Here is a 55,402-nt window from a genome sequence, read left to right as displayed (position 1 = left end):
ATGATCCCGGCCGCGCTGCACTACCTGGGCCTCCCGAGCGACAGTACCAAGAAAGAAGACCTGAAGGCCGCCGAGGACCTGTTCCTCAAGATTCGTCCTTCGATCACCTACTTCCACTCTTCCAAGTACATCGGTGACATGGCCAACGGCAACATCTGTGTAGCCGTCGGTTACTCGGGTGACCTGGAGCAGTCCAAGGCCCGTGCCCACGAAGCCGGAGACAAGGTCAAAGTGGACTACGTCATTCCGAAAGAAGGCGCCGGTACTTTCTACGACATGGTCGCCATCCCGAAAGATGCCGAGCACAAGGATGAGGCCTACCAGTTCATGAACTTCCTGCTGCAGCCGGAAATCATGGCCGAGATCACCAACGCCGTGCGCTTCCCGAACGGCAACCAAGCTGCTACTGCGCTGGTGGATAAAGACATCAGCGGTGACCCGAGCATTTACCCGCCTGCCGAAGTGAAGAAGCAGCTGTACGCAATCGCTGCGCCTGACGCTTCTGTGCAGCGTGTGATCACCCGCAGCTGGACCAAGATCAAATCGGGCAAATAAGCCCGATGCGACACCTCTGGGCCGGGCTTTACCGGCCCAGAGCCAGTGAAAGGCAATTGTTGATTGCGGCATCGAAGCTGCGAAGGTAAGTTGCGCGCCGGTTTTGCGTGTGCGGCAGCATTGTCGCGACCCAGGCACTGATTGTGAGGAGCACCCACTTGTCTATTTCTGTATTCCGCAAGGCCTTGATGGCCGGTGCGGGCCTGACGCTGGCATGCAGCGTCCAAGCGGCGCCTACGGTGCACTTTTACAACTGGTCCGACTATATCGGCCCGACCACACTCGCGGACTTCGAGAAAGCAACGGGCATCAAGCCCGTGCAGGACGTGTTCGACTCCAACGAAACCCTGGAAGGCAAGCTGCTGGCCGGTAACACCGGCTATGACGTGGTAGTGCCGTCCAACCATTTCCTCGGCAAGCAGATCAAGGCGGGCGCGTTCCAGAAGCTCGACAAGAGCCTGCTGCCCAATTATGCCAACCTGGACCCGGCGTTGATGAAACGCCTGGAAAAGAACGACCCAGGCAACCAGTACGCCGTGCCTTACCTGTGGGGCACCAACGGCATCGGTTACAACGTCGACAAGGTGAAGGCCGCGCTGGGCGTGGACACCATCGACTCCTGGGCCGTGCTGTTCGAACCCGAGAACATGAAGAAACTCTCCAAGTGCGGCGTGGCCTTCCTCGACTCGGCGGACGAAATGCTGCCGGCGGTGCTCAACTACATGGGCCTCAACCCCAACAGCACCGACCCCAAGGACTATGCAAAAGCCGAGCAGAAGCTGCTGGCCGTGCGCCCGTACGTGACCTACTTCCACTCGTCCAAATACATCACCGACCTGGCCAACGGCGACATCTGCGTCGCGGCAGGCTTCTCGGGCGATATCTTCCAGGCCAAGGCCCGCGCTGAAGAAGCGAAGAAGGGCGTGAACCTGGCCTACGCCATTCCCAAGGAAGGCGGCAACCTCTGGTTCGACGTGCTGGCGATCCCCGCCGACGCCAAGAACGTCAAAGAGGCCCACGCCTTCATCAACTATTTGCTGAAACCTGAGGTTATCGCCCAGGTCAGTGATTACGTCGGTTACGCCAACCCGAACCCCAAGGCTGGCGACCTGATGGACCAGGCCGTGAGGACTGACGCTGCGGTTTACCCACCGCAGGAAGTGCTGGACAAGATGTTCGTGAATTCAGAGTTGCCGCCCAAGGTGCAACGCTTGATGACCCGTAGCTGGACCAAGGTCAAGTCGGGCAAGTAACAATCCAGGCCCGCCGCCCAAGCAGGGGCGGGCACACAAATCTTGTTGGGAGTTTCACTCATGGCAGTTGCCTCCGGTGCCTATAAGAAAGCCCTCGAGGGTGGCCAGCAACCCAAGCAGGTGCTGGTCAAAATCGACCGGGTCACGAAGAAGTTCGACGAAACCATCGCCGTAGACGATGTGTCACTGGAAATCCGCAAAGGCGAGATCTTCGCCCTGCTGGGTGGCTCCGGTTCCGGCAAATCGACCCTGCTGCGCATGCTGGCCGGCTTCGAGCGCCCTACCGAAGGGCGGATCCTGCTCGACGGCGTCGACATCACCGACATGCCGCCCTACGAGCGGCCGATCAACATGATGTTCCAGTCCTACGCCCTGTTCCCACACATGACCGTGGCGCAGAACATCGCCTTCGGCCTGCAGCAGGACAAGCTGCCCAAGGCTGACATCGACGCCCGCGTGGCCGAGATGCTCAAGCTGGTGCACATGACCCAGTACGCCAAGCGCAAGCCGCACCAGCTGTCCGGTGGACAGCGTCAGCGCGTAGCCTTGGCCCGCTCCCTGGCCAAGCGCCCCAAGCTGCTGCTGCTCGACGAGCCGATGGGTGCGCTGGACAAGAAACTGCGTTCGCAGATGCAGCTGGAACTGGTGGAGATCATCGAGCGCGTGGGCGTGACCTGCGTGATGGTGACCCACGACCAGGAAGAGGCCATGACCATGGCCCAGCGTATCGCCATCATGCACTTGGGCTGGATCGCCCAGATCGGCTCGCCTGTGGATATCTACGAAACGCCAACCAGCCGCCTGGTGTGCGAGTTCATCGGCAACGTCAACCTGTTCGAAGGAGAAGTGGTGGACGACGCCGAAGGCCACGCGATCATTGCCAGCCCGGAGCTGGAGCGCAAGATCTACGTCGGCCACGGCATCACCACCTCGGTGGAAGACAAGCACATCACCTACGCCCTGCGCCCGGAAAAGATGCTGGTCACTACCCAGCAGCCGACCTGCGAGCACAACTGGTCGCGCGGCAAGGTACACGACATCGCCTACCTGGGCGGCCACTCGGTGTTCTACGTCGAGCTGCCGAGCGGCAAGGTGGTGCAGTCGTTCGTCGCCAACGCCGAGCGCCAGGGCACCCGCCCGACCTGGGGCGATGAAGTGTACGTGTGGTGGGAAGACGACAGCGGCGTGGTACTGCGGTCATGAAACTGCGCAAGCTCAAGCGAGCCTTCCAGCGCCTGACCCCGAAGGGGCGGCACGTGGTGATCGGCGTGCCGTTCATCTGGCTGTTCCTGTTCTTCATGCTGCCGTTCTTCATCGTGCTGAAGATCAGTTTCGCCGAAGCCGACGTGGCGATCCCGCCGTACACCGAGATCTACAGCTACGTCGAAGACAAGATCCAGTTGGTACTCAACCTGGCCAACTATGGCTTGTTGACCGAGGATGAACTGTATCTTTCGGCTTATCTGGGCTCGTTGAAGATGGCCTTCTTCAGCACCCTGATGTGCCTGCTGATCGGCTTCCCGATGGCCTACGCCATTGCCAACGCCAAGAAGGAAACCCAGACCGTCCTGCTGCTGCTGATCATGATGCCGACCTGGACCGCGATCCTGATTCGCGTCTACGCCTGGATGGGCATCCTCAGCAACAACGGGCTGCTGAACGGCTTCCTGCTGTGGACCGGGTTGATCGACCAGCCGCTGCAAATCCTCAACACCAACCTGGCGGTGTACATCGGCGTGGTCTATTCGTACCTGCCGTTCATGATCCTGCCGCTGTTCGCCAACCTGGTGAAGCATGACCAGAGCCTGCTGGAAGCGGCATCGGACCTGGGTTCGAGCACCTTCAACAGCTTCTGGAAAATCACCGTGCCGCTGTCGAAAAACGGCATCATCGCCGGCTGCATGCTGGTGTTCATCCCGGTGGTGGGCGAGTTCGTGATCCCTGAACTGCTCGGCGGCCCGGAAACCCTGATGATCGGTAAAGTGCTGTGGCAGGAGTTCTTCAACAACCGTGACTGGCCGGTAGCCTCTGCGCTTGCGGTAGTGATGCTGGCGATCCTGATTGTGCCGATCCTGCTGTTCAACCGCAGCCAGGCCAAAGAAATGGAGGGTCGCGCATGAAACGCTTCAGTTTCTCCAAGCTGATGCTGGTGCTCGGCTTGCTGTTCATCTACCTGCCGATGCTGATCCTGGTGATCTACTCGTTCAACGCCTCCAAACTGGTGACGGTGTGGGGTGGCTGGTCGATCAAGTGGTACGTCGGCCTGCTCGACAACACCCAGTTGATGGGGTCGGTGATGCGCTCGCTGGAAATCGCCTGCTACACGGCGGTGGCGGCGGTGGCGCTGGGTACGCTGGCGGCCTTCGTGCTGACCCGGGTCACCCGCTTCAAGGGCCGTACGCTGTTCGGTGGCCTGGTCACCGCGCCGCTGGTAATGCCTGAAGTGATCACCGGTCTGTCGTTGTTGCTGCTGTTCGTGGCCATGGCGCAGATGATCGGCTGGCCGCAGGAGCGCGGTATCGTCACTATCTGGATCGCCCACACCACGTTCTGTGCGGCGTATGTGGCGGTGGTTGTATCGGCGCGGCTGCGTGAGCTGGACCTGTCGATCGAAGAAGCGGCAATGGACCTGGGTGCCAAGCCGTGGAAGGTGTTCTTCCTGATCACCATCCCGATGATCGCGCCGTCGCTGGCGGCGGGCGGCATGATGTCGTTCGCGCTGTCGCTGGACGACCTGGTACTGGCCAGCTTCGTGTCTGGCCCGGGTTCGACCACCTTGCCGATGGAAGTGTTCTCGGCAGTGCGCCTGGGCGTGAAGCCGGAGATCAACGCCGTGGCCAGCCTGATCCTGCTGTCGGTGTCGCTGGTGACCTTCTTTGTCTGGTACTTCAGCCGCCGCAGCGAAGAGCGTCGTCGCAAGGCGATTCAGCAGGCGATCGAGGAAGGCGCTGCGGCCAATGCTTCGCAGCCGCAGGTCAAGCGCCCGACACAGGTAGCTGCGTCGGCCTGACCCGGCCCTTTCGCGGGCATGCCCGCTCCCACAGGGACACCACAGTTTTCAGCTTGTGGTGGGCCCTGTAGGGGAGGGAAACTACAGTCATCAGGTTTGTGATGAACCCTGTGGGAGCGGGCAAGCCCGCGAATGCCCCAGCACCCATTCAAAGCCATACGGCGTCCCAGTGGGGATAGTCCCTGACACTCCTGACCAATCCAGCCCTCAATGGATTGGCAACAATGTACCGGGCTACATGCACCACATTCTCTTCTCTGCGCAGCGCATGGTCCTGGTAACCCGGCTGCCATATCCGTTTGTGCCTGACACCTGCCTTGCGCAACGCAATGGCTGTGCGTGATTTGAATTTTGAACGGTAGCGGCTCAACTGGCACTGCCGGGTAGCTGTTGGTTTCTGGATATGGCAGAAGCTCAGGTGTGCCGTGCGGGCCTCTTCGCGGGCACGCCCGCTCCCACAGGTACTGCACAGGTCCCAAGGGTGGCGCGAAGAGGCCGGCACAGGCTGTGAAAATACCGAACTGATCCGCGTCAGTGATGTTTATCGAACCCTGAACTACGCTCACAGTCGCATTCCACAATCATTTGTGCACAAGCAAGGAGCCAGCATGGCGTTGATGCGTCCGCTGTCGGTCGTCTGCCTGGGGCTGCTTTACATGCTCACCGGCTGTAGCAAGGAAGAGGTCCCCGAGACGTTGCCTCGGGTAGGTGTGCAACAGGTCCAGCCCACCGATTTCGCTGCCAGGGTCACCCTGACCGGCGACGTACAGGCGCGGGTGCAGACCGATTTGTCGTTCCGCGTCGGCGGCAAGATCATTTCGCGCAGTGTGGATGTGGGCGATCACGTCAAGGCCAACCAGGTGCTGGCCCGGCTCGACCCAAAAGACCTGCAGAACAACGTCGACTCGGCCAAGGCCGAAGTATTCGCCGCGCAGGCGCGGGTCACCCAGACCAGCGCCGCCTTCGTGCGCCAGCAAAAACTGCTGCCCAAGGGCTACACCAGCCAGAGCGAATACGATGCTGCCGAGGCCGCGCTGCGCAGCAATCAGAGCGCGCTCAAGGCCGCCCAGGCGCAACTGGCCAATGCCAACGAGCAACTCAGCTACACCGCACTGGTCTCCGAGGCCGCCGGGGTGATCACCGAGCGCCAGGCCGAAGTCGGCCAGGTGGTGCAGGCGACCATGCCGATCTTCAGCCTGGCCACCGATGGCGACCGCGATGCAGTGTTCAACGTCTACGAATCGCTGCTGGTAGCACCCCCCAGCGATGCAGGGGTGATCGTCAGCCTGCTGGACGACCCCAAGGTCCAGGCCCATGGCTTCGTGCGCGAAATCACCCCGACGGTGTCGGCGCAAAGCGGCACGGTGCAGGTCAAGGTCGGCCTGAAAGACGTGCCTGCAGGTATGCAACTGGGTGCACCGGTGACCGCCACCACCAATGCCCAGGGCCGGCCCAGCATCGAACTGCCGTGGTCGGCGCTGACCAAGGCCCTGCATGAGCCCGCTGTGTGGGTGGTGGGCGAGGGCGACAAGGTGGAATTGCGCAAAGTCGACGTCAGCCGTTACCTCACCGGCAAGATTGTGGTCGCCAGCGGCCTGAAGGGCGGCGAAACCGTGGTGGTCACTGGCGGGCAGTTGCTGCACCCCGGCATGCAGGTGCAGAAGGTGGACGCCAAAGCCCAAGGGGGTGAGCTATGAAACGCCTGCTGCTGATGCTGTCGGCCGGCGTATTGCTGGCTGGCTGCAGTAGCGACGAAGAAGCACCAGAGCCGATTCGGCCGGTGCTGTCGGTGAAGGTCGAACCCCAGGTGCAGTCACAGCTGGGCCGCTTCGCCGGCAGTATCCAGGCGCGTTTCGAAAGTACCCTGGGCTTTCGGGTTTCCGGGCGCATTGCCCGGCGTTGGCTGGATGTGGGCGCCCAGGTGAAGCCGGGCGACACCTTGGCCACCCTCGACCCGACCGACCAGCAGAACCAGCTGCGCGCAGCCGAAGGCGACCTGGCCAAGGTGCAGGCGCAGTGGATCAACGCCCAGGCCGATGCCCGTCGTCAGCAACAGCTGTATGACCGCGGCGTTGGCGCCCAGGCCCAGCTGGATATCGCCCAGACCAACCTGAAAACCACCAGCGCGGCGCTGGAGCAGGCGCGCTCTACGCTCAGCCAGGCACGTGACCAGCTTGACTACAGCACCCTGCGCTCCGACCACGCCGCCGTGATTACCGCCTGGCAGGCCGAAGCCGGGCAAACGGTAACGGCCGGGCAGGCCGTGGTGACCCTGGCCCGACCGGATGTGAAGGAAGCGGTCATCGACCTGCCAATCGGCCTGGCCGAGCAGATGAGCAAAAACCTGACGTTCACCGTGGCCTCGCAACTGGACCCGACCATCAGCACCACGGCAAGCCTGCGCGAACTGGAGCCCCAGGCCGATGCCACCACCCGTACCCGCCGCGCTCGCCTGACCCTGGCCAGCACGCCGGCGGCCTTTCACCTCGGCACCGCCATCAGTGTGACCCTCAGTTCGCAAGTGTCCCCGCGCAGCGAATTGCCCTTGAGTGCCTTGCTCGAGCGCGATGGCAAGACCCAAGTATGGGTGATCGATACCCAGCAGAAGACTGTGGCCACCCGTGACGTGACGCTGATCGGCCGCACCGCGGACAGCGTCGTGCTGAGCGCCGGCGTGCAGCCTGGTGAGCGCGTGGTCACCGCCGGCGTCAACAGCCTCAAGCCTGGCCAGAAGGTCACCTTCGACGAGGATGCGCAATGAAAGGAAGCTTCAACCTGTCCGACTGGGCACTCAAGCATCAATCGTTCGTCTGGTACCTGATGTTCGTTGGCTTGTTGATGGGGATTTTCTCCTACTTCAACCTGGGCCGAGAGGAAGACCCGTCGTTCACCATCAAGACCATGGTCATCCAGACCCGCTGGCCCGGCGCGACCCAGGACGAAACCCTGTACCAGGTCACCGACCGCATCGAGAAGAAGCTCGAGGAGCTGGACTCTCTCGACTACACCAAAAGCTACACCCGACCGGGTGAGTCCACCGTCTACGTGTACCTGCGCGACACCACCAAAGCCAAGGACATCCCGGATATCTGGTACCAGGTGCGCAAGAAGATCCAGGATATTCGTGGCGAATTCCCGGCGGGCATCCAGGGCCCGGGCTTCAACGACGAATTCGGTGATGTATTCGGCTCGATCTATGCCTTTACCGCCGACGGCCTGACCTTGCGCCAGCTGCGTGACTACGTGGAACAGGCGCGGGCGGAGGTCCGCGATGTACCCAACATCGGCAAGATCGAGCTGGTCGGCACCCAGGACGAAGTGCTGTACCTGAACTTCTCCACCCGCAAGCTGGCTGCCCTGGGCATTGACCAGCGCCAGGTGATGCAGGCACTGCAAGCGCAGAACGCGGTGACGCCGGCCGGCATGATCGAGGCCGGGCCGGAGCGCATCTCGGTGCGTACGTCCGGGCAGTTTGCCTCGGAGAAGGACCTGCAAACCGTCAACTTGAGGATCAACGATCGCTTCTTCCGCCTGGCCGATATCGCTGACATCGAGCGTGGCTACGTCGACCCGCCTTCGCCCATGTTCCGCTACAACGGCCAGACGGCCATAGGCCTGGCCATCGGCATGAAGGCCGGCGGCAATATCCAGGTGTTTGGTGCGGCGCTGAAAAAGCGCATGGACCAGGTGATCGAAGACCTGCCGGTAGGTGTCGGGGTACACACCGTCTCCGACCAGTCGGTGGTGGTCAAGCAGGCGGTCGGCGGCTTCACCAGCGCGCTGTTCGAGGCGGTGGTAATCGTGCTGGCCGTGAGTTTCGTCAGCCTTGGCGTGCGCGCCGGCCTGGTGGTTGCCTGCTCGATCCCGCTGGTGCTGGCCATGGTTTTCGTGTTCATGGAGTACAGCGGCATCACCATGCAGCGGATTTCGCTGGGTGCGCTGATCATTGCGCTTGGCCTGCTGGTGGACGATGCGATGATTACCGTGGAGGTGATGGTCACGCGGCTGGAAATGGGCGAAAGCAAGGAGCAGGCGGCGACGTTCGCCTATACCTCGACAGCCTTCCCCATGCTTACTGGCACCTTGGTGACCGTGGCTGGGTTCGTGCCCATTGGCCTCAACGCCAGCTCTGCGGGTGAATACACCTTCACCCTGTTCGCGGTGATCGCCGTGGCCCTGATCGTGTCCTGGGTGGTGGCAGTGTTCTTCGCGCCGGTGCTCGGGGTGCATATCCTCAAAAGCGACAAGCTCAAGGCCCACGATGCCGAACCCGGCCGGGTCGGGCGGGCATTTGAGGGCGGGTTGCTGTGGTGCATGCGCAACCGCTGGTTGACCATCATCGGCACCGTAGTGCTGTTCGCCCTGTCGATCTTCTGCATGCGTTTTGTGCAGAACCAGTTCTTCCCGTCCTCGGACCGCCCGGAAATTCTCGTCGACCTCAACCTGCCGCAGAACGCCTCGATCGAGGAAACGCGCAAGGTAGTCGACCGCCTCGAGGCGCGGATCAAGGACGACCCGGACCTGGTGCGCTGGAGCACCTATATCGGGCAAGGCGCGATTCGCTTCTACCTGCCCCTCGACCAGCAGCTGCAGAACCCGTACTACGCGCAATTGGTGATCGTCAGCAAGGGCTTCGAAGAGCGCCAGGGCATGATCGACCGCCTGCAGAAGATCCTGCACGAAGACTTCGTCGGCATCGGTACCAACGTGCAGTCGCTGGAGATGGGCCCGCCGGTGGGCCGGCCGATCCAGTACCGGGTCAGCGGTGCCAACATCGACCAGGTGCGCAAGCACGCCATCGAGCTGGCCACCTTGCTCGACCAGAACGAACACATCGGCGAGATGATCTACGACTGGAACGAGCCGGGTAAGGTGCTGCGCGTGGAAATCGCCCAGGACAAGGCCCGCCAGCTGGGGCTGTCGTCCGAAGACGTGGCCAATGTGATGAACAGCATCGTCAGTGGCGTGCAGATCACCCAGGTCAACGACAACATCTACCTGGTGGACGTGGTCGCCCGCGCCGAATACAGCGAGCGCGGCTCGCCCGATACGCTGCAGAACTTGCAGATTCTGACCCCCAACGGCACCTCGATCCCGCTGCTGTCGTTCGCCACCGTGCGTTACGAGCTGGAGCAACCGCTGGTGTGGCGCCGTGACCGCAAGCCGACCATCACCATCAAGGCTTCGGTCAATGGCGAGATCCAGCCCACTGACCTGGTGGCGCAGCTCAAGCCGAAGATCGATGAGTTCGCCAGCCAGTTGCCGGTCGGTTACGAAGTGGCCACGGGCGGTACGGTGGAGGAGAGCAGCAAGGCCCAGGGCCCCATCGCCAAGGTCATTCCGCTGATGCTGTTCCTTATGGCGACCTTCCTGATGATCCAGCTGCACAGCGTGCAGAAGTTGTTCCTGGTGGTCAGCGTGGCGCCGCTGGGGTTGATCGGCGTGGTACTGGCGCTGGTGCCCACGGGCACGCCGATGGGCTTCGTGGCGATCCTCGGCATCCTGGCGCTGGCAGGTATCATCATTCGTAACTCGGTGATCCTGGTAACCCAGATCGACGAGTTCGAAGCCCAGGGCTTCTCGCCGTGGGATGCGGTGGTGGAGGCCACCAACCATCGTCGTCGGCCGATCCTGCTGACCGCAGCGGCGGCGAGCCTGGGCATGATCCCGATTGCCCGCGAGGTGTTCTGGGGGCCGATGGCCTACGCCATGATTGGCGGGATCATCGTTGCCACCTTGCTGACGCTGCTGTTCCTGCCGGCGCTGTATGTGGCCTGGTACAAGATCCGCGAGCCTGAAAACAGTACCAAAACCCAGCACTAAACCCTGTGGGAGCGGGCATGCCCGCTCCCACAGAGGTACTTTCGTCGCCTGTAATACTGCGATTTTAATTTGGTTATATAAACATTCTTAAACAGTATTTTTAAGAATAACTCCGCCTCACTACTATTGCCCTCAGGCCAGGCGCAAATCCCCTTCTAACCTCTGCCCGGCACCCTCACTCCAAGGAGAACGAGCATGAGTGCATCTCTGCGTAGCATCGACGGTCAGGACGAAGCCACCATTCTGCGTGAAATCCAGAGCGCCTTGCGCGACCTGCGGTTTGGTGCGGTGGAGATCACTGTGCACAACGCTCAGGTCGTACAGATCGAGCGCAAGGAGAAGTTCCGCCTGCAACAGCCCGGCAACAAGTCCGGCTGATCGCGCCACACCTCCAAAATTAGAAAAATGCCAATCGGGAGCTTCACCATGTCCATTCGCCGTTATGCGCTTGCCGCTCTGGCCAGTGCTGTTTTTGCCGGTTCCGCCATCGCCAAGGACTACGAACTGCTGAACGTGTCCTACGACCCGACCCGCGAGCTGTACCAGCAGTACAACGCCGAGTTCATCAAGCACTGGCAGCAGGCCCACCCGGGCGACAAGGTGAAGATCCAGCAATCCCATGGTGGCTCGGGCAAGCAGGCCCGTGCGGTGATCGACGGCCTGCGCGCCGACGTGGTGACCCTGGCCCTGGCCGGCGACATCGACGAAGTGGCCAAGCTCGGCAAGACCCTGCCGGACAACTGGCAGACCCGCCTGCCGGATGCCAGCACCCCGTATACCTCGACCATCGTGTTCCTGGTGCGCAAGGGCAACCCGAAAGGCATCAAGGACTGGGGCGACCTGATCAAGAAGGACGTCTCGGTCATCACCCCCAACCCGAAAACCTCCGGCGGTGCACGCTGGAACTTCCTGGCGGCCTGGGCCTATGGCCTGAAGGCCGGTGGTAGCGAAGACAAGGCCAAGGCCTACGTGCAGGAGCTGTTCAAGCACGTACCGGTGCTGGATACCGGCGCCCGTGGCTCGACCATCACCTTCGTCAACAACGGCCAAGGCGACGTGTTGCTGGCCTGGGAAAACGAAGCCTTCCTGGCGCTGAAGGAAGACGGTGGCGCCGACAAGTTCGACATCGTCGTACCGTCGCTGTCGATCCTGGCCGAACCGCCCGTTGCGGTGGTGGACAAGAACGCCGAGAAGAAGGGCAATACCGACATTGCCACCGAATACCTCAAGCACTTGTACAGCCCGGCCGGGCAGAAGATTGCCGCCGAGAACTTCTACCGCCCGCGTGACGAGAAGGTCGCCGCCGAATTCGGCAAGCAATTCCCGAAACTGGACCTGGTAACCATCGACAAGGACTTCGGTGGCTGGAAAACTGCACAACCCAAATTCTTCAATGATGGCGGTGTGTTCGACCAGATCTATCAGGCACAGTAAACGCCAGGGAAAAGCGGGGGCCGCCTTGCGGCCCATTCGCGGCACAAGGCCGCTCCCACAAGGAATCGCAACCCCCTGTAGGAGCGGCCTTGTGCCGCGAATGGGCTGCAACGCAGCCCCAGGATTCAAAAGCTTGCACCGGCCCGGGATTGTTCCCGGGCTTAGTGCGTTCAACCAGGGATACTTATGTCGCGTCGTATTTCCCCCGTCATACCCGGCTTCGGGCTGACGCTGGGCTACACCTTGGTGTACCTCAGCCTGATCGTGCTGATACCGCTGGCAGCCATGTTCATTCATGCCTCGCAGCTGACCTGGGAGCAGTTCTGGAACATCATCAGTGCGCCGCGGGTGATCGCCGCGCTCAAGCTGAGTTTCGGCACCGCCCTGTTCGCCGCCATCATCAACGGGGTGATCGGCACCCTGCTGGCCTGGGTGCTGGTGCGCTACACGTTCCCTGGGCGCAAGATCATCGACGCGATGATCGACCTGCCGTTCGCCCTGCCCACCGCCGTTGCCGGTATCGCCCTGACTGCCCTGTACGCGCCTGCGGGCTGGGTTGGCCAGTTCGCCACCGACCTTGGCTTCAAGATTGCCTACACCCCGCTGGGCATCACCCTGGCCCTGACCTTCGTCACCTTGCCGTTCGTGGTGCGCACGGTGCAGCCGGTACTGGCCGATATCCCGCGTGAAGTGGAAGAGGCCGCGGCCTGCCTGGGAGCCAAGCCGCTGCAGGTGTTCCGCCATATACTGGCGCCAGCCCTGCTGCCGGCCTGGCTCACCGGCTTTGCCCTGGCCTTCGCCCGCGGCGTGGGCGAGTATGGTTCGGTGATCTTCATTGCCGGCAACATGCCGATGAAGACCGAGATCCTGCCGCTGCTGATCATGGTCAAGCTTGACCAGTACGACTACACCGGCGCGACCGCCATCGGCGTGCTGATGCTGGTGGTTTCCTTCATCCTGCTGCTGCTGATCAACCTGCTGCAGCGCCGCATCGAAACCCCTTGAAGGAGGCCGGCATGTCCAGTTCATCCCTGAGTGCAAGCGCCGCCGCCAACGCAGCCCGCCGTGGCAGTGCTACCTCGCGGCGCATTCTTATCGGCCTTGGCTGGCTGGTGTTCGCCCTGTTCCTGCTGCTGCCGCTGGTGATCGTGGTGTCGCAGGCGCTGAAGAACGGTTTTGGCACCTTCTTCGAGGCGATCTTCGAGCCTGATGCCTTGTCGGCGCTGAAGCTGACCCTGCTCGCTGTAGCCATTTCGGTACCGTTGAACCTGGTGTTCGGTGTCAGCGCAGCCTGGTGCGTGAGCAAGTACACCTTCCGTGGCAAAAGTATCCTGGTCACCCTGATCGACCTGCCGTTCTCGGTATCGCCGGTAATTGCCGGCCTGGTCTACGTGCTGATGTTCGGCGCGCAGGGCCTGTTCGGGCCCTGGCTGCAGGACCATGACATCCAGATCGTCTTCGCCCTGCCGGGCATCGTCCTGGCGACCATTTTCGTCACCGTGCCATTCGTGGCCCGTGAGCTGATCCCGCTGATGCAGGAGCAGGGCACGCAAGAAGAGGAGGCCGCGCGCCTGCTCGGCGCCAATGGCTGGCAGATGTTCTGGCACGTGACATTGCCCAACATCAAATGGGGCCTGATCTATGGCGTGGTGCTGTGTACTGCACGGGCCATGGGCGAGTTTGGCGCGGTGTCGGTGGTGTCGGGCCACATTCGTGGCGTGACCAACACCTTGCCGCTGCACGTAGAGATCCTCTACAACGAGTACAACCACGTCGCAGCCTTCAGCGTGGCCAGCCTGTTGCTGATCCTGGCGCTCTTCATCCTGCTGCTCAAGCAGTGGAGCGAGAACCGTATTAACCGCCTGCGCCACAGCGCCGCGGAGGAATGATTCATGTCGATCGAAGTTCGTAATGTCAGCAAGCGCTTCAACAGCTTCCAGGCCCTGAACAACATCAACCTGGACATCAACAGCGGCGAGCTGGTGGCGCTGCTGGGCCCGTCCGGCTGTGGCAAGACCACGCTGCTGCGCATCATCGCCGGCCTGGAAACCCCGGACCAGGGCAACATCGTGTTCCATGGCGAGGATGTGTCCGGCCACGACGTGCGTGACCGCAACGTCGGGTTCGTGTTCCAGCACTACGCGCTGTTCCGCCACATGAGCGTGTTCGACAACGTCGCCTTCGGCCTGCGCATGAAGCCCAAGGGCGAGCGCCCGAGCGAGAGCAAGATTGCCGAGAAAGTGCACGAGCTGCTGAACATGGTGCAGCTGGACTGGTTGTCCGACCGCTACCCGGAGCAGCTGTCCGGCGGCCAGCGGCAGCGTATCGCCCTGGCCCGCGCCCTGGCCGTGGAGCCCAAGGTGCTGCTGCTGGACGAGCCGTTCGGTGCGCTGGACGCCAAGGTGCGCAAGGAGCTGCGCCGTTGGCTGGCGCGGCTGCACGAAGACATCAACCTGACGTCGGTGTTCGTCACCCACGACCAGGAAGAGGCCATGGAAGTGGCTGACCGCATCGTGGTCATGAACAAGGGCGTGATCGAGCAGATCGGCTCGCCGGGCGAGGTGTACGAAAAGCCCGCCAACGATTTCGTCTACCACTTCCTGGGCGATTCGAACCGCCTGGCGGTGAGCGAAGGGCACCATGTGCTGTTCCGCCCGCACGAGGTGTCGCTGTCGCGGCATGAGACCGAAGGGCACCATGCTGCCGAGGTGCGGGATATCCGGCCGCTGGGCGCTACCACGCGAGTTACCTTGAAGGTGGAAGGGCAGAGCGAGTTGATCGAGGCCGAGGTGGTCAAGGACCATGACAGCCTGACCGGGCTGGCGCGGGGCGAGACGTTGTTCTTCCGGCCGAAGGTTTGGCAGAAGGTGGCGGATATCTGAGCCGCACTTGATGAGAAAAAGCCCGGGCTTGGTTCCGGGCTTTTTTTTGCCTGACGGATTGCCGGGGCTGTGTGCCGCGGCCGATGTGGGAGCTGGCTTGCCGGCGATCGAGGGCGCAGCCCTCGCGGCATTCTCATGCCTTGCGCGAATATTTTGCATGCCGACAATGCATCGCACTTACCCCTGAAAGCCGCAGGCCGCGCAATTCGTGGGTTTCACGCTCCCCCTAAAAAAAGATATTCAATTAAGTTCTAACCATAATTTTAAACATTACTTTAAGAGATAAGCCTCTGGCCCCGATGATTCAGCCACACACCTGAATCGAGACCCCAGGAGTTTGATCAATGGGTAATGTCCAGTCGGCCGTCAGGGCCTACGACCAGCCATGGCGCCCGGCCCCGGGTGACCTGGTCGAGCTTGGACGCACGCTTCGCCTCCCGCTTGGCCAGCTGCGCCTGCAACGCACGCCCGTCAGCGGGCTCAAGCGCCGCGACAAGCTGGTGTTGGGCCTGCTGGTGCTGGTGCTGCATGGCGCTGCAGCGTACTGGGTTAGCCAGGCGCCAACGCCCGAGCTGCCAGTGGTGCCGCCACAGGTGCCGCCCATGACCATCGAGTTCGCAGCGCCAGCGCCGCCCGTGGTCGAACCACCGCCGCCAGCGCCCGCGCCGCCTGTGGTCGAGCCGCCACCGCCACCACCGGTAGTCGACGAACTGGCCGCCAAGCCCAAACCCAAGCCAAAGCCCGTGCCCAAGCCTGTGGTCAAGCAAGCGCCCAAGCCACAGCCCAAGCCAGTCGAGGCACCACCGCCAGCGCCGGTGGCCGCCCCCGCACCGCCTGCGCCAGCGCCACCCGCGCCGGCCCCGATAACCCCGGCATCGGCCAACGCCGCGTACCTGAAGAACCCGGCACCGGAATACCCGCAAATGGCCCAGCGCCGTGGTTGGGAAGGCACCGTGCTGTTGCGCGTAGAGGTGCTGCCAAGCGGCAAGCCCGGGCAGATCCAGGTACAGAAAAGCAGTGGCCGTGACGCCCTCGACGCTGCCGCGCTGGCCGCGGTCAAGCGCTGGAGCTTCGTACCCGCCAAGCAGGGCGATGTGGCCCAGACCGGCTGGGTAAGCGTGCCGATCGATTTCAAGCTTCGCTAACTATTTCGCAGAACACAGGAAGACACCATCATGAGCCTGCTGGCATCCCCCCTCGAATCCGTTGAAAGCGCAGTCATCTGGCTGCTGGTCGGTTTCTCTGTCGTCACCTGGGGCCTGGCCTTGGTCAAGGTCGCGCAGTTCGTGCGGCTGAAAAACCAGGACAAGCGCTTCCACCAGCAGTTCTGGGCTGCCTCCAGCCTGGACTCGGCTGCCGAACTCAGCCATGAGCTGCCCGGCCCGGCGGCCCGCGTTGCCCAGTCCGGCTATGCCGCGATTGCCGTTGGTGATACCCAGGCCAATGACCTGAGCCACGCCATCAACCACCAGGACCGCCTGGAGCGTGCCCTGCGTCAGCAGATCGTGCGTGAGCGCCGCTCGCTGGAAACTGGCCTGGCGGTGGTCGCCAGTATTGGCAGTACCTCGCCTTTCATCGGCCTGTTCGGCACCGTGTGGGGCATCATGGAAGCGCTCAAGGGCATCAGTGCGGCCGGCTCCGCCAGCCTGGAAACTGTTGCTGGGCCCATCGGTGCGGCACTGGTGGCTACTGGTGTGGGTATCGCCGTCGCGGTGCCGGCAGTGCTGGTGTACAACTACTTCCTGCGTCGCCTCAAGCTGACTGCTGCCGACCTGGATGACTTCGCCCACGACTTTTACAGCCTGGCGCAGAAGAGTGCCTTCCGTGTGCTGGTGCACCCTGCTGTGCAAAAAGCCCAGCCTGGTTTCACCCAACCCGTGAAGGAGGCGTCCTGATATGGCCTTTTCGACCCAGGACAGCGACGAAGTCCTCAGTGAAATCAACGTCACGCCTTTGGTAGACGTCATGCTGGTGCTGCTGGTGGTGTTTATCGTCACCGCGCCGCTGCTGACCAACGCCATCCCTATCAACCTGCCCAAGACCGAGGCCGTGGCCCCGGTGGAGCAGAAGGACCCGCTGGTGGTCAGCATCGACGGTGAAGGCAAGCTGTTCATCAACAAGGACCAGATCCAGCCCGACCTGCTGGAAACCAACCTCAAGGCTGCCAAGGACAAGGACGCGGACGTGCGCGTGCAACTGCAGGCCGATGACGGCGTGAACTACGGCGAAGTGGCGCGGGCCATGGCAGCCATCGAACGTGCGGGGATCAGCAAACTGGCGGTGATAACCGCGCGCTGACTTTTACCAAACCTCTTCAGGCAAGTGCTTATGGGCCACATCTCTTGGCAGGGGTTGGCCCTCTTTTTTTTGCGTGATCCCTGTGGGAGCGGGCGTGCCCGCGAACACGGGCGAAGCCTGTGCCATCCACCGCGGTGCTTGCTTCGCGGGCATGCCCGCTCCCACAGGGATCGCACAAGCTATTGGTGTTTTGGTTATTAATAAATAGCTTCTTATTCCTTTACGAATATAACTCCCTCCCTATACTTGTCTCCAAGCACGCAAACTTACTGGAGGCGTCCCCATGCGCAATGAGTCGATTCGTTACCTGATTGTGCCGGGCTGGCAAGGATCGCCAGACAACCATTGGCAAAGTCACTGGCAGCGCACCCTGCCCAACAGTGCGCGGGTCGAGCAGCAAGACTGGCTCACCCCGCAACGGCAGGACTGGGTGCAGGCGCTGGAGCAGGCGATTGCCGCCGAGCGCTCGCCGGTGATCCTGATTGCCCACAGCCTTGGCTGCGTCACTGTCGCCCATTGGGCTGCGCAGGCCAGTCCGGCCTTGCGGCGGCAGGTGCGGGGTGCACTGCTGGTGGCTCCGGCAGACGTCGAACGGCCGACCTGCGCGCCGGCCCTGCGCAACTTCGCGCCGATCCCGACCGAAGCCTTGCCATTCCCCAGCCAGGTCGTCAGCTCTGACAACGACCCTGCCGTAAGCGTGCCGCGGGCGCTTTACCTAGCCCAGGCGTGGGGCGCCGAAGCGGGGTTGCTGAGCAATGCCGGGCACATCAACGTCAAGTCCGGCCATGAGCGCTGGGAACAAGGCTTCGCCTACTTGTATCGCTTGCAGAGCCGGGTCGAGCAGCGCGCACTGCGTCGCGCCTGATAGGCCTTAGCGTTTTCCGTTTACCTGACGCCCGGCCAATGAAGGCCTGGGGCGGGAGTTCGTCATGACGTTTCAAAACCCGTTTGGCCAGCCACTGCTGACCTTCCCCGAGCTGGACAAGAGCCCGCTGAGCATCCGTGCCAAGGCCCTGGTGTTTATCGACCCGCGTTCGCAGCAGTTGCGCGAAGACCTCGAGCGCTTGGCGCCGCAACCTTTGCCTGTGCTGATCCGTGGCGAAACCGGCACCGGCAAGGAGCTGCTGGCCCGGCAGATCCACCGTGCCAGTGACCGTGGAGGGCTGTTCGTGTCGGTCAACTGCGCGGCCATCAGCCCCACTTACGCCGATGCCGAGCTGTTCGGCTACAGCGCCGGCAGCCATGGCGGTACGGCCAGCAGCCGCGCCGGCTGGTTCGGTTCGGCCAACGGCGGCACGCTGTACCTGGACGAAATTGCCGACTTGCCGCTGGCCATCCAGGGCAAGCTGCTGTCGGCCCTGGAAAACCGCGAGGTCACCCGGGTGGGCGCGCAGCAGCCACAGCCGGTGGATGTGCGCCTGGTCGCCGCCACCAGCATTGACCTGGCGCGGGTGGTACGTGCGGGGCGCTTCAACGAGCGCCTGTACCAGTACCTGCGCGAGGGCGCGCTGGAACTGCCGCCACTGCGCGAGCGGCCGGGCGATATCCTGCCGCTGGCCGAGTACTTCGTGGGCATCTACAGCGTACGCCTGCAGCGGCCTGTGCCGTTGGTAAGCGAGGCGGCGCAGCAGGTACTGGAGGCGCATTTCTGGCCTGGCAATACCCGCGAACTGGAGAACGTCATTCACTTTGCCTTGCTGGTGAATGACAGCGAAGAGATCCAGCCAGAGGACCTCGACTTGCCCAACACCGCACGCTAGATACCGCTCATAAGCAAAGTGGCTGGTGGCAGTTTGCTTTTGGAATAAGCAGCTAAGTAAAAGATATTGTTACGGAATAAAAAATCTAGGTATTGTCCGTTTCACGCCCGCTGGTGAACCGGTTGGGCAACCGATTCGCCATCGCCGATGGCCCAGATTCAGAACAAGGACCACCATGAAGAAGACCCTGCTGACCACCGCCCTGGCCGCTGCCCTGTCGTTCTCCGGCCTGGCCGCCGCTGCCGAGAAACTGGTGGTTGCCGCTACCCCGGTACCGCACGCCGAAATCCTTGAGCTGATCAAACCGACCTTGGCCAAAGAGGGCGTGGACCTGCAGATCAAGGTCTTTACCGACTACGTGCAGCCGAACGTGCAGGTGGACCAGAAGCGTCTGGACGCCAACTACTTCCAGACCCTGCCGTACCTGAAGAGCTTCAACGAAGGTAAAGGCACCCACCTGGAAACGGTCATTGGCGTACACGTCGAACCCTTCGGTGGCTACTCGAAGAAGATCAAGAACCTGTCCGAGCTGAAGGAAGGCGCTACCGTTGCCATCCCTAACGAAGGCAGCAACAGCGGCCGCGCCCTGATCCTGCTGCAGAAGGCTGGCCTGATCACCCTGAAAGACCCGAAGAATGCCCTGGCCACCCCCAAGGACATCGCCGAGAACCCGAAAAAGCTGAAGTTCCGCGAGCTTGAGTCGGCCATGCTGCCGCGTGTGCTGGACCAGGTCGACCTGGACATGATCAACACCAACTACGCCCTGGAAGCCGGCCTGAACCCGGCCAAGGATGCGCTGGTGATCGAAGGTGCCGACTCGCCGTACGTGAACTTCCTGGTTGCCCGCCCGGACAACAAGGACAGCGAAGCCATCCAGAAACTGGCCAAGGCCCTGACCAGCCCGGAGGTGAAGGAATTCATCGCCAAGAAGTATCAGGGCGCTGTGCTGCCGGCGTTCTGATTCGGTTCCAGATTGTTGCATGACTAACGCCGACACCCTTGTGTCGGCGTTTTTGATTCTGTTTCAGGGGCTGCAAAGCAGCCCCAGGATGTATGCCCCGGTGAAAAATGCTTGGTGATATGCATATGCAATAAAGATATTTATTAAAAAGTTTTTAGATCATTACAGTCTAGCAATCGTGCCCCCGCGCACCCCGCAGACTTGCTTTACCCATGACCCTCGACACCGCATTCATCCTCAGCACGCTACCCGCCTTCCTCAAGGCCGTGGGCGTGACCTTGCAGGTAGGCCTGATCGCCATCGCCACCTCGCTACTGGTAGCCCTGGTCAATGCCACCCTGCTGGTACTACGCACCCCCTACCTGTGGCGTCTGGTCAAAGCCTACGTGGAGCTGGCCCGCAACACGCCGCTGCTGATCCAGTTGTTCTTCGTCTACTTCGCACTGCCGAGCCTGGGCCTGAAGATTTCCGGTTTTTCCGCTGCGATCATCACCATGACCTTCATGGGCGGTGCCTACCTCACCGAAGTGTTGCGGGCAGGCATCGAGGCCGTGCCCCGTGCCCAGCTTGAGTCCGGGCGTTCCATCGGCCTTTCCGAGGGGCAACTGCTGCGCCATGTGGTGCTGCCCCAGGCCGGTATCCTCAGCCTGCCGGCACTGTTCGCCAATTTCATCTTCCTGCTCAAGGAAACCACTGTGGTGTCGGCGGTGGCCGTGCCGGAAATCCTCTACACCACCAAGAACTACATCGCGCTGTACTACAAGACCTACGAAATGCTCACCGTGCTGACCCTGCTCTGCGTGCTGCTGTTCCTGCCGCTGTCGTTGCTGCTGCGCTATGTGGAAAGGAGGCTGCAACATGGCCAGTTCGGCATCTGAACTGTTGCTGCAAGCGTTGCCGCAGCTGGCCGGCGGCGCCGCGCAGACCTTGGCCATCTCGGCGCTGGGCATCGTGTTCGCGACACTGGGTGGCGTGCTGTACGGCGTGCTGGCAACCTTGGGCAACCGTGCCCTGAACATCGTCTTGCAGGTGTACCTGGAGCTGTTCCGCGCCATCCCGGTGCTGGTCTGGCTGTACCTGGTGTTCTTCGGCCTGCCGATCTTCTTTGCCCTGAGCATCCCCAGCTTCTGGTGCGCCGTGCTGGTACTGGCCCTCTGGGGCGCCAGCGAGGTGGGCGAGGTGGTGCGCGGTGCACTGGCTTCGCTGCCGCGTGGCCAGCGCGAGGCCGGGCTGTCGATCGGCCTGGCCGGCTGGCAGCTGTATGGCTACGTGTTGCTGCCGCAGGCACTCAAGCGCATGACCCCACCGACTATCAACATCTACACGCGTATCATCAAGACCAGCTCGCTGGCGGTGCTGATCGGCGTGGTCGAGGTGATCAAGGCCGGCCAGCAGATCATCGAACGCACCTACGAATCGGTGCTGATCTATGGCGCCTTGTTCCTGTTCTTCTTCATCGTCTGTTATCCGCTGTCCGCCGCTTCACGCGTGCTGGAACGCCGTTGGGCACACTCATGAGCGCATTGATCGAATTCCAGGGTTTCAACAAGTTTTTTGGCGAGCAACAGGTGCTCAAGGACGTCGACCTCAAGGTGGCGGCCGGCGAAGTGGTGGTCATCCTCGGCCCCAGCGGTTGCGGCAAAAGCACGCTGCTGCGCTGCCTCAACGGCCTGGAGCAAGCCCATGGCGGCCACCTGCGCCTGGCCGGGCAAGAGCTGCTTGACCCGCGCACCGACTGGCGCGACGTTCGCCAGCGGGTTGGCATGGTGTTCCAGAGCTACCACCTGTTCGGCCACATGAGCGTGATCGACAACCTGCTGCTCGGCCCGCTCAAGGTGCAAAAACGCGAACGAGCCGAAGCGCAGGCCCAGGCCGAGGCGCTGCTGGCGCGGGTCGGCCTGCTGGACAAACGCGACGCCTTCCCCCGGCAATTGTCCGGCGGCCAGCAACAGCGCATCGCCATCGTGCGCTCGCTGTGCATGAACCCCGAGGTGATGCTGTTCGACGAGGTTACCGCCGCACTCGACCCGGAAATGGTCAAGGAAGTGCTGCAGGTGATCCAGGGCCTGGCCCGCGACGGCATGACCTTGCTCATCGTTACCCACGAAATGGCCTTCGCTCGCGCGGTGGCCGACCGCATCGTGTTCATGGAGGCCGGCAGGATCCTTGAACAGGGCGACCCCGAGAGCTTCTTCACCCGACCGCAGACCGCACGCGCGCAGCAGTTCCTGGAGAAATTCTCCTTCGTAGAAAGCCTGCCAAAGACACTGCACAAGGAACTGTCATGAAAACTGCCAACCTCACCAAACTGCTGGCGCCGTTGTTTGGCCTGGCCCTGCTGGCCGGCTGCAACAAGGCCGAAGAACCGCCCAAGCCGGCAGCGGCATCGCCAGCCACCAGCTACCTGGAAACCATCAAGGCCCGTGACAAGCTGATTGTCGGGGTGTTCACCGACAAGCCACCGTTCGGCTTCGTCGATGAAAAAGGCCGCTATGTGGGCTTTGACACCGACATTGGCCGGCGTCTGGCCAAGGACCTGCTGGGTGATGAAAACAAGGTCGAGTTCGTGGCCGTGGAACCGGCCAGCCGTATTCCGTTCCTGCAGAGCGACAAGGTCGACCTGATCCTCGCCAACATGACCGTGACCCCGGAGCGCAAGGAAGCGGTGGACTTCACCAACCCCAACCTGCGCGTGGCCGTGCAGGCCATCGTGGCGGATGGCAGCCCGGTACAGAAGCTCGACGACCTGGCCGACAAGACCATCATCGTCACCACCGGCACCACGGCAGATATCTGGCTGACCAAAAATCACCCTGACTGGAAACTGCTCAAGTTCGAAAAGAACAGCGAGTCGCTGCAGGCCCTGGCCACCGGCCGTGGCGATGCCTATGCCCAGGACAACCTGATCCTGTTCAGCTGGGCCAAGCAGAACCCGGGCTACCGCGTGCTGCCGCAGCTGCTGGGTGAAGAAGCACCGATTGCGCCGGCGGTGAAGAAGGGCAACACCGAGCTGCGTGACTGGGTGAATGCCGAGCTGGCCAAGCTGGGGGAAGAAAAGTTTCTGCTGAAGCTGTATGACCAGTATGTGCGCAAGGAACTGAGCGATGACACCAAGCCGGAAAGCGTGATCGTCGAAGGCGGCAAGTGGCAGGGCTGACCGTGTGATTGGGGCCGCTTTGCGGCCCATTCGCAGCACAAGGCTGCTCCTACAGGATTGCGCGGTCTTGTGTAGGAGCAGCCTTGTGCTGCGAATGGGCTGCAAAGCAGCCCCATCGATCACCCACCCGGTACCAGCCTCAGGGTACTTTGCGCCGGAATCACCCCCATCTGCGCCCGCTGATACTCCCCCTGCACATACCCCTCGGCCTGGTCCGCATAATACTTGTCGAACGGCACGCCACTCTGGCCGACCGGGTTGATGGTCAGTGCCTGCCCGGCATCGGCAAAGTCGATCAGCCGCCGGGTCGACGGCCCATAGGTGACCGGCCACGGCGCCGGGCCGATCTTCGCCGAGAGGTTGTTCGGCACTTCGTGGGTACCGGGTGCGGCGAACGGCCCGACGTTGAACAGCAGGTTCAGCGGCTTTTTCACCCCCAGCGGGTGGTTGTGCGTCAGGGTATGCGCCTTGCCCCATTGCCAGCTGGCCGGGTCACTGCCCAGGGTGTCGCGCAGATGCTTCAAACTGCTCTGCCAAGCCGTGCGCACGACTGCGGTACGGTCGGTGCGCAGGTTGCCTCCGCGGGTGTTCCACCAGGGTGAATCGGCATCCGCCGCCAGGCGCGGCAAGGCGGCATCGATGGCGCGGGTGCTGATCAGTACCGGGAACCACGTGTCACCCAGTTCGTCATGCAGGGCAGCAAATGCCAGTTCGTAGAGGAACTGGTTGAACAGCGTGGCGCTGGTCGAGTCCAGCGGGTAGTCGCCGCGCCAGGCAGCCAGTTGCTCGACCAGTTCCTTTTCTTCGTCACCTTCGGCCACCGCGCGCAGCGTGGCCAGCAGCGGGGCTAGGGTGCGCGGGCCATGGTCGCTGGCGGTGTCCAGCTGCAGTGCCTGGCTGTTCTGCGTGTCCCATTTCACCTCAGGGTTGGCCAGCTGGCGGTCGAGCTGGCGGCCACGGTCGGGCAGGTTGTAGTAACCCGGTATCGGCACCGCTGCCGGCGGTTGGTAGTTGGCAGAGACGATGTAGCCGCGCGCCGGGTTTTCCTGTTGTGGGTTGGCGTTGAAGGGATAGAACCCGAGCTTGTCGGCCTGCGCGCTGGCACCGTCGAGGATGAACGCCGGGTCGACGCCGTCTGGGCGGATTGGCAGCTTTGCCGCGGCCCACCAGCCGATATCGCCACGGGCATTGGCCCAGACAAAGTTCAGCCCCGGCGCGTGAACCTTGGCAGCGGCTTCGCGCATCTTGCCCAGCGTATCGGCTCGGTTGAGCTGGTAAAAGCCTTCGAGGATCGGATTTTCGGTTTCCAGAAATGCCCACCACATGGCGATTGGCGTGGGCCCGGCCGTGGCGCCCAGCACGTCGTTGACGATCGGGCCATGGGGCGAGCGGCGCAGGCTGAGAGTGACCGGCGCTTCGCCTTTCACCGCAATCTGCTGTTCGGTCTTTTCCAGCGTCTGCCATTTGCCGTCGACCATGACCTGGTTGGCGTCGGCCGGGTTGGTGCGCTCGGCTATCAGGTCGACGTCGTCGTTCTGGAACATGGTCAGGCTCCAGCCGAAGTCGCGGTTATGGCCCAGCAAGGCGAACGGGTTGAGCGCCTGGAAGTAGCCATACAGGTTGAAGCCGGGCGCCGACAGTTCGGCCTCGTACCACACCGCCGGCACCGCGAAGCCGATATGCGGGTCGCCGGCCAGCAGCGGCTTGCCGCTGCGGGTATGGCTGCCGGCCACCGCCCAGGCGTTACTGCCTTCGAACTGCGGGATACCGGCGTCGCCCAGTGCTTCATGGCTGAGCCGGGCGAGGGCCTCCAGGCTTTGCCAATCGGCAGCAGCCAGTGGTGTGCCCAAGGCGCCTTCGGGCTGCCAGCCGAGGTCGAAGATGTTCAGGTATTCAGGCCCTAGCTGGTCGCGGATGTAGGTCAGTGCGGGCTCGGTGCGAAACGCCGCCGCGAAGCTGTAGGCCAGGTAACCGGCGATGCTCAGGGTGTCTTCGGCGGTGAACGGGCGCGGGGTGATGCCGAGCAGGTCGAACTCCATGGGCTTGGCATGGCTGGCCTGCCAGCTGTTGATCCCGTCGAGGTAGGCTTGCAGGGCCTGCCAGGCAGCGGATTGCGGGTCCTGACGCTTGGCCATCAGTGCGGCCTGATCGCGAATGCGCAGGCTGCGGAACAGGGTGTCGGTGGGCAGCAGCTTGTCGCCCAGCACCTCGGCCAGTTCACCACGGGCCAGCCGGCGCAGGATCTCCATCTGGAACAGCCGGTCCTGGGCATGCACATAGCCCAGGGCGCGATACAGGTCTGGTTCGCTCTGCGCCTGCAGGTGCGGCACGCCGCGGCGGTCGTAGCGCACGCTGACCGGCGCTTGCAGGCCGGCCATGGCCACCTCGCCCTCGCGTTGTGGCAGTTTGCCCTGCACGTACCAGTAACCGGCGCCAGCGGCCACGGCCACAACCACGGCCAACAGGGTCAGGCTGCGCTTCATGCAGACTCCTTGTGCGTTCAAGCGGAAAATGTGGTCCGATCATCGGCGGATTCGCGAACAGAGCATAGCCCCAGGAAGGAGTTTCCATGTCCCTCAGCGAAAAACAGAAAATGCTCGCCGGCCAGCTCTACCACGCTGGCTGCCCCGAGCTACAGGCCGAGCAAATCGTCAACAAGCACTGGATGCACCGTTACAACAGCAGCGTAGAACTGCTCAACGATGCCCGTCACGGGCTGTTGGCCGAACACTTCAATGAAGTTGGCGAAGGCGCGGTGATCCGCCCGCCGTTCTATTGCGACTACGGCTACAACATCAGCGTCGGTCGCAATACCTTCATGAACTTCAACTGCGTGATCCTTGACGTGGTACAGGTGCATATCGGCGACGATTGCCAGATTGGCCCCAACGTGCAGATCTACACCGCCGATCATCCGCTCGACCCCGAGGTGCGACGCAGCGGGCTGGAGAGTGGGCGGCCGGTGACCATTGGCAACAACGTGTGGATTGGCGGTGCGGCGATCATCCTGCCGGGGGTGACCATTGGCGACAACGCCGTGGTGGGCGCCGGCAGTGTGGTGACGCGGGATGTGCCGGCGGGTGCGACGGTAGTGGGTAACCCGGCGCGGGTGCGTCAGCCCGCCCAAGGGCAGTAGCAGCCCACTGCCAGGGTATTGGAGGCGCTGACCTGGCGACCGTCGAGCAAGGCCTTGAGGATTGGCTCGATGAAGCTGTTGCTGGCGTTGCACACGGCGCCTTCGCTGTACGGGCCAAAGTAGGCCAGGCGGCCTTGCCGGTCCCAGATGGCCACGGCCGGGGAGGCCGGCAGGTCTTCGCTGCCCGGCAGGTTGGCGATGGGTTTGAGGGCGGCGAGGTTGGCGGGCAGTTGGCCGTGGCTGCCGGGCTTTTGCAGCACGTGGAAGGTAACGCCGTGGCCTGCGAACTGGTTTACCAGGTCGCCCAGGTGTTGCTGGTTTCCGACATTGCACGGGCACGCCGGGTCCCAGAAATGCACCACCCGGACCGGGCCGGGGCCGGCCAGCTCGGCAGGCAGTTGCAGCTGCCTGCCGTCGAACAGCGTGGCCTGGTTGTCGAACGGGCGTAGGTAGCGGGCCTGGAAGGTGGTATAGGCCTGCCAGGCCAGAGCGGTGCAGAGTGGCAGGGCAAGGGCAATCAAGATTGGTTTGACGAGTCGCGTCTGCATGGATGTCTGCGGATATGTTGTGGTGGGTTCACTGGCCCTATCGCCGGCAAGCCAGCTCAGGTGACACATACCCCAAGCTTGCCATGGCGCCTGCCAGAGCTGAAGATTCCAGATCAATACATTGCATCAACGTGGATGTGCTCGATGCCCGCTGCTTTTCACCCCGACCACCTGCGCCACAGCCTTTTGCCGTTAACTGCTCGCCAGCCGTTGTCGGTCGAGGCACAGGACTACCAGCGCTTCTATGGGCTGAACCTGTCGGTACACAGCTGGCTGGGCGGTTTCCAGGCGGCGGGCTTCGACCTGGTCGGGCAGGCCTGGTTGCCTGACCAGCCAACCGCGACGCTGTTCCTGCTGCACGGCTACTACGACCACATGGGCCTCTACCGGCATGTGATCGAGTGGGCACTCAAGCAGGGTTTCGCCGTAATCAGCTGCGACCTGCCCGGCCACGGCCTGTCCAGCGGCGAGCGGGCCAGCATCAGCGATTTCGCCGTGTACCAGGAGGTGCTGGAGGCGCTGTTCGAACAGGTGCGCACGCTGCAACTGCCGCGCCCGTGGCACCTGTGCGGGCAGAGCACGGGCGGCGCCATCGCGGTGGATCACTTGCTGCACCAAGGCGCGCGCAGCCCCATCGATGGCCAGGTCATCCTGTTGGCACCGCTGGTGCGGCCGTGTTCCTGGCGTTGGTCGAAGTTCAGCTACCGGGTGCTGCGGCATTTCGTCAACGGCATCGAACGGCGCTTCAGCGAGAACACCAACGACCCGGCCTTCCTGCCGTTTCTGGAGGCCGACCCGCTGCAACCCCGTCGCCTGCCAACTGCCTGGGTGGGCGCACTGATCGCCTGGGTCAAACGCATCGAGGCCGCGCCCCGCAGCTCGCGGCGGCCGTTGATCGTGCAGGGGGAGGCCGATGGCACGGTGGATTGGCCCTACAACCTTGAAGTACTCAAGGCCAAGTTTGCCGAGCCGCAGATCCTGATGCTGCCCCAAGCCCGCCACCACCTGGCCAACGAGCTACCGGGCATCCGCCAGCGCTACTTCGACTTCATCGACCAGCGCCTGGGCTGATCACTTCAGGTCGTTGGTGCTCTGGCCAACTGCCAGGCCGGCACGCACAGCGGCCAGGGCCGCCTGGTAGTAGGCCTTGCCGTCGGGCGACTCGGCGAAGGTGGCGAACTCTTCCAGCTCGGCATCGGACAGGTCGCGGTAGACGTACAGCAGCGTGTTGTTGAGGTCTTCGCCAATCTGCCCCATCAACCGCTGGCGCTGGCCGTCGAGCAGGCCCTGGGCCTGGCCGCCGCCGAACAGGCCGGGGATCATCGAACTGAGGCTATCGGCTGCCACGCCGGCGATGGCCAGGCTCACTTCGGCACCGGCTTCACGCGCCGGCAGGGCCTGGGCCAGGTGGCCAATGACCAGCAGGCGGTCGTCGCTGGCCTGGATCTTCGGCAGCCCCTTGGCGTTCTTGGCCAGCTCATCCTTGCGGGTGGCCTTGAGCTCCGCCGCCACCACCTTGCGCCCCAGCGGTGACTGGAAGAACGCCAGGGCCGGGGCCGGGTTGGCCAGGGTGGCGCGCAGCTTTGCCTGGGCACGACGGTCCACCGCCTGGGCCTGGAAGCGCTGGTTGCTGTTGTTGACCAGCGCCTGGTACACGGCGGGTGGCAAACTGTTGCGGTAGCGTTCCTGGGCGGCGCTCAGGGCATCGTTGAAGTGGGCACGCTGGTCGGGCCAGCCGGCGGCCTTGTACAGTTGATCCAGGTTGTCTGCCCAGACAGGCATGGTGCAGATCATCAGCAGAATCAGGGAAAACAGACGGCGCATTCAGGACTCCTGTCGGCAGGTGGCTATTGTCCTTGGCCCGGCGCCGGTTTGTCGAGTTATCCGCGTGTTTCTCGGCCAAGTGGCGCTGTGCGCCGGCATGGCTAATGGATATGATGCGCGCCATGCACATCTCCCCTGAACACCCGATGCTTGCGGCCGTCGTCGACGATCTGGCCACCCATGGCTGGTCCCGGCAGGCACTCTTTCTGCCTGGCGAACTGGTGCGCGCGCTGGCGGCCGAATGCCGGCGGCGTGATGCCGAAGGCGAGCTCAACCCTGCGGGAGTTGGGCGCGGTGTTACCCAGGAGGTGCGCGAAGCCATTCGCGGCGACCAGATCCAGTGGATCGATCCGGGGCAAGCCGAGGCCTGCGACCAGTATCTGTCGGCCATGGACCAACTGCGCCTGGCCATCAACCAGGGCCTGTTCCTGGGCCTGGAAGACTTCGAATGCCATTTTGCCCTGTACCCACCGGGGGCGTTTTATCGCCGGCACCTGGACCGCTTTCGCGACGATGACCGGCGCATGGTCTCGGCCGTGCTGTACCTGAATGAAGGCTGGCAGCCGCAGGACGGTGGCCAGTTGCGCATGTTCCTGGCAGACGACGTGGCGCTCGACGTCGAGCCTGTGGCGGGTTGCCTGGTGGTGTTTCTGTCGGGTGAAGTGCCCCACGAAGTGCTGCCGGCCGGCCGTGAACGGCTGTCGTTGACGGGTTGGTTCAGGCGACGTGGCAATGACCCGTTCTGATTTGCCCAAGGTGCTGGTCAGCGCCTGCCTGCTGGGGCAGCCGGTGCGCTATGACGGCCGGGCCAGCGGGCACCCGGACCTGTTGCAGCAATGGCAGGCCGAAGGGCGCGTGGTGCCGTTGTGCCCCGAGGTGGCCGGTGGCTTGCCCACCCCGCGCCCGCCAGCGGAGATACCGGGCGGGCAGGGCGGCGAGGTGCTTGATGGCACGGCACAGGTGCTGACGGTGACGGGCGAAGATGTCAGTGCCGAATTTCTGGCCGGGGCGCAGCTGGCGCTGGAGCTGGTGCGTCGGCATGGCATCCGTGTGGCGGTACTGAAGTCTGGCAGCCCCTCGTGTGGTAACCGGCTGACCTACGACGGCACGTTCAGTGGGGTGAAGGTGGCGGGGGAAGGGGTGACCACGGCGCTGTTGCGGCGGGCTGGGGTGCAGGTGTTCAGCGAGCTGGAGCTGGAACAGGCGCAGCGGGCTTTGGGGTAAACCTGTACCGACCTCTTCGCAGCACAAGGCTGCTCCTACAGGGATCGCGTACCCTTGCAGGAGCAGCCTTGTGCGGCGAAGAGGCCGGTACAGGCAATACAAATCTTATTGCCCGGCTGCAGTCTCCTGCACACCCTTGAACCACTTCTGCTCAAGCTCGGCCGTGCGGCCACTGTCTTTCAAGCGTTGCAGCGCATTGTTCACCGCACTTTCGAACGCCGGGTTGCCTTTCTGGAACGGGATCACCAGTTTCTTCTCGGCAAATGGCAGGCTCACATCAAGCGGGCCGTCGCCCTTGGGCGCCTCACTCGATGGCGTGAGTGCAATGTCGTACTTGCCACTCTCGACACCTGTCAGTACTTCATCAGCCGGGGCTTCTACGAACTCGGCGCGCAAGTCCAGTTCCCTGGCCAGTTCCTGGCCAAATTCGATGTCGAAACCCGTCAGGTGGTCGTCTTGTTTGAACGCGTACGGCGACTTGTCAGCCTGTACGGCAATGCGCAGTTCGCCCCGGTCGGCGATTTCGTCGATCAGCTCCGCCTGGGCCAATGGACTGATCAGTACTGCCAGCAGTACCCCTATGGTCGAACGCATGATTGCCCCTTTTCTTTTAGCAGATGAATAACTTTCGCCACGGCTTTCTTCCTCGCCGTGATCGAGCGCAGCCTATGACCTTGAAGCCTCGGCATTGTTTAACCCTGACCGAAATATTTCTGTCAGGCAATGTGAACACCTTGGCGATTATTTCAACTAAGGTGAACTACCGTCGCCGCCGGATGAAGGGCGGCGGTCAATAAGTGAATCACAGGAGAAGTGAATGAACAGCCTATTTTCGCGCGCTGCCGTTGCCGGTCTGCTGATGGGAGCGTCGGTTTTCGCCGTTGCTGCGGACGCCCTCAAGAGCCAGGAGCCGCCCAAGGATGCCAAGGTCTTCATCGTTTCCCCCGCCGATGGTGCCACGGTCGACAAGACCTTCACCGTCAAGTTCGGCATCGAGGGTATGGCACTCAAGCCAGCGGGTGACCAGACTCCGCACAGCGGCCATCACCACCTGCTGGTGGACGTGGATAAAGAACCCGTCGCCGATATGCCGCTGCCGACCAGCCTGATGCCAGAGGCCGGCACCGCACTGCCGGCGGGCCCGCAAGTGCTGCACTTCGGCAAGGCGCAGACCGAAACCAGCATCACCCTTACGCCGGGCAAGCACACTCTGCAACTGATTCTGGGTGACCAGTATCACGTGCCGTTCAAGCCAAGCGTAGAGTCGAAGAAGATCACTGTTGACGTGAAATAAAAAAAGGGAGGCCACCATGGCCTCCCTTTTTCATGCTGCAAGCAAACTTAGAACAGGACGCGGGAACGGATGGTGCCCTTGACCTGTTGCAGCTTCTCTTGCGCCAGGTCCGAGTACTCGGCGTCGACGTCGATCACCACGTAACCGACCTTCTCGTTGGTCTGCAGGAACTGACCAGAGATGTTGATGCCGTTCTCGGCGAAGACTTTGTTGATCTCGCTGAGCACGCCTGGGATGTTTTCGTGGATGTGCAGCAGGCGGTGCTTGCCTGGGTGGGCCGGCAGGGCTACTTCCGGGAAGTTGACCGAGGACACCGAGGTCCCGTTGTCGCTGTACTTGACCAGCTTCTCGGCCACTTCCAGGCCGATGTTGGCCTGGGCTTCGGCAGTAGAACCACCGATGTGCGGGGTCAGGATCACGTTGTCCAGGCCGCGCAGCGGGCTCTCGAACTCTTCGTCGTTGGAGCGTGGCTCGACCGGGAACACGTCGATGGCGGCGCCGATCAGGTGCTTGTCCTTGATGGCGGCGGCCAGGTGGTCCAGCTCGACCACGGTGCCACGGGCGGCGTTGATCAGGATCGCGCCCTTCTTCATCGCGCGGATTTCCTTCTCGCCGATCATCCACTGGGTGGATGGCAGCTCAGGCACGTGCAGCGAGACGATGTCGGCCAGGCCCAGCAGCTCGTTCAGGCTGGTGACCTGCACGGCGTTGCCCAGTGGCAGCTTGGTCAGCGGGTCGTAGAAGTACACCTGCATGCCGAGGTTCTCGGCCAGGACCGACAGCTGGGTGCCGATCGAGCCGTAGCCGACGATGCCCAGTTTTTTACCGCGGATTTCGAACGAGTTGGCCGCGCTCTTGATCCAGCCGCCACGGTGGCAGGAGGCGTTCTTCTCAGGGATGCCGCGCAGCAGCAGGATGGCCTCGGCCAGCACCAGCTCGGCTACCGAACGGGTGTTGGAGTATGGCGCGTTGAACACGGCGATACCGCGCTCGCGGGCAGCTTCCAGGTCGACCTGGTTGGTGCCGATGCAGAAGCAGCCAACGGCTACCAGTTTCTTGGCGCAGTCGAAGATCTCTTCGGTGAGCTGGGTGCGCGAACGGATGCCGATGAAGTGGGCATCAGCGATCTTTTCCTTCAGCTCGGCTTCCGGCAACGAACCAGTGAGGTATTCGATGTTGGTGTAGCCGGCGGCCTTGAGGGTATCGACCGCGTTCTGGTGCACACCTTCAAGAAGAAGGAACCGGATCTTGCTCTTGTCGAGAGAAGTCTTGCTCATCTGCGTAAACCTGTATCCCGGAGAAAAAATGGCGAGGGGTGATGCCAGGCGCGAGGGCAGCCTTAGCATGAACAGCGGGAGGGCTATGCTAGCATACGCGACACAATCTGAGCTTATCCCGACAGGTGAAGAGTGCTCAGGGTGACTATGAATAAGTCGAGAGTTCCAGCGATGACCCACCCCGCTGTTATTGAAGAACTGATGACCCTTGTCGACCCTGGCAAGGTCCTGACCGACGCGGCTTCCCTCGAAGCGTATGGCAAGGACTGGACCAAGCATTACCCCCCGGCGCCCAGTGCCATCGTCTTCCCCAAGACAGTAGAACAGGTGCAGGCCATTGTGCGCTGGGCCAATGCGCACAAGGTGGCCCTGGTGCCATCGGGTGGGCGTACCGGGCTTTCTGCCGGCGCCGTGGCGGCCAATGGCGAGGTTGTCGTTTCCTTCGACTACATGAACCAGATTCTCGGCTTCAATGCCTTCGACCGCACCGTGGTCTGCCAGCCGGGGGTAATCACCCGGCAGCTGCAAACCTACGCCGAAGAGCAGGGCCTGTATTACCCGGTGGACTTCGCTTCCAGCGGCTCCAGCCAGATTGGCGGCAACATCGGCACCAACGCGGGCGGCATCAAGGTGATTCGCTACGGCATGACCCGCAACTGGGTGGCCGGGCTGAAAGTGGTCACCGGCAAGGGCGAGTTGCTGGAACTGAACAAAGACCTGATCAAGAACGCCACCGGCTATGACCTGCGCCAGCTGTTCATTGGCGCCGAAGGCACGCTGGGCTTCGTGGTCGAGGCCACCATGCGCCTGGACCGCGCCCCGCGCAACCTCACTGCCATGGTGCTTGGCACGCCGGACTTCGACTCGATCATGCCGGTGCTGCACGCCTTCCAGGGCAAGCTGGACCTTACAGCCTTCGAGTTCTTCTCCGACAAGGGCCTGGCCAAGATCCTCGCGCGCGGCGATGTACCCGCCCCGTTCGCGACCGACTGCCCGTTCTATGCTCTGCTGGAGTTCGAAGCCAGCACTGAAGAGGTCGCCAATGAAGCGTTGGCCACCTTCGAGCATTGCGTCGAGCAGGGTTGGGTGCTGGACGGGGTGATGAGCCAGAGCGACACCCAGCTTAAAAACCTGTGGAAGCTGCGCGAGTACCTGTCGGAAACCATCTCGCACTGGACGCCCTACAAGAACGACATTTCCGTCACCGTGTCGAAAGTGCCCGCGTTCCTGCGTGATATCGACGCCATCGTCGCGGAGCACTACCCGGATTACGAAGTCGTGTGGTACGGCCACATCGGCGATGGCAACCTGCACTTGAACATCCTCAAGCCCGAACACATGAGCAAGGACGACTTCTTTGCCTCGTGCACCAAGGTCAACAAGTGGGTGTTCGATATCGTCAAGCACTACAACGGCTCGATCTCGGCCGAGCACGGTGTGGGCATGACCAAGCGCGACTATTTAGGCTACAGCCGCTCGCCGGAAGAAATCGCCTGCATGAAGGCAATAAAGGCCGTCTTCGACCCTAACGGCATCATGAATCCGGGTAAGATCTTTTCACCTGAATAAAAAGCAGTATCCAGAGGAGTCGGCCATGAGTTACCAGCACCAGTACGTAGACGGCACGCGCATTCACTTCCCGCTGGGCAAGGTGGTGTGTATTGGCCGTAACTATGCCGAGCATGCCAAGGAACTGGACAACCCGATCCCCACCGAGCCGCTGCTGTTCATCAAACCGGGCAGCTGCGTGGTGCCGGCCGAGGGCGGCTTCAAGATCCCGGCCGAGCGCGGTGCGGTGCACTATGAGGCCGAAATTGCCGTGCTGCTGGGCAAGCCGCTGTCGACCCATCCGAGCGAGGAGGAGGTGCTGGACGCCATTTCCGGTTATGCCCCGGCGCTGGACCTGACCCTGCGCGACGTGCAGGCCAAGCTTAAAGAGAAGGGCCTGCCGTGGGAACTGGCCAAGTGTTTTGATGGCGCTTGCGTGCTGCCGCCGTTCGTCTCCGCTGCCAGCTTTGAGGACGTGACCGACATCCCGGTGCGCCTCACCGTCAACGGCGAAGTGCGCCAGGACGGCAACAGCGCGATGATGCTGAACCCGATCGTGCCGATGATCCAGTACATGGCGGCGCAGTTCTCGCTGCAGGCCGGGGATGTGATCCTCACCGGCACCCCGGCAGGTGTGGGGCCGTTCAATGTCGGTGACGAACTGGTGCTGGAGCTGCCGGGCGTGAGCCGCTTCGAAAGCCGGGTGCTTTAACCCGAAACCGCGTCGCCCTCTTCGCGGGTTTACCCGCGAAGAGGCCGGCCCTGTTTACCCTTTTTTCACACCCTATCCGGATAATGCGCGGACCTACGCCCATTCCCCAGGACACCCGCATGCCATCACCCTCCAGCGCCCCTGCAACTCCCAAGCGTCGCTTCTACCTGCGCTGGCCCTTCGGCCTGGCCGTGGCGGCGGTGATCGGTTATGGCGTCGCGGTTGCCATGCACTGGGATGACCGCGGCGCGCTGTGGCTGAAGGAAAGCTTCGAAAGCACCGCCGAGCGCAGCGAAAGCGTGTGGCTGCCGGACTATCAGGTTGATATCGATGCCAAGCCGCTACCGGGTATGGACGATGACGAAGCCTCGGACCTGGCCTTCAACCCGCATACCCGCACTCTGTTCGCGGTCATGGGCAAGAACCCCATCCTGGTGGAGCTGAGCCTGGAGGGCGATGTACTGCGCAAGATCCCGCTCAACGGCTGGAACAACCCGGAAGGCGTCGCCGTGCTGGAGGATGGCTACCTGGCCATCACCGACGAGCGCCTGCATGACCTGACCGTGGTCAAGGTAGATGCGCAGACCACGGCGTTGAACCACGCCGATTTCCAGAGCCACGACCTGGGCCCGTCAGTGAAGAGCAACAAGGGCTTCGAGGCTATCGCCTGGGACCCGTTGCGTCAGCGCCTGGTCATCGGCGAGGAGCGCCCGCCCAAGTTGTACACCTGGAACACCGATGGCCGCAGCCCCCTCAAGGGCCAGAAACAGCCGTTGCCTAGCGAAGAGCTCGACCTGCGCAACCTGTCTGCACTGGGTGTCGACCCGCGTACGGGCCACCTGCTGGTGCTCTCGGCCGACTCCAACATGCTGCTGGAGCTGGACGAGCAGGGCCAGCAAGTCAGCTTCATGACCTTGCTGGGCGGCTTCAACGGGCTTGAAGACACCATTCCGCGCGCTGAAGGTGTAGCCATGGACGACAAGGGCAACCTGTACATGGTCAGCGAGCCGGCACTGTTTTATCGCTTCAGAAAGAACTGACCCCAACATCCGAAGTTTCTGATGCTGGCATTAAGCTTTATTTCAGTTGTACATGGTTAGATTCGCCACCCCCACGTCGAGTCTGCCCCATGCGTCTTCTTATTCGCCTGCTTCTTGCCCTGGCCGTTATCGGTCTGCTCCTGCTCGGCTGGGCCGGGCAGGAGTTTCGCCTGTTCGAGCGTGGCTGGTTCAATCTGAAGACCTGGTGGCAGCCCGCCGAGCAGAGCATCGGCCTGAACCGCTACCGAGTGGTGGTGGAGGCGCAGCCGGTCGAGGGGCTGGATGACGATATCTCCGCGCTGACCTACGACCCTGACCGCAAGACCCTGTTCACCGTCACCAACGCCCGCTCGGAACTGATCGAACTGTCGCTGGAGGGCCGTATGCTGCGCCGCATACCGCTGACTGGCTTCGGCGACCCGGAAGCGGTGGAGTATGTAGGGCCCAACAGCTACGTGATCACCGACGAGCGTCAACAACGGCTGATTCGTGTACGGCTGGAAGACGACACGATGTTCCTCGATGCCGGTGATGCCGAACAGCTCAGCCTGGGCATTGGCCTGAACGGCAACAAGGGCTTCGAGGGCCTGGCCTACGATTCGGCGGGCAAGCGCCTGTTCGTGGCGAAGGAGCGTGACCCGATGCTGATCTATGAGGTGCATGGCTTCCCGCATGACAACCCGGCAAAGCCCTACGCCGTGCATGTGGTGCAAGACCGCAAGCGTGATTCACGGCTGTTTGTGCGGGACCTGTCGAGCTTGCAATTCGATGAGCGCAGTGGGCATTTGCTGGCGCTGTCGGACGAGTCGCGCCTGGTGCTGGAGCTGGATGTTGAAGGTCGGCCGCTGAGCACCTTGTCGTTGCGCAAGGGCTTTCAGGGGTTGCGGGCAACGGTGCCGCAGGCGGAGGGGATTGCGATGGACGAGGCGGGGACGATCTATCTGGTCAGTGAGCCTAACCTGTTCTATGTGTTCAAGCAGGCGGCGGAGTGAGCAGGTGGGGCTGCTTTGCAGCCCATTCGCAGCACAAGGCTGCTCCTACAGGAAATCGCGTACCCCTGTAGGAGCAGCCTTGTGCTGCGAATCGAGGGCAAAGCCCTCGCCGAAGATTACTCGGCCTTCAGGCTCTTCACACCTTCAGCGGTACCCAGCAGCAGCAAGTCCGCCGGCCGCGCCGCGAACAGGCCGTTGGTCACCACGCCGACGATGGCGTTGATCTGCGCTTCCAGTTCCACCGGGTTGGTGATCTGCAGGTTGTGCACATCGAGGATTACATTGCCGTTGTCGGTGACCACACCTTCGCGGTACACCGGGTCGCCGCCCAGCTTGACCAGCTGACGGGCCACATGGCTGCGCGCCATCGGGATCACTTCGACCGGCAGCGGGAAAGCGCCCAGTACCGGCACCAGTTTGCTGCCGTCGGCGATGCAGATGAAGGTCTTGGCCACAGCGGCGACGATCTTCTCGCGGGTCAGGGCCGCGCCGCCGCCCTTGATCAGGTTCAGGTGTGCGTCGCTCTCGTCGGCGCCGTCCACGTAGAATTCCAGCTCGCTGACACTGTTCAGCTCGTAGACCGGGATGCCATGGCCCTTCAGACGCTGGGCGGTGGCTTCGGAGCTGGCGACTGCGCCGTCGAAGGCAGTCTTGTGCTGAGCCAGGGCGTCGATGAAGAAGTTGGCAGTCGAACCGGTACCGACGCCGACGACGCTCTTTTCATCCAGCTTGGGCAGAATGAAGTCGACAGCGGCCTGGGCGACGGCCTGTTTGAGTTGGTCCTGGGTCATGCGGGCTCCGAAAAGGGGCAGGGCGGTTTTCAAAGTTGCCTAGTATAACGGCTTGGGCAGCTTTGCTGTGGTCGCCCGACGTAGCGCTGGGGTAGACTCGCAGCCCTCGTCCCGCGGCCCAGTGATGCTTTCCCGATGCTCGAACAGTACGTCAAGAAGATCCTCACCTCGCGCGTCTATGACGTTGCCGTCGAAACCCCGCTGCAGAGCGCCGGGCAGCTGAGCAAGCGCCTGGGCAACCAGATTTTGCTCAAGCGTGAAGACCTGCAGCCGGTGTTCTCGTTCAAGATTCGAGGGGCGTACAACAAACTGGCCCAACTGACCCCGGAAGAGCTGGCCCGTGGTGTGGTCACCGCCTCGGCCGGCAACCACGCCCAGGGCCTGGCCCTGGCTGCGCGCGAGATGGGCATCAAGGCCACTATCGTGATGCCCAAGACCACCCCGGAGATCAAGATCGAAGGCGTGCGCTCGCGCGGTGGCAAGGTAGTGCTGCATGGCGACTCGTTTCCAGAGGCGCTGGCTTATTCGCTGAAACTGGTCGACGAGAAGGGCTTTGTCTATGTCCACCCTTATGACGACCCGCACACCATTGCCGGGCAGGGCACCGTGGCCATGGAAATCCTGCGCCAGCACCCTGGCCAGCTGAACGCGATCTTCGTGCCCGTTGGCGGTGGTGGCCTGATCGCCGGCATTGCCGCCTATGTGAAGTACCTGCGCCCGGAAATCAAGGTGATTGGTGTCGAGCCCGACGACTCCAACTGCCTGCAGGCGGCCATGGCAGCCGGTGAGCGCGTGGTGCTGCCACAGGTCGGGTTGTTCGCCGACGGCGTGGCGGTGGCGCAGATCGGCCAGCACACCTTCGATATCTGCCGCCACCATGTGGATGAAGTGGTGACGGTCAGCACCGACGAGATCTGTGCAGCTATCAAGGATATCTACGACGATACCCGCTCGATAACCGAACCTGCCGGCGCCTTGGGTGTTGCGGGCATCAAGAAGTACGTCGAGCTGTACGGCGTGACCGGGCAAACCCTGGTGGCGATCGACTCCGGCGCCAACGTCAACTTCGACCGCCTGCGCCATGTGGCCGAGCGTGCCGAGCTGGGTGAGAAGCGCGAAGCGATCATCGCCGTGACCATCCCGGAACGCCCAGGCAGCTTCAAGGCCTTCTGCGAGGCTATCGGCAAGCGGCAGATCACCGAATTCAACTACCGCAAGCACACCTCCGACGAGGCGCACATCTTCGTTGGCGTGCAGACCCACCCGGAAAACGACCCACGTGCGGCGCTGGTGCAGCATCTGACCGAGCAGGGCTTCCCGGTTACCGACCTGACCGACAACGAGCTGGCCAAACTGCACATTCGTCACATGGTTGGCGGCCATTCGGCCGGCGCCAGCGATGAAATGGTGTTGCGCTTCGAATTCCCCGAGCGGCCAGGGGCGTTGTTCAACTTCCTCAATAAGCTGGGCGGGCGCTGGAACATCTCGATGTTCCATTACCGCAACCATGGCGCGGCTGACGGGCGCGTGGTGGCGGGCTTGCAGGTGCCGGAGGACGAGCGCCACCTGGTGCCAGCCGCGTTGGCCAAGATCGGCTACCCCTACTGGGACGAAACCGAAAACCCGGCGTACAAGCTGTTCCTGGGCTGAGCGGCTAAGCTTGGCTTATCGCTCAAGGATGTGAAGACATGGAACACCTGACCACCCTCAAGACCCTGCACATCATTGCCACCGCACTGCTGTTTCTGGGCGCCCTGGGCCTGGCGGTTTGGACGGTGCGCGCTCGCCGCCAAGGCGATGCCGAAGCATACGCCAAGCTGTTGCGCCGGCCGCTGGTGTTCATCTGGCTGGTGATGGGCCTATGCCTGGTAAGCATGCCGTTCACCGGCTGGTGGCTGGTGCACCTGGTGGGCTGGCCACTGGGGCAGACCTGGGTGCTGGCGTCCAGCGTCATCTATACCTTCGGCGCCTTTGCCGTGTGGTGGCTGCTGGTACGGCTGAACCGGCTGCGCAAGGCCGAAGAGGTGGGGCTGCGGTTTACCCTGGCGCTGGCGGTGTTCAGCGGGGTCTGCTTCCTGTCCATTGCCGGGCTGATGGGCGCCAAGCCAGTCTGACAGTCCTCTTCGCGGGCACGCCCGCTCCCACAGGTACAGCGCAGCCCTTAAGGCCTGTGGTGATTCCTGTGGGAGCGGGCGTGCCCGCGAAGAGGCCGGCGCAGGAAACCCTCAATCCCTGAGTGAAACCACCGGCCACCCGCGCTTCTCGGCCTCGGCCCGCAGGTTCGGGTCCGGGTCCACCGCCACCGCATGCGCCACCCGTTGCAGCAGCGGGAGGTCGTTCATCGAGTCGCTATAGAAGTAGCTGTCTTCCAGGTCGAAGCCGTTCTCCAGCATCCAGCGTTCCAGTCGTGTCACCTTGCCTTCACGGAAACACGGTATATCGGTACTGCGGCCTGTATAGCGGCCGTCGTGCATCTCGCATTCGGTTGCCAGCAGTACCCGAACCCCGAGGCGCCGGGCAATCGGGGCGGTCACGAATCGGTTGGTGGCGGTGATGATCACCAACTGGTCGCCCGCCTCGCGGTGCTGCTGCAGCAAGGCCAGGGCCTTGGGCAGGATGATCGGCTCGATGCAGTCGCGCATGAAGTCGCGGTGCCATTCGTCGAGCTGGGCCACAGGCGTTGCCGCCAGGATCTCCATGGAAAAAGCCAGGTAGGCCTGCAGGTCCAGGGTGCCGTTGAGGTAGTCCTGGTAGAAGCCATCGTTGCGTTGCTTGTAGGCGACCGGGTCGAGAATGCCGCGCTCGCAAAGGTAATCACCCCAGGCATGGTCGCTGTCGCCACCGAGGAGGGTATTGTCCAGGTCGAATAAAGCCAGGCGCATTGCGGTCACTCGCATCAGCTACAGGTAGGCCCGCAGAATACGGAGTTTTCACCCGGCTGCACATAAGCTTGGCGGGCGCGTTGCTGCGCTCGCAAGCTTTGTGGAACAATGCGGTGACATGCGTTTGCGAGGTTGCTGCCGTGATCGACCCGGATGGTTTTCGCCCCAATGTCGGGATCATTCTCACGAATGATGCCGGGCAGGTGCTATGGGCTCGCCGGATCAACCAGGATGCCTGGCAGTTTCCCCAGGGGGGTATCAACCCTGACGAGACGCCGGAAGATGCCCTGTACCGCGAGCTGAACGAAGAAGTTGGCCTTGAACGCGATGATGTGGAAATTCTTGCCTGCACCCGCGGTTGGTTGCGTTATCGTTTACCCCAGCGACTGGTACGTACCCACAGCCAGCCGCTGTGCATCGGCCAGAAGCAGAAGTGGTTCCTGCTACGGCTGGTCAGCAATGAACAGCGGGTGCGGATGGACCTGACCGGCAAGCCGGAATTCGACGGCTGGCGCTGGGTGAGCTATTGGTATCCGCTGGGCCAGGTTGTGACATTCAAGCGCGAGGTGTACCGACGCGCCCTGAAAGAGCTAGCACCGCGTCTGCTGACGCGCGACTGACGACGGAGTTCGACCCCGAGCCATGCTCAATACGCTGCGCAAGATCGTCCAGGAAGTAAACTCCGCCAAAGATCTCAAGTCGGCGTTGGGGATCATTGTCTTGCGCGTCAAGGAGGCCATGGGCAGCCAGGTCTGCTCGGTCTACCTGCTCGACCCGGAAACCAACCGCTTCGTGCTGATGGCTTCCGAAGGCCTGAACAAGCGCTCCATCGGCAAGGTCAGCATGGCCCCCAACGAAGGCCTGGTTGGCCTGGTCGGTACCCGGGAAGAGCCGCTGAACCTGGAAAACGCCGCCGACCACCCGCGTTATCGATACTTTGCCGAAACCGGTGAAGAAAAATTCGCCTCCTTCCTGGGTGCACCGATCATTCACCACCGCCGCGTGGTCGGGGTGTTGGTCATTCAGCAAAAGGAGCGCCGCCAGTTCGACGAGGGCGAAGAAGCCTTCCTGGTCACCATGAGCGCCCAGCTTGCCGGGGTAATTGCCCACGCCGAAGCCACTGGCTCGATCCGTGGCCTTGGCCGCCAGGGCAAGGGTATCCAGGAAGCCCGCTTCGTCGGTGTCCCTGGCTCGCCTGGCGCTGCCGTGGGGCGTGCGGTGGTGATGCTGCCGCCGGCCGACCTGGAAGTGGTGCCGGACAAGGCCGTCGATGACATCGACGCCGAACTCAAGCTGTTCCAGAACGCCCTTGAAGGCGTGCGCGACGACATGCGCAAGCTGTCGGCCAAGCTGGCCACCCAGCTGCGCCCTGAAGAGCGCGCGTTGTTCGATGTGTACCTGATGATGCTCGAAGATGCAGCCCTGGGCGGCGAGGTGACCGAAGTCATCAAGACCGGCCAGTGGGCGCAGGGCGCCCTGCGCCAGGTGGTTGGCGAGCACGTCAGCCGCTTCGAGCTGATGGACGATGACTACCTGCGCGAGCGCGCCTCCGACGTCAAGGACCTTGGCCGGCGCCTGCTGGCCTACCTGCAGGAAGCCCGCTCGCAGTCGTTGGTGTATGCCGACAACACCATTCTGGTCAGTGAAGAGCTGACACCGGCCATGCTCGGCGAGGTGCCGGAAGGCAAGCTGGTGGGCCTGGTCTCGGTACTGGGTTCGGGCAACTCCCACGTCGCCATCCTCGCTCGCGCCATGGGCATCCCCACGGTGATGGGCCTGGTCGACCTGCCGTACTCCAAGGTCGACGGTATCGAGCTGATTGTCGACGGGTACAAGGGCGAGGTGTTCACCAACCCCAGCGAAGTGCTGCGCAAGCAGTACAGCGAAGTGGTCGAGGAAGAGCGCCAGCTGGCCCAGGGCCTGGATGCCCTGCGCGAACTGCCATGCGTCACCCCCGATGGCCACCGCATGCCGCTGTGGGTCAACACCGGCTTGCTGGCCGACGTGGCCCGTGCCCAGCAGCGCGGCGCTGAAGGGGTAGGCCTGTACCGCACCGAAGTGCCGTTCATGATCAACCAGCGCTTCCCCAGCGAGAAAGAGCAGTTGGCCATCTACCGTGAGCAGTTGGCGGCCTTCCACCCGCTGCCGGTAACCATGCGTACCCTCGACATCGGCGGTGACAAGGCGCTTTCGTACTTTCCGATCAAGGAAGAAAACCCCTTCCTGGGCTGGCGCGGCATCCGCGTCACCCTCGACCACCCGGAAATCTTCCTGGTGCAGACCCGTGCCATGCTCAAGGCCAGCGAGGGCCTGAACAACCTGCGTATCCTGCTGCCGATGATTTCCGGCATCCACGAGCTGGAAGAAGCGCTGCACCTGATCCACCGCGCCTGGGGCGAGGTGCGTGACGAAGGCACCGACGTGCCGATGCCCCCAGTGGGCGTGATGGTGGAAATCCCTGCCGCGGTGTACCAGACCAAGGAGCTGGCGCGGCAGGTGGACTTCCTGTCGGTCGGCTCCAACGACCTGACCCAGTACCTGCTGGCGGTGGACCGCAACAACCCGCGGGTTGCCGACCTGTACGACTACCTGCACCCGGCGGTGCTGCAAGCCTTGAGCGCGGTGGTGCGCGATGCCCATGGTGAAGGCAAGCCAGTGAGCATCTGCGGTGAGATGGCCGGTGACCCGGCGGCGGCGATCCTGCTGATGGCCATGGGTTTCGACAGCCTGTCGATGAACGCCACCAACCTGCCGAAGGTGAAGTGGATGCTGCGCCAGGTGAACATGAGCAAGGCCAAGGAACTGCTGGCCGAGGCCCTGAGCCATGACAACCCGCAAGTTATCCACAGCTCGTTGCAGCTGGCCCTTAAAAATCTCGGGTTGGCGCGGATGATCGGCCCAGGGGCCAACAAAACCCTCTGATTTTTCGGAGCCGCTTGCGGCCCTTGCGCGGCGCAAGGCCGCTCCTACAGGAGATCGCGTAGCCCTGTAGGAGCGGCCTTGTGCCGCGATGGGCTGCGCAGCAGCCCCATGGCCCTCAAACCTTTAACTCAACCTCCCCCAAATGCCCGCCAAAGGGCCCGAAACTGCGCTCGATCAGCCGCCTTCGTCCCTGATCATCCACGATCAGCACCGTACTCGCCCGGGTCCCGTAGTTCTGGCTGGCGATGAATACGCTCGACAGCAGTTTCTCGGTCGCCACCCCCACGCCTGTCTCGGGCAGTTCACCATCAGCTGCCGGCTCGTTATCGGCCAGCAAATCCAGCAACCGGCGCGGTTCTGGCGTTTCCAGCAGGCCCTCCAGCCCGCTACGTGCCTTCACCAGCTTCGGCCACGGCGTATCCAGCCCGGCGTTGGATAACCCGTACACCCCGGCGTCCAGCAGGCAGGGCGTAGCGTCACGGGCATGCAGATAACCCAGCTGCCGCGCATCACCCACCAGCAGGTTGAACCCCGAATACTGCCCGCTGCGGCTGGCCACCTGGTCCAGGTAAGCCTCGACCCCAAGCTTACCCTGCAGGTACGCTGCCACCAGTTCACCCCGCGAGCGCGGCCCCAGTGCCTGGTCCGGATCGCGGATATTGGTCAGCGCCGCAAACCGCCCCTGCGGCCCCACGCCCAGCCATGTGCCACCGGCCTCCAGGTCGCGCCCGGCATGCACCCCAGGCGCATCGTCCCAGGCCGCCAAGGGTTGAGTGGGGCGGGCATAGAACTCGTCGCGGTTGGCCGCGACGATCAGCGGCAGGGCATGCCCCGGCCGCCAGGCAAATACGATCAGGCACATCGGTTTGGCCTCTGTGTTTTCTGCCACTGTACCCACAGCGGCGTGGCGGATCCATCCTGACACAGAGTTCACTAGAGCCCCGAGCCCGGCTTCCGTTACCATGCCGGATTGTTTTCCTGGGGAAGCCGAATGGAATTCGTGCTCTATCTGCTGTTGGGCGCCTGTGCCGGTGTGCTGGCCGGGCTGTTCGGCGTGGGCGGTGGCATCATCATCGTGCCGGTGCTGGTGTTCAGCTTCACCTTGCAGGGCTTCGACGCCTCGGTGCTGACCCACCTGGCGGTCGGCACATCGCTGGCAACCATCGTGTTCACTTCGATCAACGCCGTGCTTGAGCACCACCGCAAGGGCGCGGTGCAATGGCCGATCTTCGCCTGGATGACCCTGGGCATCCTGCTGGGGGCCGGTGTCGGTGCCAAGACCGCCTCGCTGATCCAGGGCCCGCTGCTGCAGAAGATCATCGGCGTGTTCGCCCTGGTCATCGCCGCGCAGATGGCCCTGGACCTCAAACCCAAGGCAAGCCGAGGCATCCCCGGCAAACCCGCCTTGATCGGGGCCGGTGGGGTGATTGGCTGGGCGTCGGCCATTTTCGGCATCGGCGGTGGTTCGCTGACTGTGCCGTTCCTGACCTGGCGCAGCCTGCCCATGCAGCAGGCGGTGGCCACGTCCTCGGCCTGTGGCCTGCCGATTGCCGTGGCCAGTGCCCTGAGCTTCATGCTGCTGGGTTGGCACGAGGAGCACCTGCCGGCCCACAGCCTGGGTTACGTCTACCTGCCGGCGATGGTCGGCATTGCCGTGACCAGCATGTTTTTCGCCCGCTTTGGCGCGCGTCTGGCGCACAAGCTGTCGCCCCGTTTGTTGAAACGCCTGTTCGCAGCGCTGCTGTTCTGTGTCGGCCTCAGCTTTTTGATTTGAATCGAGAGGAAGTTCCATGCTGCCTTACCCGCAGATAGACCCCGTGGCCCTGGCCATCGGGCCGCTGAAAATCCATTGGTACGGGCTGATGTACCTGATCGGCATCGGCGGCGCCTGGCTGCTGGCTTCGCGCCGGCTGCACCGCTTCGACCCCACCTGGAGCCGCGAGAAGCTGTCCGACCTGGTGTTCTGGCTGTCGATGGGGGTGATCGTCGGTGGCCGCCTGGGTTACGTGCTGTTCTACGACCTGCATGCCTACCTGGCCAACCCGACGCTGATCTTCGAGGTGTGGAAGGGCGGCATGTCGTTCCACGGCGGCTTCATCGGCGTGATGCTGGCGGCCTTGTGGTTCGGCAAGCGCAACAACAAGTCGTTCTTCGAGCTGATGGACTTCGTTGCCCCGCTGGTGCCGATCGGCCTGGGTGCCGGGCGTATCGGCAACTTTATCAACGCCGAGCTGTGGGGCAAGGCGACCGACGTGCCGTGGGCGATGGTGTTCCCGCCTTTCAGCGACCCTGCCCAGTTGCCCCGTCATCCGTCGCAGCTGTACCAGTTTGCCCTGGAAGGTGTGGCATTATTCGTGATTCTCTGGTTGTACTCGCGCAAACCGCGCCCGACCATGGCCGTTTCCGGCATGTTTGCGCTGTTCTACGGCATTTTCCGCTTTATCGTGGAGTTTGTGCGGGTGCCTGATGCCCAGCTTGGCTACATTGCCTTCGGCTGGTTGACCATGGGTCAGTTGCTTTGCTTGCCGATGATCGTCGGCGGCATCTTCTTGATCTGGTTGGCCTACAACCGCAAACCTACGGCAAAACCAGCCGTATGATTTTCACGGCAGGGGCGATCCCCCCTGCCGTTCTTGTTACAGGAAAGTCATGAAACAGTATCTAGATCTGGTCCGTGAAGTCATCGAGAACGGTACGTTGCAAGGCAACCGCACCGGCATCCGTACCATCAGCATGCCGGGCGCCATGCTGCGCTTCGACCTGCAGAAGGGCTTCCCGGCCATCACCACGCGCAAGCTGGCGTTCAAGTCGGCGATCGGCGAGATGGTCGGCTTCCTGCGGGGCGTGAAAAACGCCGGTGAATTCCGTGAGCTGGGCTGCAAGGTCTGGGACCAGAACGCCAACGAGAACGCCCAGTGGCTGGCCAACCCGTTCCGCCAGGGCCATGACGACCTGGGCGAGATCTACGGCGTGCAATGGCGTCAGTGGCCAGGCTACAAGCGCATCCCGCTTAGCAACCCGGCCGCTATCGAAATGGCCGAGAAGGCAGGCTTTCGCCGAATCGCCCAGGACGAAGAGGACGGCGTCGCCTTCGTCATTCTGTACAAGGCCATCGACCAGGTGCGCCAGTGCCTGGACACCATCGCCAACGACCCGGGCAGCCGCCGCATCCTGTTCCACGGCTGGAACTGCGCGCAGCTGGACGAAATGGCCCTGCCGCCGTGCCACCTGCTGTACCAGTTCCACCCGAATGTAGAGACCAAGGAAATTTCCCTGACCCTTTACATCCGCTCAAACGACCTGGGCCTGGGCACACCGTTCAACCTCACCGAAGGCGCGGCGCTGCTGTCGCTGTTCGGCCGCCTGACCGGTTACACCCCGCGCTGGTTCACCTACTTCATCGGCGATGCCCATGTGTACGAAAACCACCTGGACATGCTGAACGAGCAGCTCAAGCGCGAGCCGCTGGAAGCGCCGAAGCTGGTGATCAGCGACCGCGTGCCGGCGTTTGCCGAGACGGGCAAGTATGAGCCGGAGTGGCTGGAGAAGATCGAGCCGAGTGATTTCTGGCTGGAAGGCTATGAGCACCATGCGCCGATGACAGCGCCGATGGCGGTCTGATAGATCTCCATTGTTTGAACTGGCCTCTTCGCGGGTTCACCCGCGAAGCTTTTGGCTCAATGCCCGTGACTGCGCCCTACATGCGAATGCTCGGTGTCCGGCACCGATACCGCCCCGTTCGTCTCCAGTTGCTGCAAGATCGCGCATTCATTCCCCTGCACATTGCAGCGCCGCCGCAGCTCCACCAGCTGCTCTTGCAACGCCACCAAGCCATCGATCCGCGCCTGCACATGCTCGATATGTTCGTCGATCAGCGCATTGACGCTGCCGCACGAGTCGTCGGGGCTGTCGCGCAGGCGTAGCAGGCTGCGGATTTCTTCCAGGGTCATGTCCAGGGTGCGGCAGTTGCGGATGAAGGTCAGCCGTTCCACGTGGGCCTGGGTATACAGCCGGTAGTTGCCTTCTGTCCGGGCAGGCTCGGGCAGCAGGTTTTCACGCTCGTAGTAGCGGATGGTTTCCACCGCGCAGTCGGTGGCTTTGGCCAGTTCTCCGATCTTCATCACGAAATCTCCAGCAAGTGGCTTGACCCTATAGTGGCTACAGGGTGTTCACTTGGCAACAGGCTCACTTTAAGGACGACCCCATGAACCAGCCTGTCAGCCACGAACACAAGCATCCGCACGATCACGCCCATGGCGATGACGACCATGGGCACGCCGCCCACGGCCACAGCTGCTGCGGGGCCAAAGCCGCGCCGGCGCTGGTGCAGCTGACTGAAACGGGCAGTGCCCAGGCACAGCTCAGCCGCTTCCGCATCGACGCCATGGACTGCCCGACCGAGCAGACCCTGATCCAGGACAAGCTGGGCAAGCTGGCCGGTATCGAGCAGCTGGAATTCAACCTGATCAACCGCGTACTTGGCGTACGCCACACCCTGGACGGCACTGGCGACATCGAGCGTGCCATCGACAGCCTGGGGATGAAGGCCGAGCCGCTTGGTGCCGAAGGCGACAGTACCGCCGCCGCGCCCCAACCGGCCAAGACCCGCTGGTGGCCGCTGGCATTGTCGGGTGTTGCCGCCATCGCCGCCGAAATCGTGCACTTTGCCGCGCTGGCGCCGGAATGGCTGGTGGCGGCATTGGCGCTGGCAGCCATTCTTGGTTGCGGCCTGGGCACCTACAAGAAGGGCTGGATTGCCCTGAAAAACCGCAACCTCAACATCAACGCGCTGATGAGCATCGCCGTGACCGGTGCTGTGCTGATCGGCCAGTGGCCGGAAGCGGCCATGGTGATGGTGCTGTTTACCGTTGCCGAGCTGATCGAAGCCCGCTCGCTGGACCGCGCACGCAATGCCATCAGCGGGCTGATGCAGCTGACCCCGGAAATGGCCACGGTGCAGCAGGCAGATGGCCAATGGCGCGAAGTGGAAGTGCGCGAAGTGGCCACCGGCGCGCTGGTGCGGGTGCGCCCCGGCGAGCGCATTGGCCTGGATGGCGAAGTGACCAGTGGGCAATCCAGCGTCGATCAGGCGCCGATCACCGGCGAAAGCTTGCCTGTGGAGAAGGCCGTAGGCGACAAACTGTTCGCCGGCACCATCAACCAGGCGGGTGCGCTGGAGTTTCGCGTTACCGCTGGCGCGGGGCAATCGACCCTGGCGCGGATCATCAAGGCCGTGGAGGAAGCGCAAGGCGCGCGGGCGCCTACCCAGCGCTTCGTCGACCAGTTTTCCCGTATCTATACCCCGGTGGTGTTTGCCATCGCCCTGGCCGTGGCGGTGATCCCGCCGCTGTTCATGGCCGCAAGCTGGTTCGACTGGGTGTACCGCGCTTTGGTGCTGCTGGTGGTCGCGTGCCCGTGCGCCCTGGTGATCTCGACCCCGGTGACCATCGTCAGCGGCCTGGCCGCTGCTGCGCGCAAAGGCATCCTGGTCAAGGGCGGGGTGTACCTGGAAGGCGGCCGCCACCTGGATTACCTGGCCCTGGACAAGACCGGCACCATCACCCACGGCAAGCCGGTACAGACCGACGCCAAAGTACTAGAGCCGGTGTTCGAAGGCCGTGCGCAAGCCTTGGCTGCCAGCTTGGGCGACCGTTCGGACCACCCGGTTTCCCGCGCCATTGCCCAGTTCGGCAAGGAGCAAGGCCTGGCCTTGAGCGAGGTCGATGACTTCGCTGCGCTGGCCGGGCGCGGCGTGCGTGGCACCATCGCTGGCGAGGTCTACCACCTGGGCAACCACCGCCTGGTAGAAGAACTGGGGCTGTGCTCACCCGAGCTGGAAGCCCAGCTGGATGCGCTGGAGCGCCAGGGCAAGACCGTGGTCCTGCTGCTTGACCGCAGTGGCCCGCTGGCCCTATTCGCTGTGGCCGATACGGTCAAGGACAGCAGCCGCCAGGCCATTGCCGAGCTGCATGAGCTGGGCATCAAGACTGTCATGCTGACCGGTGACAATCCGCATACCGCGCAGGCCATCGCCGCCGTGGTGGGTATCGACCGCGCCGAGGGCAACCTGCTGCCAGGCGACAAGCTGAAAACCATCGAAACCTTGTACGCACAGGGCCATCGTGTGGGCATGGTGGGTGACGGCATCAACGACGCCCCGGCCCTGGCCCGCGCCGAGATCGGTTTTGCCATGGCCGCCGCTGGTACCGACACCGCCATCGAAACGGCCGATGTGGCGCTGATGGACGACGACTTGCGGAAAATCCCGGCCTTCGTCAGGCTGTCGCGCCAAAGTGCGGCGATCCTCCTGCAGAACATCGTTCTGGCGTTGGGCGTCAAGGCGATATTCCTGGCGATTACCTTTGCCGGCATGGCCACCCTGTGGATGGCGGTGTTCGCCGACATGGGCGTTAGCCTGCTGGTGGTATTCAACGGCTTGCGCCTTTTGCGCAAATAGAGGACGTGCATGCTGAGTTCGGAGCTTAAAGCCTTTTACATGGTGGCCCGCCTGGGCAGCATCACCCTGGCGGCGAAGAAGCTCGGGCTCAGCCAGCCCACGGTGACCACGCAGATCCGCAACCTGGAAAGCCAGTACGCGGTGGAGCTTTTCTACCGCGGCGGGCGGCGGCTGGTGCTGAGCGAAGAGGGCGTGCGACTGCTGCCGATGGTCAAGGCGCTGTTGCAACAGGAGGCCGACATCGAGTTCGAGCTGCGCAACAGCGGCCAGGCCCAAGGCAGCTTGCGCATCGCCGCCACGGCGCCTTACTACATTCTCGACCTGGTGAAAATCTACCGCGAGCGCTTGCCGCAGGTGGATGTAGCGGTGGAGATCGGCAACTCGCAGCAGGTGCTGGAAATGCTCGAAGACTACCGGGTGGATATCGCCGCTTCGTCGCAGCTGCTGGAGGACGCCCGGCTGGTGCGGCGGGTGCTGGGCACCGATCCGCTGGTGGTGGCGGTGCACCGCCACCACCCGTTGGCCCACCGCCAGACGGTGTCCATCGATGTGGTGGCCGGGCATTGCCTGTTGATGCGGGAGAAGGGCTCGACCACGCGCAAGCTGACCGAGCAGATGATGCAGGAGGCCGGGGTGACGGCCGGGGCCTTGCTGGAAATCGGCAGCCGCGAGTCGATCCGCGAGGCGGTGCTGCGCAACATCGGCATCAGCGTGATTGCCCGGCACGAGGTGCCGCACAACCCGGAGCTGCGGGTGCTGGCGCTGGAGAATGCGCCGGTGATGCATGAATACCTGTATTGCCTGAAGGAACGGCGCCAGGCCCGATTGCCGGCTGCCTTTCTTGGGGTGGCGCAGGAAGTGGCCGGCTCGCACTTCTGATTCAGGCGTACACAGCCGTTGTAGGAGCAGCCTTGTGCTGCGAAGAGGCCCTGACAGGCGCTGCAAATGCATGTGCTGTACCGGCCTCTTCGCAGCACAAGGCTGCTCCTACAAGTAGGGTGACGGCCTGTCAGGCCATTACCAAATTTGCCTATACGACTATCACCCGCTTTTGCCTTAACGCCACAGAACCTTCGCACAGCCTTCCTAGCATGGCCCCATCTCTTCGATGAGGCCCTGCCATGAACCACACCACCCCCGGCGCACAGATGAAAGTGCGCAACATCCACAAGCGCTTCGGTGCCTTCACGGCACTCAACGATGTCTCGCTGGACATCGCCGCCGGCGAACTGGTGTGCCTGCTCGGCCCGTCCGGCTGTGGCAAGACCACGCTGCTGCGCTGCATCGCCGGCCTGGAGCGCCAGGACCGCGGCACGCTGTATATCGGCGAGCGCGATATCTCCGAGCTGCCGCCCCAGGCCCGTGACTACGGCATCCTGTTCCAGTCCTACGCGCTGTTCCCCAACCTTACCGTCGAAGCCAACATCGCCTACGGCCTGACCGGCAGTGGCCGCGAGCCGGCCCGCCAGCGGGTGGCTGAAATGCTCGAACTGGTAGGCCTTTCTGGCAGCGAGAAGAAATACCCAGGCCAGCTCTCCGGTGGCCAGCAGCAACGTGTGGCCCTGGCCCGCGCGCTGGCCCCGTCGCCATCCCTGCTACTGCTCGACGAGCCGATGTCGGCGCTGGACGCCCGGGTCCGCGAGCACCTGTGCACCGAGCTGCGCCAGCTGCAACGTCAGTTGGGCATCACCACCCTGATGGTGACCCACAACCAGGACGAGGCCATGCTGATGGCCGACCGCATTGCGGTGATGAACAACGGCCAGGTCGAGCAGTACGCCACCCCGCAGGAAATCTACGACCAACCGGCCACGCCGTTCGTTGCCGAGTTCGTCGGCCAGGGCAACTGGCTGCCGTTCCAGCGCAGCGGCGACAGCCATGCCCAGGTCGGCGACATGAACATGCGACTGGCCCCGGGTTCGGCCCAGGCCAGCAGCGGCCGGCTGTTCTGCCGCCCGGAGGCGATCACGGTCAACCCGGTGGTACACGAAGAAAACCTGTTCCCGGCCATGGTCCGCGAAATCACCTTCCTCGGTAACCGCTGCCGCATGAGTTTTGAACTCAAGGCTCTGCCAGGCCATGCCCTGCTGGCCGAGGTGGCCCCCGAGGCCATGCCGCGCCTGGGTTCGCAGGACATCTGGGTGGCATTGCCGCCGCAGAGACTGCAGGTGTTTGCCTGAGATGGCCGCGCCAATGTCTCTGCCGCTGAGCCAGGCCAAAGCCGCGCCGCGTGCTGGCGTTGCCCTGGGCGATCGGTTGTTCGTCGTCGGCGGCAAGAGCCTGCTGCTGATCCTGTTGGTACTGGCCGTGCTGATGCCGCTGCTGGCGATCTTCTGGCGTGGCTTCAGCGCGGACGCGGGCCAGGGTGGCGGCTTGCTGGCAGCCCAGGAGCTGTTCGCCAGCGACAACTTCCACTGGTTGCTGGGCAACAGCCTGTCGGTGGCGTTCACCGTCGCGGCCATCGTGGTGCCGTTGGCCTACCTGTTTGCCTATGCCCTGCAACGTACGCTGATCCCGGCCAAGGGCCTGTGGCGGGGGATTTCGCTGCTGCCGCTGCTGGCGCCGTCGATGCTGCCGGCCATTGCCCTGGTCTATCTGTTCGGTAACCAGGGGCTGCTGCGCGGGTTGCTCAGCGACAACATTTACGGCTTCTGGGGCATCGTGCTGGGCGAGGCGATCTACACCTTCCCGCATGCGCTGATGATTCTGCTGTCGGCGCTGTCGCTGGCCGATGCCCGCCTGTTCGATGCCGCCTCCAGCATGGGCGCCGGCCCATTGCGGGCGTTTGCCAGCATCACCTGGCCGGCCACGCGCCAGGCGGTGTTCGCGGCGTTCTGCCTGGTGTTCACCCTGACCATCACCGACTTCGGTGTGCCGGTGGTGGTCGGTGGCGACTATCAGGTGCTGGCGCTGGAGGCCTACAAGGCGGTGGTCGGCCAGCAACAGTTCGGCCGTGGTGCGCTGATCGGCATGGTGCTGCTGTTGCCGGCCCTGTTCAGCTTCAGCGTCGACGCCTGGCTGCGCCGGCGCCAGGGCGAGGCCATGAGCGGCCGTGCCCAGGTGTTCGAGCCCAAGCCATCGCGTGGTCGCGATGCCTGCTTCCTGGCCATTGTGTTGCTGGTGTGCGCGGCGTTGTTGCTGGTGACCGGCATGGCGGTGTATTCGTCGCTGGTCACGTTCTGGCCGTACAACCTGTCATTGTCGCTGCGGCACTACATGTTCGAAGACACCGCCGGTGGCGGCTGGCTGGCCTACCGCAACAGCGTGAGCATGGCCATCGGCACCGCGCTGATCGGCAGCATGGTGATCTTCACCGGTGCCTACCTGATGGAGAAGACCCAGGGCCAGCGGCTGCTCAACCAGGTGCTGCGCCTGCTCAGCTTCATCCCCATGGCGGTGCCGGGCCTGGTGCTGGGCCTGGGTTACGTCTTCTTCTTCAACCTGAACGGCAACCCGCTGCATGTGCTGTACGGCAGCATGGGGCTGTTGGTGGTGTGCACCATCGCCCATTACCTGACCACTGCTCAGATGACCGCAACCACCGCGCTGCGCCAGCTTGATGGCGAGTTCGAGGCCGCCGCGCTGTCACTGAAGGCGCCGCTGTACAAGCACTTCCTGCGCGTGACCGTGCCGATCTGCCTGCCGGCGCTGCTGGACATCATCCGCTACCTGTTCGTTTCGGCCATGACCACGGTGTCGGCGGTGATCTTCCTGTACAGCCCCGACACCATCCTGGCGGCCGTTGCCGTGCTGAACATGGACGACGCCGGCAACGTTGGCGGTGCTGCTGCCATGTCCACCTTGATCCTGCTGACCAGTGCCAGCGCTTCATTGCTGCTGGCTGCAGCCTCACGCGGCCTGCTGCGCCGCTCCCAAGCCTGGCGTCAACGCGCCGCGACCGTCTGACCTGTAAGGAACCTACCCATGTACAAGCACCTTGCACTTACCGCTGCCGTTTGCGCCGTGTTCAGCCTGCAGGCTTCAGCCGCCGGTACCCAGCTGACGGTCTACACCGCGCTGGAAGCCGAGCAGCTGAAGAGCTACAAACAGGCCTTCGAAAAAGCCAACCCGGACATCGAGATCAAGTGGGTTCGCGATTCCACCGGCATCATCACCGCCAAGCTGCTGGCCGAAAAAAACCGCCCGCAAGCCGACGCGGTGTGGGGCCTGGCGGCGTCCAGCCTGGCCATTCTCGACCAGAACGGCATGCTTGAAGCCTATGCACCCAAGGACCTGGGCAAGATTGCCGGCAACTACCGGGACGCCGCCAACCCACCGGCCTGGGTGGGTATGGATGTGTGGGCCGCGACCATCTGCTTCAATACCATCGAGGCCGAGAAGCAGGGCCTGAGCAAGCCGGTGAGCTGGCAGGACCTGACCAAGCCTGAGTACAAGGGCAAGATCGTCATGCCGAACCCGGCCTCGTCGGGTACCGGCTTTCTCGATGTGAGCGCCTGGCTGCAGACCTTTGGTGAGCCGCAAGGCTGGGCCTACATGGACGCGCTGCACCAGAACATCGGCCAGTACGTTCATTCTGGCTCAAAGCCGTGCAAGCTGGCGGCTGCGGGCGAATTCCCGATCGGTATCTCGTTCGAGTACCCGGCCGTGCAGCTCAAGCGCCAGGGCGCGCCGCTGGACATCGTGCTGCCCAAGGAAGGCCTGGGCTGGGAGATCGAGGCGACTGCGGTGATCAAGGGCTCGCCCAAGGCGGAGGCGGCCAAGCGCCTGGCTGATTTCTCGGCCAGCCCGGCTGCCATGGAGCTGTACAAGGAAAACTTCGCCGTGCTGGCCGCGCCGGGTATTGCCAAGCCACAGACCGAGCTGCCGGCGGACTATGAGCAGCGCCTGATCAAGAACGACTTTGCCTGGGCATCGAAGAACCGTGACCAGATTCTGGCCGAGTGGCGCAAGCGCTACGACGGCAAGTCGGAGAAGGTGGCCCAGCAGTAACCTGTACCGGCCTCTTCGCAGCACAAGGCTGCTCCTACAGGTATCGCGTCCGCCTGTCTGGAGCAGCCTTGTGCTGCGAAGAGGCCAGGCCTGCTGACTCAAAATTGTGAAACCAGTGCCTCCAGCTGTTCCTGCCGCTCAGCCTGATTCAGTTTCGCCCCTGGGTTGAGGGTGGACCATTGTGGGTGCGCCCGCGCCTTCACCAGTGCCTCTGGCAACTTGCCCTCGCGCCAGGCCTTCTCATCCAGCTCACCCAGCCTGATGCTGTCTTGCGCCGCATGCCCGCGGTTATCCAGCGCCACCATCAACTGCTGCTGACGCAACGCCAGCAAGCGCAATACCGTGTCGTCCACGGTCAGCTCGCGTTTGCCCTTGAGCTTGCCCATCAAGCGTGAGCCATAGTTACGCGCCGTCTGCAACGCACCGCCGGCAATCGCGCCGGCCAGCGCTGCCGCGCCGAGGGTAAGCCCGCCGACCAGCAGATCGACCCCGGCCCCGGCTGCAGCGCCGGCCGCCACGCCGCTGCCCAGGCGCACGCCCAGCAGCTTCAGGGTTTCAGGATTGAACAGGTCATCGCCCCAGCGGCCATCCAGCAACGGCAGGTCGCTGGCATGGGCATCCTCGCGGCGGAAGGCATACAGCTTGAGCAGGGCTTCGACGCAACGCTGTTCA

General features: G+C 63.0%; 54 protein-coding genes and 1 pseudogene (2 of these 55 running past the window's edge). 44 read left to right on the top strand and 11 right to left on the bottom strand.

Annotated features, from left to right (window positions below):
- The 5 genes from SB765_RS06830 to SB765_RS06810 form a co-directional block, all read left to right on the top strand.
- Positions 1-555, top strand: the 3' portion of a protein-coding gene (locus SB765_RS06830) for a polyamine ABC transporter substrate-binding protein (protein ID WP_016502143.1). The gene continues 543 nt to the left of window position 1, outside the view; 555 of the gene's 1,098 nt are visible here — the last part of the coding sequence; its start codon lies off the left edge, out of view; its stop codon occupies positions 553-555.
- A 158-nt stretch (positions 556-713) separates the two neighbouring features.
- Positions 714-1,808 carry a polyamine ABC transporter substrate-binding protein gene (locus SB765_RS06825; protein WP_041167936.1) on the top strand — a complete coding sequence of 365 codons (1,095 nt, stop codon included), beginning with the start codon at positions 714-716 and terminating at the stop codon, positions 1,806-1,808.
- A 60-nt stretch (positions 1,809-1,868) separates the two neighbouring features.
- Positions 1,869-3,011 carry a polyamine ABC transporter ATP-binding protein gene (gene potA, locus SB765_RS06820; protein WP_043198900.1) on the top strand — a complete coding sequence of 381 codons (1,143 nt, stop codon included), beginning with the start codon at positions 1,869-1,871 and terminating at the stop codon, positions 3,009-3,011.
- The gene (locus tag SB765_RS06815; protein ID WP_341797062.1) at positions 3,008-3,928 is read left to right on the top strand and encodes an ABC transporter permease subunit; all 921 of its coding nucleotides are present in this window, start codon (positions 3,008-3,010) and stop codon (positions 3,926-3,928) included. The genes potA and SB765_RS06815 overlap by 4 nt, the downstream gene beginning before the upstream one ends.
- The gene (locus SB765_RS06810; protein WP_016489721.1) at positions 3,925-4,818 is read left to right on the top strand and encodes an ABC transporter permease subunit; all 894 of its coding nucleotides are present in this window, start codon (positions 3,925-3,927) and stop codon (positions 4,816-4,818) included. The genes SB765_RS06815 and SB765_RS06810 overlap by 4 nt, the downstream gene beginning before the upstream one ends.
- Positions 4,819-4,966: 148 nt before the next feature.
- On the opposite strand, the pseudogene SB765_RS06805 reads toward SB765_RS06810, so the two are convergent.
- Positions 4,967-5,170, bottom strand: a pseudogene (locus tag SB765_RS06805) (transposase); the annotation flags it as partial.
- Positions 5,171-5,426: 256 nt separating this feature from the next.
- On the opposite strand from SB765_RS06805, the gene SB765_RS06800 reads away from it, so the two are divergent.
- The 18 genes from SB765_RS06800 (at position 5,427) to SB765_RS06715 (ending at position 23,133) form a co-directional block, all read left to right on the top strand.
- A complete protein-coding gene (locus tag SB765_RS06800; protein WP_410931109.1) occupies positions 5,427-6,515 on the top strand; it encodes an efflux RND transporter periplasmic adaptor subunit in 1,089 nt (362 codons plus the stop codon).
- Positions 6,512-7,579, top strand: a complete 1,068-nt coding sequence (locus tag SB765_RS06795; protein WP_341797060.1) for an efflux RND transporter periplasmic adaptor subunit — start codon at positions 6,512-6,514, stop codon at positions 7,577-7,579. The genes SB765_RS06800 and SB765_RS06795 overlap by 4 nt, the downstream gene beginning before the upstream one ends.
- Positions 7,576-10,641, top strand: a complete 3,066-nt coding sequence (locus SB765_RS06790) for an efflux RND transporter permease subunit (RefSeq protein WP_410931108.1) — start codon at positions 7,576-7,578, stop codon at positions 10,639-10,641. The genes SB765_RS06795 and SB765_RS06790 overlap by 4 nt, the downstream gene beginning before the upstream one ends.
- A gap of 195 nt (positions 10,642-10,836) precedes the next feature.
- Positions 10,837-11,019 carry a sulfur starvation response protein OscA gene (oscA, locus tag SB765_RS06785; RefSeq protein WP_016489716.1) on the top strand — a complete coding sequence of 61 codons (183 nt, stop codon included), beginning with the start codon at positions 10,837-10,839 and terminating at the stop codon, positions 11,017-11,019.
- Between the two features lie 48 nt (positions 11,020-11,067).
- Positions 11,068-12,075, top strand: coding sequence for a sulfate ABC transporter substrate-binding protein (locus SB765_RS06780; protein ID WP_016502136.1), 1,008 nt, complete (start codon positions 11,068-11,070; stop codon positions 12,073-12,075).
- A gap of 186 nt (positions 12,076-12,261) precedes the next feature.
- Positions 12,262-13,080 carry a sulfate ABC transporter permease subunit CysT gene (cysT, locus tag SB765_RS06775; RefSeq protein WP_012274724.1) on the top strand — a complete coding sequence of 273 codons (819 nt, stop codon included), beginning with the start codon at positions 12,262-12,264 and terminating at the stop codon, positions 13,078-13,080.
- Between the two features lie 11 nt (positions 13,081-13,091).
- Positions 13,092-13,964 carry a sulfate ABC transporter permease subunit CysW gene (cysW, locus tag SB765_RS06770; protein ID WP_016502135.1) on the top strand — a complete coding sequence of 291 codons (873 nt, stop codon included), beginning with the start codon at positions 13,092-13,094 and terminating at the stop codon, positions 13,962-13,964.
- A 3-nt stretch (positions 13,965-13,967) separates the two neighbouring features.
- On the top strand, positions 13,968-14,957 hold the full coding sequence (locus SB765_RS06765; protein ID WP_016502134.1) for a sulfate/molybdate ABC transporter ATP-binding protein: 990 nt from the start codon (positions 13,968-13,970) through the stop codon (positions 14,955-14,957).
- Between the two features lie 344 nt (positions 14,958-15,301).
- Positions 15,302-16,102: an energy transducer TonB gene (locus tag SB765_RS06760; RefSeq protein ID WP_028614098.1), complete on the top strand. Its 801-nt coding sequence runs from the start codon at positions 15,302-15,304 to the stop codon at positions 16,100-16,102.
- Between the two features lie 30 nt (positions 16,103-16,132).
- Positions 16,133-16,852, top strand: coding sequence for a MotA/TolQ/ExbB proton channel family protein (locus SB765_RS06755; RefSeq protein WP_016502132.1), 720 nt, complete (start codon positions 16,133-16,135; stop codon positions 16,850-16,852).
- 1 nt (position 16,853) lies between these two features.
- Positions 16,854-17,255 (top strand): ExbD/TolR family protein, encoded by a 402-nt coding sequence (locus tag SB765_RS06750; protein WP_012274719.1) that lies wholly within the window; start codon positions 16,854-16,856, stop codon positions 17,253-17,255.
- Positions 17,256-17,538: 283 nt separating this feature from the next.
- Complete coding sequence (locus tag SB765_RS06745) at positions 17,539-18,120, top strand: alpha/beta hydrolase (RefSeq protein ID WP_341797058.1); 582 nt, start codon at positions 17,539-17,541, stop codon at positions 18,118-18,120.
- 64 nt (positions 18,121-18,184) lie between these two features.
- Complete coding sequence (locus SB765_RS06740; protein WP_341797057.1) at positions 18,185-19,015, top strand: sigma 54-interacting transcriptional regulator; 831 nt, start codon at positions 18,185-18,187, stop codon at positions 19,013-19,015.
- A gap of 175 nt (positions 19,016-19,190) precedes the next feature.
- A complete protein-coding gene (locus tag SB765_RS06735; protein WP_016502129.1) occupies positions 19,191-19,976 on the top strand; it encodes a MetQ/NlpA family ABC transporter substrate-binding protein in 786 nt (261 codons plus the stop codon).
- A gap of 212 nt (positions 19,977-20,188) precedes the next feature.
- Entirely contained in the window at positions 20,189-20,854 is a 666-nt protein-coding gene (locus SB765_RS06730; RefSeq protein ID WP_063423255.1) for an amino acid ABC transporter permease, read from the top strand.
- Positions 20,835-21,494: an amino acid ABC transporter permease gene (locus SB765_RS06725; protein ID WP_410931107.1), complete on the top strand. Its 660-nt coding sequence runs from the start codon at positions 20,835-20,837 to the stop codon at positions 21,492-21,494. The genes SB765_RS06730 and SB765_RS06725 overlap by 20 nt, the downstream gene beginning before the upstream one ends.
- Positions 21,491-22,264, top strand: coding sequence for an amino acid ABC transporter ATP-binding protein (locus SB765_RS06720; RefSeq protein WP_340622995.1), 774 nt, complete (start codon positions 21,491-21,493; stop codon positions 22,262-22,264). The genes SB765_RS06725 and SB765_RS06720 overlap by 4 nt, the downstream gene beginning before the upstream one ends.
- Positions 22,261-23,133, top strand: coding sequence for a transporter substrate-binding domain-containing protein (locus SB765_RS06715; RefSeq protein ID WP_410931106.1), 873 nt, complete (start codon positions 22,261-22,263; stop codon positions 23,131-23,133). Before SB765_RS06720 ends, SB765_RS06715 begins: the two co-directional genes overlap by 4 nt.
- Positions 23,134-23,252: 119 nt before the next feature.
- On the opposite strand, the gene SB765_RS06710 is transcribed toward SB765_RS06715, so the two are convergent.
- Entirely contained in the window at positions 23,253-25,616 is a 2,364-nt protein-coding gene (locus SB765_RS06710; RefSeq protein ID WP_410931105.1) for a penicillin acylase family protein, read from the bottom strand.
- 86 nt (positions 25,617-25,702) lie between these two features.
- Between SB765_RS06710 and SB765_RS06705 the strand changes: the two genes are divergently transcribed.
- Positions 25,703-26,269, top strand: coding sequence for a sugar O-acetyltransferase (locus SB765_RS06705; RefSeq protein ID WP_410931104.1), 567 nt, complete (start codon positions 25,703-25,705; stop codon positions 26,267-26,269).
- On the opposite strand, the gene SB765_RS06700 is transcribed toward SB765_RS06705, so the two are convergent.
- Entirely contained in the window at positions 26,248-26,817 is a 570-nt protein-coding gene (locus SB765_RS06700) for a DUF6436 domain-containing protein (RefSeq protein ID WP_410910987.1), read from the bottom strand. The genes SB765_RS06705 and SB765_RS06700 overlap by 22 nt on opposite strands.
- Before the next feature lie 144 nt (positions 26,818-26,961).
- Here SB765_RS06700 and SB765_RS06695 point away from each other — a divergent pair, with 144 nt between their 5' ends.
- The gene (locus SB765_RS06695; RefSeq protein WP_410931103.1) at positions 26,962-27,888 is read left to right on the top strand and encodes an alpha/beta hydrolase; all 927 of its coding nucleotides are present in this window, start codon (positions 26,962-26,964) and stop codon (positions 27,886-27,888) included.
- Here SB765_RS06695 and SB765_RS06690 read toward each other — a convergent pair whose 3' ends face one another.
- Positions 27,889-28,641 carry a DUF2059 domain-containing protein gene (locus tag SB765_RS06690; protein ID WP_016502120.1) on the bottom strand — a complete coding sequence of 251 codons (753 nt, stop codon included), beginning with the start codon at positions 28,639-28,641 and terminating at the stop codon, positions 27,889-27,891.
- A 110-nt stretch (positions 28,642-28,751) separates the two neighbouring features.
- Between SB765_RS06690 and SB765_RS06685 the strand changes: the two genes are divergently transcribed.
- A complete protein-coding gene (locus tag SB765_RS06685) occupies positions 28,752-29,387 on the top strand; it encodes a 2OG-Fe(II) oxygenase (protein ID WP_080889153.1) in 636 nt (211 codons plus the stop codon).
- Positions 29,374-29,865 (top strand): DUF523 domain-containing protein, encoded by a 492-nt coding sequence (locus SB765_RS06680; protein WP_016502118.1) that lies wholly within the window; start codon positions 29,374-29,376, stop codon positions 29,863-29,865. The genes SB765_RS06685 and SB765_RS06680 overlap by 14 nt, the downstream gene beginning before the upstream one ends.
- A gap of 105 nt (positions 29,866-29,970) precedes the next feature.
- On the opposite strand, the gene SB765_RS06675 is transcribed toward SB765_RS06680, so the two are convergent.
- Entirely contained in the window at positions 29,971-30,459 is a 489-nt protein-coding gene (locus SB765_RS06675; protein WP_341797050.1) for a transporter substrate-binding domain-containing protein, read from the bottom strand.
- Between the two features lie 223 nt (positions 30,460-30,682).
- On the opposite strand from SB765_RS06675, the gene SB765_RS06670 reads away from it, so the two are divergent.
- Positions 30,683-31,159, top strand: a complete 477-nt coding sequence (locus tag SB765_RS06670) for a DUF4399 domain-containing protein (RefSeq protein WP_197864823.1) — start codon at positions 30,683-30,685, stop codon at positions 31,157-31,159.
- Positions 31,160-31,206: 47 nt separating this feature from the next.
- Here SB765_RS06670 and serA read toward each other — a convergent pair whose 3' ends face one another.
- Positions 31,207-32,436: a phosphoglycerate dehydrogenase gene (serA, locus tag SB765_RS06665; RefSeq protein WP_016489694.1), complete on the bottom strand. Its 1,230-nt coding sequence runs from the start codon at positions 32,434-32,436 to the stop codon at positions 31,207-31,209.
- Positions 32,437-32,607: 171 nt separating this feature from the next.
- Here serA and SB765_RS06660 point away from each other — a divergent pair, with 171 nt between their 5' ends.
- From SB765_RS06660 to SB765_RS06645, 4 genes are all read left to right on the top strand, one after another.
- Complete coding sequence (locus SB765_RS06660) at positions 32,608-34,005, top strand: FAD-binding oxidoreductase (RefSeq protein ID WP_341797049.1); 1,398 nt, start codon at positions 32,608-32,610, stop codon at positions 34,003-34,005.
- A 25-nt stretch (positions 34,006-34,030) separates the two neighbouring features.
- Positions 34,031-34,696 (top strand): fumarylacetoacetate hydrolase family protein, encoded by a 666-nt coding sequence (locus SB765_RS06655; protein WP_016502113.1) that lies wholly within the window; start codon positions 34,031-34,033, stop codon positions 34,694-34,696.
- Positions 34,697-34,815: 119 nt separating this feature from the next.
- Positions 34,816-35,736, top strand: a complete 921-nt coding sequence (locus SB765_RS06650) for an SdiA-regulated domain-containing protein (RefSeq protein ID WP_063423265.1) — start codon at positions 34,816-34,818, stop codon at positions 35,734-35,736.
- A gap of 89 nt (positions 35,737-35,825) precedes the next feature.
- The gene (locus SB765_RS06645; protein WP_410931102.1) at positions 35,826-36,728 is read left to right on the top strand and encodes an SdiA-regulated domain-containing protein; all 903 of its coding nucleotides are present in this window, start codon (positions 35,826-35,828) and stop codon (positions 36,726-36,728) included.
- A gap of 116 nt (positions 36,729-36,844) precedes the next feature.
- Here the strand turns inward: SB765_RS06645 and rpiA are convergent, their stop codons facing one another.
- Entirely contained in the window at positions 36,845-37,519 is a 675-nt protein-coding gene (gene rpiA, locus SB765_RS06640) for a ribose-5-phosphate isomerase RpiA (RefSeq protein WP_016502110.1), read from the bottom strand.
- Positions 37,520-37,654: 135 nt separating this feature from the next.
- Between rpiA and ilvA the strand changes: the two genes are divergently transcribed.
- Both ilvA and SB765_RS06630 read left to right on the top strand, forming a co-directional pair.
- Positions 37,655-39,169 (top strand): threonine ammonia-lyase, biosynthetic, encoded by a 1,515-nt coding sequence (gene ilvA, locus SB765_RS06635; protein WP_341797047.1) that lies wholly within the window; start codon positions 37,655-37,657, stop codon positions 39,167-39,169.
- A 38-nt stretch (positions 39,170-39,207) separates the two neighbouring features.
- Positions 39,208-39,633: a DUF2269 domain-containing protein gene (locus SB765_RS06630; RefSeq protein ID WP_341797046.1), complete on the top strand. Its 426-nt coding sequence runs from the start codon at positions 39,208-39,210 to the stop codon at positions 39,631-39,633.
- A gap of 111 nt (positions 39,634-39,744) precedes the next feature.
- Here the strand turns inward: SB765_RS06630 and SB765_RS06625 are convergent, their stop codons facing one another.
- Entirely contained in the window at positions 39,745-40,401 is a 657-nt protein-coding gene (locus tag SB765_RS06625) for an HAD family hydrolase (RefSeq protein ID WP_341797045.1), read from the bottom strand.
- A 140-nt stretch (positions 40,402-40,541) separates the two neighbouring features.
- Here SB765_RS06625 and SB765_RS06620 point away from each other — a divergent pair, with 140 nt between their 5' ends.
- Both SB765_RS06620 and ptsP read left to right on the top strand, forming a co-directional pair.
- A complete protein-coding gene (locus SB765_RS06620) occupies positions 40,542-41,021 on the top strand; it encodes an RNA pyrophosphohydrolase (protein ID WP_003249017.1) in 480 nt (159 codons plus the stop codon).
- Positions 41,022-41,043: 22 nt separating this feature from the next.
- Positions 41,044-43,323: a phosphoenolpyruvate--protein phosphotransferase gene (gene ptsP / locus SB765_RS06615; protein WP_341797044.1), complete on the top strand. Its 2,280-nt coding sequence runs from the start codon at positions 41,044-41,046 to the stop codon at positions 43,321-43,323.
- A 115-nt stretch (positions 43,324-43,438) separates the two neighbouring features.
- Here ptsP and SB765_RS06610 read toward each other — a convergent pair whose 3' ends face one another.
- A complete protein-coding gene (locus SB765_RS06610; RefSeq protein ID WP_410931101.1) occupies positions 43,439-44,185 on the bottom strand; it encodes an NRDE family protein in 747 nt (248 codons plus the stop codon).
- Between the two features lie 129 nt (positions 44,186-44,314).
- On the opposite strand from SB765_RS06610, the gene SB765_RS06605 reads away from it, so the two are divergent.
- Genes SB765_RS06605 through SB765_RS06595 form a run of 3 tightly spaced genes read left to right on the top strand, consistent with a single transcriptional unit; the run spans position 44,315 to position 46,944 of the window.
- A complete protein-coding gene (locus SB765_RS06605) occupies positions 44,315-45,097 on the top strand; it encodes a sulfite exporter TauE/SafE family protein (RefSeq protein WP_016502104.1) in 783 nt (260 codons plus the stop codon).
- A gap of 16 nt (positions 45,098-45,113) precedes the next feature.
- Positions 45,114-45,923, top strand: coding sequence for a prolipoprotein diacylglyceryl transferase (lgt, locus tag SB765_RS06600; protein WP_341797042.1), 810 nt, complete (start codon positions 45,114-45,116; stop codon positions 45,921-45,923).
- Between the two features lie 49 nt (positions 45,924-45,972).
- Positions 45,973-46,944, top strand: coding sequence for a thymidylate synthase (locus SB765_RS06595; RefSeq protein WP_132844900.1), 972 nt, complete (start codon positions 45,973-45,975; stop codon positions 46,942-46,944).
- 56 nt (positions 46,945-47,000) lie between these two features.
- Here the strand turns inward: SB765_RS06595 and cadR are convergent, their stop codons facing one another.
- On the bottom strand, positions 47,001-47,444 hold the full coding sequence (gene cadR, locus SB765_RS06590; RefSeq protein ID WP_341797040.1) for a cadmium resistance transcriptional regulator CadR: 444 nt from the start codon (positions 47,442-47,444) through the stop codon (positions 47,001-47,003).
- A gap of 83 nt (positions 47,445-47,527) precedes the next feature.
- Here cadR and SB765_RS06585 point away from each other — a divergent pair, with 83 nt between their 5' ends.
- The 5 genes from SB765_RS06585 (at position 47,528) to SB765_RS06565 (ending at position 54,730) form a co-directional block, all read left to right on the top strand.
- The gene (locus SB765_RS06585; protein ID WP_410931100.1) at positions 47,528-49,780 is read left to right on the top strand and encodes a heavy metal translocating P-type ATPase; all 2,253 of its coding nucleotides are present in this window, start codon (positions 47,528-47,530) and stop codon (positions 49,778-49,780) included.
- 9 nt (positions 49,781-49,789) lie between these two features.
- The gene (locus SB765_RS06580; RefSeq protein WP_341797038.1) at positions 49,790-50,659 is read left to right on the top strand and encodes a LysR family transcriptional regulator; all 870 of its coding nucleotides are present in this window, start codon (positions 49,790-49,792) and stop codon (positions 50,657-50,659) included.
- A 242-nt stretch (positions 50,660-50,901) separates the two neighbouring features.
- A complete protein-coding gene (locus SB765_RS06575) occupies positions 50,902-51,960 on the top strand; it encodes a putative 2-aminoethylphosphonate ABC transporter ATP-binding protein (RefSeq protein WP_410931099.1) in 1,059 nt (352 codons plus the stop codon).
- A gap of 1 nt (position 51,961) precedes the next feature.
- Positions 51,962-53,686 (top strand): putative 2-aminoethylphosphonate ABC transporter permease subunit, encoded by a 1,725-nt coding sequence (locus tag SB765_RS06570; protein WP_410931098.1) that lies wholly within the window; start codon positions 51,962-51,964, stop codon positions 53,684-53,686.
- Positions 53,687-53,704: 18 nt separating this feature from the next.
- A complete protein-coding gene (locus SB765_RS06565; protein WP_341797035.1) occupies positions 53,705-54,730 on the top strand; it encodes a putative 2-aminoethylphosphonate ABC transporter substrate-binding protein in 1,026 nt (341 codons plus the stop codon).
- 98 nt (positions 54,731-54,828) lie between these two features.
- Here SB765_RS06565 and SB765_RS06560 read toward each other — a convergent pair whose 3' ends face one another.
- Positions 54,829-55,402 carry the 3' portion of a GTPase/DUF3482 domain-containing protein gene (locus tag SB765_RS06560; RefSeq protein WP_341797034.1) on the bottom strand. It continues 791 nt past the right edge of the window, so the window shows 574 of its 1,365 coding nt (coding positions 792-1,365); the start codon falls outside the window, past its right edge; the stop codon is at positions 54,829-54,831.

The organism is Pseudomonas sp. SIMBA_067, from assembly GCF_046534675.1.
GTDB classification, from domain to species: Bacteria; Pseudomonadota; Gammaproteobacteria; order Pseudomonadales; family Pseudomonadaceae; genus Aquipseudomonas; species Aquipseudomonas putida.
Note: the sequence above shows the minus strand (reverse complement) of the source record. Positions and strands in the feature narration are given on the sequence as shown.

Excerpts from the sequence above, each read along its gene's own strand:
- SB765_RS06585 (WP_410931100.1), top strand. The coding sequence starts at position 47,528 with ATGAACCAGCCTGTCAGCCACGAACACAAGCATCCGCACGATCACGCC.
- potA (WP_043198900.1), top strand. The coding sequence starts at position 1,869 with ATGGCAGTTGCCTCCGGTGCCTATAAGAAAGCCCTCGAGGGTGGCCAG.
- oscA (WP_016489716.1), top strand. The coding sequence starts at position 10,837 with ATGAGTGCATCTCTGCGTAGCATCGACGGTCAGGACGAAGCCACCATT.
- SB765_RS06720 (WP_340622995.1), top strand. The coding sequence starts at position 21,491 with ATGAGCGCATTGATCGAATTCCAGGGTTTCAACAAGTTTTTTGGCGAG.
- SB765_RS06695 (WP_410931103.1), top strand. The coding sequence starts at position 26,962 with ATGCCCGCTGCTTTTCACCCCGACCACCTGCGCCACAGCCTTTTGCCG.
- SB765_RS06780 (WP_016502136.1), top strand. The coding sequence starts at position 11,068 with ATGTCCATTCGCCGTTATGCGCTTGCCGCTCTGGCCAGTGCTGTTTTT.
- SB765_RS06570 (WP_410931098.1), top strand. The coding sequence starts at position 51,962 with ATGGCCGCGCCAATGTCTCTGCCGCTGAGCCAGGCCAAAGCCGCGCCG.
- SB765_RS06755 (WP_016502132.1), top strand. The coding sequence starts at position 16,133 with ATGAGCCTGCTGGCATCCCCCCTCGAATCCGTTGAAAGCGCAGTCATC.
- SB765_RS06625 (WP_341797045.1), bottom strand. The coding sequence starts at position 40,401 with ATGCGCCTGGCTTTATTCGACCTGGACAATACCCTCCTCGGTGGCGAC.
- SB765_RS06675 (WP_341797050.1), bottom strand. The coding sequence starts at position 30,459 with ATGCGTTCGACCATAGGGGTACTGCTGGCAGTACTGATCAGTCCATTG.
- SB765_RS06645 (WP_410931102.1), top strand. The coding sequence starts at position 35,826 with ATGCGTCTTCTTATTCGCCTGCTTCTTGCCCTGGCCGTTATCGGTCTG.
- SB765_RS06680 (WP_016502118.1), top strand. The coding sequence starts at position 29,374 with ATGACCCGTTCTGATTTGCCCAAGGTGCTGGTCAGCGCCTGCCTGCTG.
- SB765_RS06630 (WP_341797046.1), top strand. The coding sequence starts at position 39,208 with ATGGAACACCTGACCACCCTCAAGACCCTGCACATCATTGCCACCGCA.
- SB765_RS06595 (WP_132844900.1), top strand. The coding sequence starts at position 45,973 with ATGAAACAGTATCTAGATCTGGTCCGTGAAGTCATCGAGAACGGTACG.
- SB765_RS06705 (WP_410931104.1), top strand. The coding sequence starts at position 25,703 with ATGTCCCTCAGCGAAAAACAGAAAATGCTCGCCGGCCAGCTCTACCAC.
- SB765_RS06650 (WP_063423265.1), top strand. The coding sequence starts at position 34,816 with ATGCCATCACCCTCCAGCGCCCCTGCAACTCCCAAGCGTCGCTTCTAC.
- SB765_RS06790 (WP_410931108.1), top strand. The coding sequence starts at position 7,576 with ATGAAAGGAAGCTTCAACCTGTCCGACTGGGCACTCAAGCATCAATCG.
- SB765_RS06690 (WP_016502120.1), bottom strand. The coding sequence starts at position 28,641 with ATGCGCCGTCTGTTTTCCCTGATTCTGCTGATGATCTGCACCATGCCT.
- SB765_RS06605 (WP_016502104.1), top strand. The coding sequence starts at position 44,315 with ATGGAATTCGTGCTCTATCTGCTGTTGGGCGCCTGTGCCGGTGTGCTG.
- SB765_RS06730 (WP_063423255.1), top strand. The coding sequence starts at position 20,189 with ATGACCCTCGACACCGCATTCATCCTCAGCACGCTACCCGCCTTCCTC.
- lgt (WP_341797042.1), top strand. The coding sequence starts at position 45,114 with ATGCTGCCTTACCCGCAGATAGACCCCGTGGCCCTGGCCATCGGGCCG.
- SB765_RS06580 (WP_341797038.1), top strand. The coding sequence starts at position 49,790 with ATGCTGAGTTCGGAGCTTAAAGCCTTTTACATGGTGGCCCGCCTGGGC.
- cysT (WP_012274724.1), top strand. The coding sequence starts at position 12,262 with ATGTCGCGTCGTATTTCCCCCGTCATACCCGGCTTCGGGCTGACGCTG.
- SB765_RS06735 (WP_016502129.1), top strand. The coding sequence starts at position 19,191 with ATGAAGAAGACCCTGCTGACCACCGCCCTGGCCGCTGCCCTGTCGTTC.
- SB765_RS06800 (WP_410931109.1), top strand. The coding sequence starts at position 5,427 with ATGGCGTTGATGCGTCCGCTGTCGGTCGTCTGCCTGGGGCTGCTTTAC.
- cysW (WP_016502135.1), top strand. The coding sequence starts at position 13,092 with ATGTCCAGTTCATCCCTGAGTGCAAGCGCCGCCGCCAACGCAGCCCGC.
- SB765_RS06765 (WP_016502134.1), top strand. The coding sequence starts at position 13,968 with ATGTCGATCGAAGTTCGTAATGTCAGCAAGCGCTTCAACAGCTTCCAG.
- SB765_RS06725 (WP_410931107.1), top strand. The coding sequence starts at position 20,835 with ATGGCCAGTTCGGCATCTGAACTGTTGCTGCAAGCGTTGCCGCAGCTG.
- ptsP (WP_341797044.1), top strand. The coding sequence starts at position 41,044 with ATGCTCAATACGCTGCGCAAGATCGTCCAGGAAGTAAACTCCGCCAAA.
- SB765_RS06700 (WP_410910987.1), bottom strand. The coding sequence starts at position 26,817 with ATGCAGACGCGACTCGTCAAACCAATCTTGATTGCCCTTGCCCTGCCA.
- SB765_RS06670 (WP_197864823.1), top strand. The coding sequence starts at position 30,683 with ATGAACAGCCTATTTTCGCGCGCTGCCGTTGCCGGTCTGCTGATGGGA.
- SB765_RS06715 (WP_410931106.1), top strand. The coding sequence starts at position 22,261 with ATGAAAACTGCCAACCTCACCAAACTGCTGGCGCCGTTGTTTGGCCTG.
- SB765_RS06575 (WP_410931099.1), top strand. The coding sequence starts at position 50,902 with ATGAACCACACCACCCCCGGCGCACAGATGAAAGTGCGCAACATCCAC.
- SB765_RS06655 (WP_016502113.1), top strand. The coding sequence starts at position 34,031 with ATGAGTTACCAGCACCAGTACGTAGACGGCACGCGCATTCACTTCCCG.
- SB765_RS06685 (WP_080889153.1), top strand. The coding sequence starts at position 28,752 with ATGATGCGCGCCATGCACATCTCCCCTGAACACCCGATGCTTGCGGCC.
- rpiA (WP_016502110.1), bottom strand. The coding sequence starts at position 37,519 with ATGACCCAGGACCAACTCAAACAGGCCGTCGCCCAGGCCGCTGTCGAC.
- SB765_RS06610 (WP_410931101.1), bottom strand. The coding sequence starts at position 44,185 with ATGTGCCTGATCGTATTTGCCTGGCGGCCGGGGCATGCCCTGCCGCTG.
- SB765_RS06740 (WP_341797057.1), top strand. The coding sequence starts at position 18,185 with ATGACGTTTCAAAACCCGTTTGGCCAGCCACTGCTGACCTTCCCCGAG.
- SB765_RS06565 (WP_341797035.1), top strand. The coding sequence starts at position 53,705 with ATGTACAAGCACCTTGCACTTACCGCTGCCGTTTGCGCCGTGTTCAGC.
- SB765_RS06815 (WP_341797062.1), top strand. The coding sequence starts at position 3,008 with ATGAAACTGCGCAAGCTCAAGCGAGCCTTCCAGCGCCTGACCCCGAAG.
- SB765_RS06710 (WP_410931105.1), bottom strand. The coding sequence starts at position 25,616 with ATGAAGCGCAGCCTGACCCTGTTGGCCGTGGTTGTGGCCGTGGCCGCT.
- SB765_RS06660 (WP_341797049.1), top strand. The coding sequence starts at position 32,608 with ATGACCCACCCCGCTGTTATTGAAGAACTGATGACCCTTGTCGACCCT.
- SB765_RS06760 (WP_028614098.1), top strand. The coding sequence starts at position 15,302 with ATGGGTAATGTCCAGTCGGCCGTCAGGGCCTACGACCAGCCATGGCGC.
- SB765_RS06745 (WP_341797058.1), top strand. The coding sequence starts at position 17,539 with ATGCGCAATGAGTCGATTCGTTACCTGATTGTGCCGGGCTGGCAAGGA.
- SB765_RS06750 (WP_012274719.1), top strand. The coding sequence starts at position 16,854 with ATGGCCTTTTCGACCCAGGACAGCGACGAAGTCCTCAGTGAAATCAAC.
- ilvA (WP_341797047.1), top strand. The coding sequence starts at position 37,655 with ATGCTCGAACAGTACGTCAAGAAGATCCTCACCTCGCGCGTCTATGAC.
- SB765_RS06810 (WP_016489721.1), top strand. The coding sequence starts at position 3,925 with ATGAAACGCTTCAGTTTCTCCAAGCTGATGCTGGTGCTCGGCTTGCTG.
- serA (WP_016489694.1), bottom strand. The coding sequence starts at position 32,436 with ATGAGCAAGACTTCTCTCGACAAGAGCAAGATCCGGTTCCTTCTTCTT.
- cadR (WP_341797040.1), bottom strand. The coding sequence starts at position 47,444 with ATGAAGATCGGAGAACTGGCCAAAGCCACCGACTGCGCGGTGGAAACC.
- SB765_RS06795 (WP_341797060.1), top strand. The coding sequence starts at position 6,512 with ATGAAACGCCTGCTGCTGATGCTGTCGGCCGGCGTATTGCTGGCTGGC.